The sequence below is a fragment of the Saccharopolyspora karakumensis genome (assembly GCF_004349225.1).
Classification (GTDB): domain Bacteria; phylum Actinomycetota; class Actinomycetes; order Mycobacteriales; family Pseudonocardiaceae; genus Saccharopolyspora; species Saccharopolyspora endophytica.
In genome coordinates, this window is sequence record NZ_SMLA01000013.1 from 57,672 (window position 1) to 114,806 (window position 57,135).

The following is a 57,135-nucleotide window of genomic DNA, read 5'->3' on the forward strand; positions in this document are numbered from 1 at the left end:
GCCGTTGGCGCTGGCCGCGGTGGAGGTCGTGGCGAACCAGTCGGACATCACCAGTCCGTCGTAACCCCACTCCCCCTTGAGGACGTTCTCGATCAGCTCGCGGTGCTCGGAGGCGGGTGTGCCGTTGACCTGGTTGTAGGAGGCCATCACCGACCACGGGCGGGCATCGGCCACGACCATCTCGAACGGCAGCAGGTAGACCTCGCGCACGGTCCGCTCGTCGATGGCGCAGTCGACGGTGAAGCGCTCGGTCTCGGACTCGTTGGCCAGGAAGTGCTTCGGCGAGGTCGCGATGCCCCGGGCCTGCAGGCCGCGCACGTAGCCGGTCGCCAGTGCACCGCTGAGCAGCGGGTCCTCGCTGAACGCTTCGAAGAGCCGCCCGCCGAGCGGGCTCCGGTGCAGGTTGATCGTCGGCCCCAGCACCACGTGCACCTCGTGCGCTGCCGCTTCGTCGGCGAGGAGTTCGCCCACCTGCTCGGCCACGCCGACGTCCCAGTGCTGGGCCAGCAGCGTGGCGTTGGGCAGCAGGCAGGACTTGCGGCCGCCCGCGAGCTCGGCACCCCGCAAACCGGTGGGGCCGTCGGACAACCGCACCTCGGACAGCCCGATGGCGGGCTCCGCGGGCAGGGCGAACATCGCCGCTCCGGTCAGCAGGCGCACCTTGCGCGCGAGGTCCAGGACACCGATCGCCTTGTCGATCATGCTCGGCAACTCAGCCTCGTCGTACCCGGTCATGAATTCCTCTCGAAAATCGTCAGCGGACCGACCGCACCGGCACGATGGCCAGCGCGCCGACCACCGCGATCACCGCGGCAACCGTCAACATCAGCTCGTAGTTCTGGCCCGCGCCCGCGGAGATCAACGCGGCCGCCAGCCCGGGAGCGAGCGTTTGCGGCAGAGACATGGCGATGTTGAACACCCCGAGGTCCTTGCCCGCCTCGTCGGGGTTCGGCAGGACGTCGAGCACCAGCGCTAGGTCGATCGCCACGTAAACGCCGAATCCGATGCCGAGCACGACCTCGGCGGCGTAGAAACCCGCCACCGATTCGGCGTGCGCGAGAGTCCAGGTACCGATACCGAAGATCACCGCGGAGGCAACCGATGAAGACCTTCCGGCGCGAGATCCGGTCCGAGAGCCAGCCCGCGAGCTGACCGGCCAGGATCACCGCGACGGTGTAGATCAGCACGCCGGTGGCCATCACGCTCGCGGCTTCCTTGGCGGACATGTCCATCTCGTGCTGCAGGTACAGCAGCCGGAAGGTCAGGAACATCCACGCCGACAGCACGATCAGGAACCGCGACACCCACGCGAACGCGAAGTCCGGGTGCCGACGCGGGTTCACCCAGAACGTCTTCAACACCGTCCGAAGCCCGCCCTCGGGTTCCGGGCGCTCCGGCAGCGGCCGATCGGGCAGGACCAGGACGAACGCCAGGACCAGCACCAGGCCGATCGCCCCGGGCACCAGGAACAGCAAGAGCATGTCCTGCCCGAGGAACTTCCCGGCGTAGGCCGAACCGACCGTGGACGCCTGCTGCGCGATGCCGATCAGGCCACCGACCTTGCCGCGCTGCGCTGTCGGCAACTGGTCGGCCAGCGAGGCCGTGTGCGCGGCCACCGCGGCGTTGCCCGCGATCTGCCCGAACAACCAGCCCAACGCCAGCACCCACACGTTCGGCGCCAGTGCGATGACCAGCAGCCCCAGCATCAGGCCCAGCGAACCGGCCACCAGCCACGGGCGGCGGCGGCCGAAGCGCCCGGTGGTGCGGTCGCTGATCCGGCCGAAGACCGGGTCGAAGATCAGCGCACCGATCGCACCCGCGGTCGTCACGATGCCGACCACGACGACCACCTGACCCGGGCCGACCAAGGTCTGCACCTTCAACGCCAGCCCGGCGATCAGAGGCGCGGTCAGACCGAGCATCAATCCCAACCGCGCCAGCGTCATGGTGGCCACCACCCGACCACCGGCCTTCTGCTGCGGTGGCGGGATCAGCGGTGCCGGCGGCGCGGCGATATCTCTGGACACGGAGTTCTCCCTTGAACTCGACGGAGCCGACGAACCATCGAACGCACCGGGCGAACGATGGGTGAGAGCCTGAATTAGTCCATTGACCGACACAAGATGCCGCATTTAGTTTGATGGAGTGCATAAAGATGACGTGGCGCTGCGCAAGATGCTGGCACTCGTCCGCAGCGGCGAGGCGACGAGCAGAGCCGAAATCGCCCGCCGGACCAGTCTCGCCCGCTCGACCGTCGGTCAGCAGGTCAACCACCTGTTGACCTCCGGCCTGGTCACCGAGGACGAGGGCGGCGACACCGTGCGCGGACGGCCTCCGCGCGTGCTGCGGATCAGCCCGCAGGCGGGCGTGATCGCCGCCGCTGACGTCGACGGCACCGCCACCCACCTGGCGATCAGCGACCTCACCGGGAAGGTCCTGGCCAGGGAGGTCACGACGATCCCCGTCGAAGCCGGACCCGAGCGTGCGCTCGGCGACCTGACCGCGCGGATCCGAGCCCTGCTCGACGGTCACGCTTCCGACCGGCCGCTGCGGCACGTCGTCGTCGGCCTCCCCGCCCCGATCACACCCGACGGCTGCACCGTCAAGGCCCCCATCACCCTGCGTGCGGCGACCATGTCCGGCTGGGACGGCACCCCGGTGGCCACCCACCTCGAACAAGCCCTGTCGGCGCCGGTCACGGTGGACAACGACGTCAACCTCATGGCCCTCGGCGAAGCCGCCCACGACGCGCCGGGACCGCTGCTGTTCATCAAGGCCGGTGCCGGGATCGGCTCCGGCGTGGTCACCGCCGAAGGCACCGTCCTGCGCGGCGCGGACGGCGCTGCCGGCGACATCAATCACCTGCGCATCGCCCACGACAGCGACGTCGTCTGCGCCTGCGGCCACACCGGATGCCTCGGCTCCGTCGCCTCCTACCGCGCCGTGCTCAACGACCTGGACATTCCGTTCCCGGAGGACCCGCTGCACGGCTCACGACAACTGGCCGAACTCGTCGCGAGCGGCGACCCCACCACACTGCGACGAATCCGCCGCGCCGCAACACACCTCGGCGAGGCAGCAGCCCTGCTCATCCAGTTCCAGAACCCCCGCACCCTCGTGCTCGGCGGACTGCTCGCCCAGCTCAACGACGACGTGCTCTCCGGCGTCCGCGCAGCCGTCTACGACCGCGCAGCTCCCCTGTTCACCCGCAAGCTCACCATCACCACCAGCACCCTCGGCGACCAAGCCGGCGTCCTCGGCGGAATCACCCTCGCCCTGGACCGGACCTTCGACAACGACGGCCTGACACGCCTCCTCAACGACCGTTGACGCCCGGCAGCTCAAGATCCCCATGGTCGTCACGAGCAGCCCCTGATCGGCCACGCGCACTTGCGGAGCTCCTGCACTCGCCGCGGAGACCGCTGGCACGGCCCGCCGTACTGCGGCGACCGGCCCGGGAGTCCACGCCTGTGCAGCGGCGCCGACTCCCGGACCAGCGACAGGTCAGAGCGTCAGTTCCCAGTCCTTGATGTCGGCCAGCGGCTGAAGCGTCTCGGGGTGCGGCTCACCGGCGATGTCATGGCCATCGCGTGCGCGACGCGGCCAATCGTGTTGAGCGAGCGCGGCTTTGCCGATCGCGATCACGTCCGCGCTGCCGGACTGGAGCAGCGACCGCGCCGTCTCCGGGTCTTCGAGCCCGCCATTGGCGATCACCGGCAGTCCGCCGTGCTGCTTGGCCAACCCCGCCAGAGTCGCACCCCCTTCCTCGAAGGCCGCTGCGGTGGCCTTGTACTCGGTCGTGTGCACGAAGTGCAGACCAGTGGCAGCCAGGGTCTCGAAGATGACCTGGGCGTCCTTCGCGCCTCCGGGCCAGCGATGGGTGAGGTCGCTGACCTTGCCTTGGGAGATGCGGATGCCCACGGCGATCTCCGCACCCACCGCTTGCAGCACCTCGTCGCAAATCTCCGCGGCCAGGCGAACGCGGTTCTCGATGCCGCCGCCGTACTCGTCATCGCGCTGGTTGAGGTAATCGGTGAGGAACTGGTCGAGCAGGTACCCGTTCGCACCGTGCAACTCCACCCCGTCGAACCCGGCGGCGACCGCGCGTCGCGCCGCGGCGGCGAAGCTTCGGCGAATCCCAGCGATCTGCTCGCCATCAAGAGGCTTCGGCGTCGGGTAGGGGCCCTCACCTCGGTAGAAAGCGAGCTGCTCCCCACGCGGCGCCACGGTCGATGGGCCGACCGCACCGCGGCGGAATCGGTTCCCCTGCGACTGCGCCCCAGCGTGCATCAACTGCGCGAAGATCGCACCGCCTTCGGCGTGCACGGACTCGACGACCGGGCTCCAGGACCGCTCCTGCGCGGGCGTTGCCAGGCCCGGCTGGTTCACATACCCCTGGCTGTACTCGGTGTCCGGGTAGAGCCCCTCGGTGGTGATCAGTCCGAAGCCGCCGCGCGCGAATCCGGCGTAGTAGCTGGCGTTCCGGTCGGTCACCAAGCCCTCGGCGGTGGCGCTGACCCTCGTCATCGGGGCCAGCGCTGTGCGGTTCGCCAGCGTGACGCCACCGACCGTCAACGGCGCGAACAGGGCGTCCTCCGCTGCACCGCTGTCCGAGCTGAGGGTGTCCATTGTCGTGCGAACCTCCTGCTAGGGGCTGCTGCGGCTACCAGCCGCAGCCTTAGTACGACATTCATCGTACTAAGGAGAAGCGGACATGTACGACGCCTGTCGTACAATGTGCGCATGCTCACCGACCGCCCCCGACACCCGGAGCACGGCAAGGCGCTCCCGCAGCCCGACCTGAGCGAGATCCGGGTCGACCAGGTGCTGCGCGCGCTCGGTGAGCCGATCCGCCTCGGCATCGTCCGTTCACTCGCCCGATCCGAGCTCCCCATGAACTGCAGCTCCTTCGGCCTCACGGTGTCCAAGTCGACCTCCACGCACCACTTCAAGGTGCTGCGCGAGAACGGCATCATCGCCCAGTACGAGCAAGGCACAGCCCGCTACAGCGAACTCCGCGACACCGAACTGGAACAGCGCTTCCCCGGATTGCTGGCAGCCGTGCTCGCGGCAACGCGAGAAGACTCCTGGCAAGACTGACAGCCACCACCAAGCCCAGGGGGCCATCGCCATCGAAAAATGCGGCGAAACTGCGGTTGCGAACAAGGACTCGGCGGCGCCGATCTCCGAGATCGCCGACAACGGCGTCACCGAAGAAGTCACCAAGCGCAGAAGCTCACCCCTGACGCGACAGAAACGGCCGCGCTCACCCCATGAACACGGCCACCCGGCTGGATTACCTCACTCAGAAAGAGCCGAGCTCTCCTTACCCACCCAGCACCACACGAAAAGCCCCACGCCAGACACCCGAGCCCGGCGAACCCACCGGCAAAATGCCCCAGCGCAGCGCCAAGACCTGCCGCGGCCTCAAACTCGACCATCTGGACCCGATGTCCGCATCCTGAGCTACATCACCAAAGGCCAGACCGACCGATCACCACATCCAGCCACCTCACGTCCAGTCGGTGGCCATCGGCTTCGCCTAGACGCCCATCCAACCGAGATGTGCAACTCGACAACCAAAGCAGAACCCCGCGGGACACCCCTCTACGGGCCTGGCGCGTGAGTTCGGACAGCCGACCGCACCGCCTCGGCACTACATCGGAGGCGAGAATGCGATTTCGCCATGTGGAGATCAAGCCGGTTGGTGGTGCGGTCGGCTGTCTGACCATGGTCCTCATTTCGGTGGTGCTGTCCGTAGCACTGACCCTCGTGTTGAACTACATGCGGTGATGATCGACGGCCGCACCAGCGATCATCGATCGCCCAACACGGGTCGTTCGGACACAGGAGACCGCCCGTGGTAACACGCGGGACGACCTCCTGAGCTGGGCCCTACAGCGCACTCCCAGCTCGCGCTTCAAAACCACTGCCCCGCCAACGTGTCTCCGAAGTGATCGCCGTAGGTCAACAGCTCGGCGCTCTTCACCTGACGGTCCACATTGGTCGCCCAATCGTAGCCGCTCGCCGGATGCGCAGCGTTCGTGATCAGCACCAGTGCCGGTCCGTGCAAACCTCGGCTCGCGCTCCAGAAAATGGTCTTCTGCTCATCGGGACGAGTTTTCTGGCTACGCGCGGGAGGTTGCTGAGCCAGATGTCGGTAGTGGATGTCGGACGACCAGTGCATGTTCGGGGAGAGGATCATCCCCGCCTGCGCGGGGAGCACACTTTCTGACCAGGGGCGTTATTCCACAGAAGCTTGGTTTTCATTGAGGTGATCTCAGTGGGATGAGGCTGAGGCGCTGAGGCGGAATTGGGCGTGGAGTCCTGGTAGAAGAGGTATCATCACAAGATCGCCTTCTGTTAGAGCCAGGACCCCACGTGATCGCCTATCGTGCCACGCTTGATGTTGCTGACGAACTTGCCCGTTACCTCTGTGGCTTATTGATCGAGGAGCGCCGGCGTCGTGGGACCAGGCGTGGGCGGCGGGCGTTGAGGCCGTTCAAGCAGGCGGTTTTGGGGTTGCGGTGGTTCCGGGATCGCACTGCCATCGCCGCGTTGGCCCGCGATAACGAGATCTCGCGGGCGACCGGATACCGCTATGTCGACGAAGTCATCGATGTGTTGGCCCGGCAGGCTCCCGACCTGCACGACACGCTGCGGGACGCCGCGGCCGCCGGTGATCCTTACGTGATCCTGGACGGCAAGCTGTTCGCCTCAGACCGGCTCAGCGAGAAGACCCTGAACAAACACGGTCGGGAGATCGACCGCTGGTATTCCGGAAAACACCACCGCCAGGGCGGCAACGTCCTCGTCCTGACCGACCACACCGGATTCCCGCTGTGGTCGGCACCGGTGGAACCCGGCTGCATACACGACATCACCGCCGCCACCGGCCACGTCCCGGGAGCCCTCTACTGGGCCGCCTCCCAGCTCGGTTTCCCCACCCTGACCGACGGCGGTTTCCAAGGAGCCGGTATCGGCATCCGACCCAGGGCACGGGGTGCCACGGGAAATTCGCCCAGCGTGCCGTGTGGGAACCGATTCGGCCGGTGCCGTTGGTTATCGGATGTTGCTGGTGTGGCCGAGCGAGTAGCGGCCGGGTTGGGGGAGGTAGGTCAGCCCGTGTGGGCCGTTGCCGACCGGTATGCGGGTGAGCAGCCTGCCGTCGGTGGTGTCGAAAACGTAGACCTCGGCGTGGTAGCGCCCGGACAGCCACAGTTGCCGTCCGTCGGGTGACAGTGCACCCATGTCCGGGCTGCCGCCGCCCGGGATGTGCCACTTGGTGATGGGCTGCTGGGTGTTGGCGTCGAGCACGCTGACGCTGCCCTCGCCGCGATTGGTCACGAACATTCGCGTCGTGTCGCGGGAGAAGTAGATTCCGTGCGTGCCGCTGCCGGTGGGGACGAAGCCGAGTTGTTCCATGGCGTCGCCGCTGAACGTGTAGAAACCCCCGGCCTTCATGTCGGCCATGTAGAAGGTCTTGCCGTCGGGGGAAAGACGGGTGTCCTGCGGCATGCCGTGGTGGCTTTGGGGCAGGTAGAAGTCCTTGATGATTTGCCGATTCTCGACGTCGAGCACGATGGCTTTGTTGGCGAACTCGCAGGCCACCAGGGCGCGTTTGCCGTCGGCGGTGAAGTCCATGTGGTTGACCCCGTCGCAGCCGGGGGTGTCCAGGCTGCTCTGCCGCTGCCAGGTGTGCGGGTCGTAGAAGTCCAGGCGCTTGTAGGCCTCGGCGACAACGATGGCGGATGTGCCGTCCGGGGTGAAGTAGAGGTTGTAGGGGTCCTGCACCGGGATGGGCTGGCCGGGTTTGCCGGTCCGCAGGTCGATCGGGGTGAGCGAGCCTCCGGGCACCTTGTCCGCGACCGCGTACAGCGAGCGCATATCGTAGGAGGGCACCACGTGCTGCGGCTCGTCCCCGGCCGGGAACGTATCGATGACAGCGAAGGTCTTGGGATCGATCACCGAGACGGTGTCGTCTTCGCTGTTGGGTACGTAGACGAGTTCGCGGGCGGCGCGCATCGGCTCGCTAAGCCGCTCGGGCCGTGTCGTTGCCGAATAGATGTTGGCGGGATCCTCGTCGGCCGGCATACCCGCGAGGCGTGGCGCCATCTCTGTACCTGCCGCATCTTGGGCGACATTGTCATGTGCACTGAACTGTGCATGCCCGGTTTCGGCTACAGGTCGATTCGCGCAGCTGACCAGAGACACGGCTACGACCACAAACCCCACGCACATACACACGATCTTGCTTCTCATGCGTTAAAAACTAGATCGACGATCCAAGGTGCGCAGGAGAGCAGCGCTCCGGGCGAATAGCAATGCCGGATCGAGTGCCACACGATGGTGGAAGATCAGCACTCACACCCGGTGTATGACGCTCGCACTGAACCGGTTCGGATCGGCTGGCATGGCGCCATCAGTTCGAATGCGAGCCTCTGCCCCAGGTCAAGCAACCGCAATCATCGTCGGCACCAGGCAGTCGCCGTATCACACCGCGGCGAGGCCGGCGTCACGACGGACACAGGGCCAGCACAGTCCCAGCAGCGAGCAGGAGCCGCTTGGCGCCACCGGCGAGCATGACCACTTTAACGACCTGGCCTTCGGCGGTGATGTCGGCCTCGATCGCGACAGCGGCACCATCGCCCTGCTGCCGAATGGAACCGTGGTGGACCCCGGTGCGGGCGGCATGTCCGCCCGCACCGGGGTCGAATTGGTCAGGTGGGAAGACGTTCCCCGGTGGTGGCGGAGAACGCGTGGAGCGCATCTGCACGTGGGCGCAGGTGGATCTGCTCGCCCTGGGTGACGCCGGCGCGCGGATCAACGCGGGCGATGACGTCCACCTCGCCGTGGGTGCGGCCGCCTTCGGTGAGCCTGCAGTAGGCGTAGGCGTCGGAGCCGAGTTCCTCGACGAGCGTGACCGTGCCCGCCAGCCCCTCCGCGCCCGGGCCGACGACGTCGAGGTCTTCCGGCCGAAAACCGATCGTCACCGTGGACGAACCGTCGGCGCTGGCTGCTCCTGTGGTGTTTCGCGGCAGCGGGAGGAACAGTCCGCCCAGCCGCGTCCCACCGTCGACCAGGTCGCAGGTGGCGAGGTTCATCGCGGGCGAGCCGATGAAGCCGGCGACGAAGACGTTCGCGGGCCGCTCGTAGAGAGCCCGCGGGGAGGCGCACTGCTGGAGCACGCCGTTGTTGAGCACCGCGACCCGGTCACCCATCGTCATGGCTTCGACTTGGTCGTGGGTGACGTAGACCGTCGTGACGCCGAGCCTGCGCTGCAGGGCGGCGATCTGCGAACGCGTCGACACGCGCAGCTTGGCGTCCAAGTTGGACAGCGGCTCGTCCATGAGGAACACCTGGGGTTCGCGCACGATGGCTCGGCCCATCGCCACCCGCTGCCGCTGCCCACCCGAGAGGGCTTTGGGCTTGCGATCCAGGTACGGCTCCAGGTCGAGCAGCTTCGCGGCCTCGGCGACCCGGCGGTTGATCTCGTCCTTCGCTGATCCGGCGATCTTCAGGGCGAAGCCCATGTTCTGCGCCACGGTCATGTGCGGGTACAAGGCGTAGTTCTGGAACACCATCGCGATGTCCCGGTCCTTCGGCGAGAGGTGGGTGACCTCGCGGTCGCCGATGTGGATCGCGCCGGAGTCCACGTCCTCGAGTCCCGCCAGCATCCGCAGGCTGGTCGACTTCCCGCATCCGGACGGTCCGACCAGGACGAGGAACTCCCCGTCGGCGATGTCAAGGGCCAGATCGTCCACCGCGGGCCGGTCCGCGCCCGGGTACTGCCGGGTCGCCTTGTCATAGCTGATGGTCGCCATCAGATACCTCTTTCCTCGACCGCGGCGTTCACAGGGACAGCCAGACGGCGGTGTCGGGCGGGAGCAGCTCGTCGTCCAGTTCGCCGCTGGCCAGCAGCACGTGGTCGTGCTCGGGCAGGCGCTGGGCCTTCTCGGAGAGGTTGACCACGCAGGCGAAACCGGGGGTGCGGGTGAACGACAGGACTCCGTCACCGGCGTCGTTCCAAGCCAGGTCTCCCTCGCCGAGCGCGGGGTGCTCGCGACGGATGCGCAGGGCGGCGCGGTAGAGCTCGAGCATCGAGCCGGGCTCGCCAGTCTGCACGTCAGCCGTGAGGTCCTTCCACGAATCCGGCTGCGGCAGCCACGAATCAGCCGTGGCGCTGGCCGGGCTGAAGCCGAACGGCGGCTTCTCCCCGGACCACGGAATCGGCACTCGGCAACCGTCTCGGCCGCGCTCGGTGTGCCCGGACCGCTCCCACACCGGGTCCTGGAGCAGCTCCTCCGGGAGGTCTTCGACCTCGGGCAGGCCCAGCTCTTCGCCCTGGTAGATGTAGGCGCCACCGGGCAGCGACAGCATGAGCAGCGCCGCGGCGCGAGCCCGACGAGTACCCAGCTCCAGGTCCGTCCCACCGTCCGCGCGGTAGTGCTGGCCAGGAACCCAGTCGACAGGCGGGCGTCCGTACCGGGTCACGTGGCGGGGGACGTCGTGGTTGGACAGCACCCAGGTCGCCGGGGCACCCACCGCGTTCAGGCTCGAGGTGGTGGTGTCGATGACCTCGCGCAGCCGCTCGGCGTTCCAGGTCGCCTGCAGGAAGTCGAAGTTGAACGCGGTGTGCAGGCCCTCGGCGCGAACGTAGTTGGCCAGCCGTTGCGGGCTGTCGGCCCAGGCTTCTGCCACGAACTTCCGGTGGCCGGGGTACTCGTCGGCGATGCTCCGCCAGCCCCGGTAGATCTCGTGCACCTCGTCGCGGTCCCAGTGCGGATGCTCGCCCTCGGGGTAGACGTACCCGGATCCCTGCGGTGCGACGACGTCGGGCAGATCGGTGTCCTTGATCAGGCCGTGGGCGACATCGATCCGGAAGCCGTCGATGCCGCGGTCGAACCAGAACCGCAGGATCGCTTCGAACTCCTCCCGAACCTCGCCGTGCGCCCAGTTCAGGTCGGGCTGCTCCGGGGCGAACAGGTGCAGGTACCACTCCCCTGGGCTGCCGTCGGGTTCGCTCACCCGCGTCCAGGCGGGGCCACCGAAGCAGGAGTTCCAGTTGTTCGGCGGCTCCGACCCGTCCGGACCGCGACCCGGTCGGAAGATGTAGCGCGCGCGTTCGAGGCTGCCGGGCCCGGCGGCCAGCGCTGCCTGGAACCACTCGTGCTGGTCGGAGGTGTGGTTGGGCACGAGGTCGGGGATGACGCGGATGCCGTGCTCGTGCGCCTCGGCGATGAGCTCGTCAGCGTCGTCGAGGGTGCCGAATCGGGGTTCGATGTCGCGGAAGTCGGCCACGTCGTAGCCGGCGTCGGCCTGCGGTGACGGGTACCAGGGGTTGATCCAGATGGCGTCAACGCCGAGGTCGCGCAGATAGGGCAGTTTCGACCGGATTCCGTCGATGTCGCCCATGCCATCGCCGTTCCCGTCGGCGAAGCTGCGGATGTAGACCTGGTAGATCACCGCATCGCGCCACCACGGGGCGGGTTCCTGGTGCGGATCGATCAAGTGCTTGTCGTGCATCGGTGAGGCCTCTCCTCGGTGATGTGCGGGTTACTTGACGCCACCGGCGGTGAGACCGGCGACGATGCGGCGCTGGAAGATCAGCACGGCGATCACGAGCGGGACGGTGACGACGACACCGGCAGCCATCTGCGTGCCGAAGGGCTGCTCGAACCCCTGCGAGCCGGTGAACTTGGAGATCGCGACGGTGACCGTCTGCATCTCCTTCTCGTTGACCATCGACAACGCGATGATGAACTCGTTCCACGCCATGATGAAGGTCAAGATCGCCGTGGTGAACACGCCCGGGGCCGCCAGCGGCAAGATCACCTTCCGGAACGCCTGGCCCGGCGTGCACCCGTCGATCATGGCCGCCTGTTCGAGTTCGACCGGCATCTGCCGGAAGAACGTCGTCAGGTTCCACACCGCCAGCGGCAGCGCGAACGACAGGCTGGGCGTGATCATGGCCTGGTAGGTGTTGATCCAGCCGATGCTGGTGAACAGCTTCAGCAGCGGCACCACCAGTGAGATCCCGGGGAACATGCTGCAGGCGATGATCAGCGCCAGCACGAGGTTCTTGCCCCGGAAGTCCAGCCGCGCCAAGGCATAGGCCGTGGAGATCCCCACGATCAGAGTCAGCACGGTGGTCACCCCCGCCACGAGGAGGCTGTTGGCCAAGGCTCGGCCGAACCCCGTATCCGGTGCGAAGACGGCGAGGAAGTTGTCCACCGACCAGATGCGCGGAACGGGGAAGGTGTCGTACTGGTCCGACGGGCGCCGGAAGGCGGTGATCACCATCCAGTAGAACGGCGCCAGGCAGAACGCGACGATGCCGACGATGCCGAGGTGGGGCAGCCAGCGCTTCCAAACGGCTTCTCGCTGATCCCCGCGTGCGGATGCGTGGGTGGTCATGCCGTGACCCCCTTTCCTGCCTTGGAACGGGCTTTCCGCCCCTCGCGACGCCGGTTGCGGGTGTCGCCGATGACGTCCGCCCCGAGCAGCTTGACGAAGGCGAAGGCGACGAGGGCCACGTAGCCGAACATGATCGTGGCGTACGCCGCCGCAGGGCCGTAGTGGACGTTCGTGGCCTCTTGCCAGGCCAGCATGGACAACGTTTCCACCGAGTGCTTCTGCTGCCCGACCAGCACGAACGGCAGGTCGAACATGCGCAGCGAATCCAGCATCCGGAACAGCACCGCCACCAGCAGCGCGGGCTTTACCAGCGGCAGAGTGATGTTCCAGAACCGCCGCCACGCGGTGGCGCCGTCGACCTTGGCCGCCTCGTAGACCTCGTTCGGGATGATCTGCAGGCCCGCGAGGGTCAGCAGCCCGACGAACGGGGCCGTCTTCCACACCTCGGCGATGATGACCGCGAGCTGCGCTTGGGGACCGTCCGCGCTCCACAGAACCTGTTGTCCGAGCATGGTGTTGGCAACGCCGTCCGGGGCGAAGATCCACCGCCACAGCAGACCGGAGACCGCGGTCGGGATCGCCCACGGCACCAGCACGCTCGCCCGGACCAGGCCCCGCCCGCGGAACGCGCGGTGCATGATCAGCGCCATCGCCATGCCCAGCACCGCTTCCAGGGTCACCGTGGTGACGGTGAAGAACGTCGTGTTGAACATCGCGTTCCAGAAGCGGCCCGCACCTGCGCCCACGATCGCGTCGGCGTAGTTGGCCAGCCCGGCGAACTGGTCACCTTCGATGACGAACCCTTCCGCGTCGACGTTCTCGCCTTCGGTGTAGAAGGACTGCCGCAACGCCGACAGGAGCGGGTACACCACGACCAGTCCCAGCACCAGCAATGTCGGTGAGACCAGCACACCAGCGAGCCTCGCGGTCCCCGCGGCTCTACCGGACGGTTTCCTCCTCCGACTACCGCCCTTGCCCGGTGGGCGCACCTGCCTCACTTCGTCGGCGGGACGCTGCGCCGTCATCGTCATAACATCCCTCGCATCTAAGCGCTCGTGGTTCACGGCTTTCTCAGCTGCTCCAGCCGGCTCTGCATGTCGGCGAGCGCCTGCTGAGAGCTCTTGGCGCCGGCCAGCGCGCTATACGCTTCGTCCTGGATCGCCTGAGTCACTTCTCCGTAGTTGATGACTCGCGGGCGCGGCTCGGCGTTGGCGATCGAATCCTTCAGCACCGGCAGGTAGGGGTATTTCACCTGCAGCGCCGGGTCGTCGTAGACCGCGGCGAGCGAGGGCGCCGACGCCCCGACATCCAAGGCGAACTTCTGCTGCTGCTCGCTGGTGCGGAACTTGATGAAGTCCAGCGCAGTCGCCTTGTTCTTGCCGTAGGCCGAAATCGCCAGGTTGTGGCCGCCCAGGCTCGACACACCCGGGCCCGACAGCCCTGGCAACGGGGCGACGTCGAACTTGCCGGCCACCGGGGACGAGCCGTCGGTCTTGCTCAGGCTTGCCCACTGGGCGGGCCACCAGCGCGTGAAGACGAGCTGGCCGTCCTGGAAGGCGTTGCGCGACTCCGCTTCCTTGAAGGCGATCGCTTCCTTGGGGATCATGCCCGACCGGAACCCCTCGACCAGGAAGTCCAGACCTCGCTTGGCTTCCGGCGTGTTGACGTGCGGCTTGCCGTCAGCGCCGACGATCTCGCCACCAGCGCTGTGCACCGCTTCAGCGAAGTTCGCGACCATGCCCTCGTACTTCTCGAACTGACCGGTGTAGCAGGACATTCCGGCCGCCTCGGGCAGCGCGAGCACCTTCTCGCACGCCTGCTGCATCTCCGACCAGGTCTTCGGTGGAGCAACGCCTGCCTTGGTCAGGAGGTCCTTGCGGAAGTACAGCATCGCCCCGTCGGAACCGTGCGGAACGGCGAACAGCCGGCCGCGGTACTCGGCGGTCTCCAGGTTCGGACGCAAGAACGTCGAGGTGTCGAACTGCTCCTTGGGCAGCGGCGAGATCCACCGGTGGGCAGCGAACTCCGACATCCACACGTTGTCCAGGTCCAGCACCGTGAACGCGTCCGACTCGGTCTGCGCGTTCTGAATCATCTGCTGGCGCTGCTCGTCACCCGAGGCCGGCAGCTCGATCAGCCGGACAGGTTCCTGCGGATGCGTCCGGTTCCACTCCTCGACGATCCTCGGGTTGAGCCCGGAGCCGTCGTCCTTGCCGGTCGCGAAGGTGATCGGCCCTCGGCCTTCAAGCTTGTCGGACTGCTGCGAGCTCTGGGAACCATTGCCGCACGCGGCGGCGAGCAGCAACGACGAGATCATGATCGATAAAGTCGTAGCGCGTCTCAATTTCACGTCGATCTCCTTTGTTCGACCTCCGACTGGCAGCGCGAGCCAAGTCAAGAGCTGCAGAGACGGTGTTGCGGCCGTGCGGCCGTCCGCCGTGATGGGGCGATGCCGCGGCAACCTCAAGATCGTTGAGAAGCCGGGAACGGCCAACCAGTGCGAGGGGGTGGCGCTGAGCTGGGAACACCGAAGCCCTCGGCGGGTTTCTTCGTAATTAATTTAAGTGCGTAGAAAGGTAAGCTGTGGCGCCAGCCACGTCAAGGGGCGAGGTCGACCTAGTTCGAACGCCACCGCACCCTCCGCCGCCTCAGCACTAATCGCAGTTCACAGCGCCAGTCGGCGACAACAGAGCCCCGCGTTGACCCTTCTGGGGCCGGCGCCTAGTCTGGGACTTCGTTCCGAAACAGCGAAAGGGGTTGCTTGGTGGCCTCACCGTCGACAGACCACCACCGCGCGGCCGTTCTCGCCCTGGCAGGGACGTCCGGTTCCTTGAGCCGGACCGAGATCGCGCAGCGGCTGGGTCTCAGCCCGGCGACCGTGACCCAGGTGACCAAGGAATTGATCTCCCACGGCCTGCTCGAAGAACTCGCCTCAGCTCCCTCGCGCGGTGGCAGACCCGCGCAGCTGCTCGGCCTGGCCGGTGCACCCAAGCGCGCGTTGGGAGTCAAGATAGCGCCGGATCGCCTCGCCATCTCCGACGTGGAACTCGACGGGACCGTGCGCGATCTTTCGGTCCACGATTTCGATCCCGCTTCCGCGGACGCGCTCGGCCACCTCACCGACACACTCGCAGCCGTGATCGACGGGGACAGCAGCTCGATCCTGGGAATCGGACTCGGCGTACCCGGCGGGGTCCACGATCCCGCCGAGGGCGTCGTGAACGCAGACATCCTGGGATGGCGCGGCCTACCGCTCGGACGACGACTGCGAACCAGCCTCGGGCTGCCCGTGCTGGTGGACAACGACGTCAACGCACTCGCCGCCGCTGACTGCCTCTACGGCAGAGGCCGCCACCACCGCGACTTCCTGATCGTCACCATCGGAGCCGGCATCGGGGCGGCGATCGTGACCAATGATGTGGTGTACCGAGGCGCGCACGGAGACGCCGGCGAACTCGGCCACGCGCCGGTCGATCCGAACGGCCCGGAATGCGTGTGCGGCAACCGCGGTTGCCTCGAAGCGATCGTCGGCGATCGCGCGCTCGTCTCCGCAGCACGCCACCAGGGTGTTCTGACCGCCGACGAGACCATCTCCGATCTCCACACCGCCGCGGACCGGGGAGATCGAACAGCACAAGCGATCCTCCGCAACGCTGGAGAGGTCCTCGGACGATCGGTTGCCGGCCTGGTCAACATCGTCGACCCCGAAACGGTGGCGATCTACGGCGAGGGAATCACTGGCTGGCAGCACTGGCGCCCGGGCTTCGAACCCGCACTGCGCGCCCACCTGCCCGCCCTCCGCAACCACATCCCCGTCGAAGTGGACCGCTCGGACGACCAGACCTGGACACAAGGAGCCGCAGCGCTGGTCATGGCAACACCGTTCGACACCACCGGAGCCGCCCGGGAACAGGGCCAGCAGATCCGCGCCCGGTTGACCAGCACCCACGACATCCACCAGGACGACGACCACAAGCGGCGGTCCCAGCCGATCGCGTGAACCCGATCGCGCGGCAGAAGCAGGAGAGCGCCGATGCCGGCGAAGCCTCGGGTTGCTCGGGTTTTGCGACCAGCGGGTGGCGGGAACACCGAGGTGAGTCGGGCGGGTGCTGATCCCCCGCCTGTGAAGGTTGGTGGAGCGCGGCGATGAACGGTGACCCGTTGGACAGGCACGTGCGCGACCGCACCGAGGGGCGGCTCGGCACCGTGGATGCGATGGCCGGTTACCTGGACGCCGTGCGCACGGCCGCCCGGGCGATGGAGATCGAACTGGACACGGCCCGCCTGAACCGGCAGCGGATGACCGTCGAGATCGTGGTCAGCGGCGCGCCGGAGATACCCGTGGAGTGGACGCCGTACCTCGGCTGGAGCTTCAACGAGGAGGGCCGCCGCTACTACCGCGTCGGGCAGGAGGCCGATGCGGCTTCGCTGCTCCCCGATCCGGACGAGGCGGCGGGGTGGTTGGGCGTGCTCGCCACCGGAGACCGCACCGGCCACGTCGAGCAGCCGATGCCCCTGGATCCCGATGACGACGCCTTGGTCGAGCGCTTGGCGACCTTCGGGCAGGGAAGCGATCCGCACACCCCGGGCGACGACCACCCGTAGGTGAGGCCATGCCGGAGCTGCCCGACGTCGAAGGATTTCGCCGCGTGGTCGCCGACCACGTCGTGGGCTCGAAAGTCGCGGCGGTGCGCGTGCTCGACGCGGGCGTCGTGCGCACCTCGCCGGAGGAGTTCGCACGTGCTCTCCAGGGCCGGGTGATCGCGGAGCCGAGCAGGTGCGGCAAGTGGCTTCTCGTTCCGACCCGCAACCGGTCCGGTTTTCCGCAGCTGCTGGCGCATTTCGGCATGACCGGCGCCTTCGTGTGGACCCCGGGCGAGCAAGCCGATCACCGGCACGATCGCGTCGTCTTCGAGTTCCGCGACGGTGCGTTGCGCTACCGGGACATGCGCAAGCTCACCGGACTGCGGTTGGCGACCGAGCGCTCCGAGGTCGAGGAACTGCTCGGGGGCCTGGGTCCCGACGCCGCCGGGGTGAGCCGCCGCGACCTGCGCGCGAGGCTGACCCGCACGGCACGCCGGATCAAGCCCGCGCTGATGGACCAGACCGTCGTGGCGGGCCTGGGCAACCTGTGCGTGGACGAGATCCTGTGGCGCTCGCGGCTGGCGCCGACGCTGAGCACCACCGACCTGGAGGCGGCGCACTGGGCGAGACTGCACGCCCGACTGGGCTCGGTGCTGCGCAGCTCGTCCCGCGTCGGGCACGTTCCCGACCGCCCGTCCTGGCTGACCGGACACCGGGACGAGCACGACGCCCGATGCCCGCGGTGTTCGACACCTCTGAGCCGGAGCAAGATCGCAGGGCGCAGCACCGTCTGGTGCCCCCGCTGCCAGCCGTCCTGACCTCCAGGACGAGCGAGCAAGGCCTTGAACACCGCTACAGGCCGAAGGCCACCGAACGCAGGATCAGCACGACCACGAACACAGCGGTGAAGGCCAGGTCGATCGAGATCTCGCCGACGCGCACCCGCCGCACCGGCGCGATCACCGGCTCGGTCCCGGCGTGGGTCAGCGCACGAGCGCGCCTCACCCAGGGCGGCCCCTCGGTCGGTGCCCGAGCCCAATCCAGCACCATTCGAGCGATGAGCAGCAGCAGGTACGCCGTCACGACGTACCCCAGCACGGTGCCGATGAGGCTCATGACGGACTCCTCCGATGCTCGTCGATCCGGCTTGCTGCCGTACCCACGACTCACCCGCGCAGGAAGTGCCGACGCCCCGGCCGAGCAGCCGCTCAACTGCTACGCATCCACATCGGGCCCGGCGGGCGTCGAGCGTCGCGCTCCCAGCCGTGGAACGCTGTCCCGACGGTCACCGGGTCGGGTCGACGAGCACTTTCATCTTCTCGCCCCGGTGGAGCGATTCGAAACCTTCCGCGACGACGTCGCCGATCGCGATCGACTCCACCCAGCCCGTGGTGTCGTACTTGCCCTCGGCCATCAAGGCGATGACCGCTTCGAAATCCGAGCTCGTGTAGCACAGCGACCCCTGGATGCGTGATTCGTGCATGACCAGCTCCAGCAGCGGGGTTTCGAGCGGCGTTTCGTAGATGGCGACAGCCACCAGGGGACGTCGGGCGCCGATCGCCCCGAGCGCGGTTCCCACCGCAGCCGCGACCCCTGCCGCATCGAAAGCCGCGTCCGCCATCGCCCCTCGGGTCTCATCGGCGACCAGCGCGGCCACGTCCACGTCCGCGGGGTCGACGGTGCGGGCACCGAGCCGCTCGATCGCCGCGCGCCGCGTCGCCGAAGGCTCGACCACCAGCGTGTTCTCGATTCCCTGCCCCCGCAGCGCTTGGAAGACACCGATGCCGATCGGACCGGCACCGAACACCAACGCGGTGTCACCGGGGTTCAGGTCGGCCAATGTCGTCGCGTGGTAGGCGACCGACATCGGCTCTACCAGTGCGCCCAGCTCCAGCGACACCGAGTCGGGCAGCCGGTGCAGCATGTAGTCCGGCACCGTCGTGTACCGGGCCATGCCCCCGTCGGACATCAGCCCGTGAAAGCCGATCTTCTGGCAGATGTTGTAGTGGCCCGCCCTGCACGCAGCGCACTCGCCGCACCGGTAGACCGGCTCGACGGCCACCCGGTCTCCTGCTGACCAGCCCGTCACACCGGCGCCGACTTCGCGGATCGTGCCGGCGAACTCGTGGCCCATGACCAGCGGCATCGCCTTGTCGGTCAAGGGGTGCGGGACGCCGTCAGGGACGAAGATCGGCCCCGCGAAGAACTCGTGCAGGTCCGTCCCACAAATCCCGTTGAACCCGACTTCCACGAGAACCTCGCCGTACCGGGCAGCCGGCACCGGCACCTCGTTGACGCTCAGACTGCGTCGTCCTCGGTAGACCGCCGCCTGCATGGTGTCCGTCATGTCGAACTCCTCTCATGTGGTCAGCGGGCTGAACAAGCCGCTGTCGAGGGCCGGGATCCTGCGGTTCCACCTGGGGCAGGAACCGGCCATGCCGTGGGGTGAAGGTGCCTCGGAGGCGTGCGGGACGCCACCCAGCACCGCGTGGGTGCTGGATCGAACGTGCCTGTCGGCCTGACGCCTCACGCCGCGACGGTGATGTCCAGGTCTGGCAGGAAGCGGTACGGCCGGTGGTCGAGCAGGTCGGAGAACCGCTTGCGCAGGCGGGACATCTCCGCGCGGACGGTGGTGGTTCTGGTGCCGTCCGCGAAAAGGTGCTCAGCGAGGTCGGCAGCGCTGCTGCCCGACCGGTTCGCGGCCAGGTGGGCCAGGATGTCGGCGTGCCTGCCGCTCAGCGGATAGGTCCAGGTGCCGCTCTCCCGATGCACGGTCAGCGTGGGCCGAACGGAGCCGAGGTCGAGCACCAGCCGGGTTCCGGCCACCGACCGCTCCCCTCGTGGACGCAGCAGGACTCCCTCGGGCAGCGGCTCGAGCGAGCAGGCCCCGAACGCGGGCAGCCACACCTGCTCGGCGTCAGCGCGTTCCGTCAGCACCACGCGGTCGATCGGCGGCAGCCCGGTGGATGCGGCGACCCAACCGTGGCGGTCGGTCACCAACGCCTGCCCGTCGACCTTCGCCAGGAGCGGCGCCGCGATCGCGCGCAGCCGGTCGAGGCGGGTGCGGTGAGCTTCGCGCAGGCGGGCTTCGGCGAGCCCGGCAACGGCGTGCACCAGCGCGAGCGTGCTGGGGTGCACGGTGTCGGCGGGGCCGCTGATGTCGACGGCGCCCAGCAACCGCCCGTCAGCGGCGTCGTGGATGGGTGCTGCGGAGCAGGTCCAGGTGTGGTGGGCGCGGACGAAGTGCTCCGCCGAGTGGATCTGCACGGGCCGGTCTTCGACCAGTGCGGTGCCGATGGCGTTGGTTCCGACCGCATGTTCAGCCCAGCTCGCTCCCTCGACGAAGCCCAGCCGATCGGCGAGCCGGAACACCGCGGGGTGTCCATCGCGCCACAGAACGCGGCCGTCGGCGTCCACGATGACCACGATGTGGCCGGCGCTCTGAGCCGCAGGCACCAGTCCGGTGCGCAGTGCGCGCAGCGCCTCTTCGGTGAGACCGCAGGTGGCGCGACGCTGCTCGATCTCGCCGGCGGAAGCCTGCCGGCAGTCTCCGCCGCGGTCGGGGTCGACGCCTTGGGTACGTGCTCGTCCCCACGATTGGCGGATCAGCGGCCTCGGCTGCACAGGCGGCTGCTGGCCGGAGAGCATCGCCTCGTGAACCCGGACCAAGGACCGGGTGTACTGGTGCAGGTCCACCCCGGCGGGCACGGCGGTTTCGAGACGGTCGGTCTTCATCGGCAACTCCTGTCAGTCGGTCTCGCCCGTCGCTCGCGGACCCGCCGAACCTGGCAGTCGGAGGACCGCGATGCCCTCACGCCGATCGAAGCGCTGCTGGAGCCGACCTCCCCGCATCCGTCGACGGAATTCCCCACCTCGACCCGTGCGCCCTCGCAGGTGACCGCGATGTGTCGGGGAGGTGACACCACCACAGCGAACTTTTCGCGCCGGCTCCTCGGCAAGGGTTGCAACGGGTTGCATGTCATCTCTTCCTCCTGAATCGATGTGCTCCTTTCGGAGCGACAATTCCGGCTCCCATGCAACCTGATGCAACGCTGGTGACCGCTCACGAATCCTCCATACCTTTGGCGTCCCAACGGCGGCGAAGAGGAGCAACATGGCGCTGAACAAGCAGGCACTGCTGGGCGCGTATCGGAAAATGGCCGAGATTCGAGCGTTCGAGGACCGTCTTCACGAGGAGAACGCGACCGGCGACATTCCCGGGTTCATCCACCTCTATTCGGGGCAGGAAGCGATCGCGGTCGGGGTGTGCGAGAACCTCCGCGACACCGACCACATCGGTTCCACCCACCGGGGGCACGGGCACTGCATCGCCAAGGGCTGTGACATCCACGGGATGATGGCCGAGATCTTCGGCAAGGAGGACGGGCTCTGCCGCGGCAAGGGCGGCTCGATGCACATCGCCGACCTGTCGGTGGGCATGCTGGGTGCCAACGCGATCGTCGGTGGCGCACCGTCCCTGGCCATCGGTGCTGCGCTGAGCTCGAAGACGCTGGGCACCGGCGGTGTGGCGGCGTCGTTCACCGGTGACGGCGGCTCGAATCAGGGCACCGTCTTCGAGGCGATGAACATGGCGGTCGTGCTGCAACTGCCGATCGTGTTCGTCATCGAGAACAACGGGTTCGGCGAGGCCACCGGCACCGACTACGCGGTCGGCGCCCCGGACATCGCCGCGCGCGCCGCCTCCTTCGGGATGCCCGGCGTGTCGGTCGACGGGACCGACTTCTTCGAGGTCCACGAGGCGGCCCGGCAGGCGGTCGAACGCGCCCGCGACGGTGGCGGCCCGACCGCGATCGAGGCACGGGCGCACCGCTGGTTCGGCCATTTCGAGGGTGACGCCCAGCTCTACCGCACGCCCGAGCAGGTCGCGGAGTTGCGCCGCACCAAGGACCCGCTGTTGAACTTCCGCGCGAAGGTCGATTCCAGGAAGGCCAGTGCGAAGGAACTCGACTCGATCGAAGAGGAAGCCCGGCTCCGGGTGGACGACGCCGTGGCCAAGGCCCGCGCGGCCGCATACCCGGAGGTCGAGAACCTGCTGACCGACGTCTACGTGTCGTACTGAGGGAACGGAAATCATGACTTCGTCGAAGAAGACCTACCGCGAAGCGGTCAAGGACGCGCTGGCCCAGGAAATGCAGCGCGACGCCACCGTGGTGCAGATCGGTGAGGATCTGCGTGGGGGCCACGCCGGAACCAATCCGGATCTGGAAACGAAGAAGATCGAGGCCTTCGGTGGCGTTCTCGGCGTCACCAAGGGCCTGTGGGGCGAGTTCGGCTCAAAGCGGGTCATCGACACCCCGATCACCGAGTCGGCGATCATCGGGATGGCGGCCGGCGCGGCGCTGACCGGTCTGCGGCCGGTCGCGGAACTGATGTTCATGGACTTCTTCGGGGTCTGCTACGACGCGCTGTACAACCAGGCGGCCAAGTTCCGGTACATGTTCGGCGGCAAGGCGCGCACCCCTCTGGTGGTGCGCGGGATGATCGGCGCCGGGTTCAACGCCGCCGCCCAGCACTCGCAGTCGCCGTACAACGTCTTCGCCGCGGTGCCCGGTCTCAAGGTCGTCGCGCCCTCGAACCCGCACGATGCGAAGGGGTTGCTGATCCAGGCGATCCGCGATGACGACCCGGTCGTCTTCTGCGAGCACAAGACTCTCTACGACACCAAGGGCGAGGTTCCCGACGAGCCGTTCACGATCCCGTTCGGCGTCGCCAACTACACCCGTCAGGGCACCGACGTCACGGTGATCGCGTTGTCGGCGATGGTCAACGCCGCCAACGACGCGGCCGACAAGCTCGCCGCCGAGGGGATCTCCGTGGAGGTGGTCGACCCGCGCACGGTGTCGCCGCTGGACGAGGAGGGCGTGCTGGAGTCGGTGGCTGCCACCGGCCGGGTTGTGATCGTCGACGAGTCGGCCGCGCGGTGCGGGTTCGGCCACGACGTCGCCGCGCTGATCGCCACGAAGGCGCTCGGTTCGCTGAGCGCCCCCATCGAACTGGTGACGCCGCCGCACACGCCGGTGCCGTTCTCGCCGAAGCTGGAGAACGCTTGGCTGCCCGACGCCGCGCGGATCGAGGACGCAGTGCGCAAGGTGGTGACGGCCTGATCATGAGCGAGATCAACGCGATCGAGGTCCCCAAGTGGGGACTGTCGATGGAGGAGGGCACCGTCACCGTGTGGCGCGTGTCGGAGGGGACCAGCTTCCGCAAGGGCGACCTGCTCTGCGAGGTCGAGACCAGCAAGATCACCAACGAGCTCGAGGCACCGTTCGACGGGCTGCTGCGGCGGATCGTCGCCCAGCCCGGCGAGACGCTGCCGGTGGGTGGGGTTCTGGCGGTGTCGGCGGCCGAAACCGTGTCCGACGCCGAGATCGAGGAGTTCTTGTCGTCCCGCCGGGCGACCCCAGTGCCGGCCGAAGTCACCGCCCCGGCCGAAGCCGACGCTCCGGAAGCGGCTGCGACCCCGGCGGCGGCTCCTGCCCCGAAGCCTGGGACGTCGTCGGGCTCCACTCTCGTACCGGAGTCCTTGCAGGGTGAGACCAGTGGTGAGGTCTTCGTGACTCCGCACGCGCTCAAACTGGCGGAGAAGCTCACGATCGACCTGGGCAAGATCACTGGAACCGGCCGTGCCGGTCGGGTCTCGGTGGAGGACGTGCACGCAGCGGTCCGCTCGGCCGGCGGCTCGATCGCGGCACCCGCTCCCCCGGATCGTCCCAAGATGCCGGGCCGCACGCTACAGGACGACAGCGAGGTCGATGCGACCCCGGTCGCCCGCAGGCTGGCCGGCAATCTCGGCATCAACCTGCACGACTGCCGGGCGACCGGTTCACGCGGACGGGTCTGCGAGGCCGACGTCCGCGAGGCCGAGCGGAAATTCGGCTTGGTCACGACAAGCGCCGAAGCCTCGAGCGACGCCGAGACCCCGGTGGAGTTCGAAACCGTGGCGTTCGACTCGATGCGCAAGGCGATCGGGCAGCGGCTGCAAGCGTCGAAGCGCGGTGCCCCGCACTTCCGGCTCACCGCTGACCTCGAGATCGACGATTTGCTCGCGTTGCGCAAGCAGATCAACGCCACGGTGCCGTCGGTGAAGCTGTCGGTGAACGACTTCATCGTCAAGGCTTGCGGGGCGGCGTTGCTCAGGGTGCCTGAGGTCAACGTGCAATTCGACGAGCAGACCCAGTTGGTGCGCCGCTACACCCACGCCGATGTCTCCGTGGCGGTCGCCCTGCCCTCCGGGCTGATCACGCCGATCGTCCGCAAGACCGACACCCGCTCTTTGGCATCGGTTTCCGAGGAGGTGCACTCGTTGGTCACCAAGGCCAAGAGCGGCACGCTCGCACCAGAGGAATTCCAGGGCGGCACGTTCACGGTGTCCAACCTCGGCATGCACGGCGTGCGCGCGTTCGACGCGATCATCAATCCGCCGCAGGTGGCGATCCTCGCGGTCGGAGCGGGCACCCAGCGACCGGTCGTCGCGAACGGCGAGGTCGTCCCGCGCACGGTCCTGACGGTCACGCTTTCCTGTGACCACCGGGTGATCGACGGCGCGCTGGGCGCCAGTTTCCTGGCCGAGTTGAAGCGATTCGTCGAGTCACCGGCCCTGATGCTGGTCTAAGGAGTGTCCATGAGCGAGAAGTACGACGTGCTCGTCATCGGAGCCGGGCCCGGTGGTTACGTGGCGGCGATCCGCGCTGCGCAGCTCGGTTTGCGCACCGCGGTCGTCGAGCGCGACCGGCTCGGCGGGATCTGCCTGAACTGGGGCTGCATCCCGACCAAGGCGCTGCTGCACGGCGCCGACGTCGCACACACCCTGGCGAATCTCAAGCCGCTGGGTTTCAGCGCGACCGGCGTGGATTTCGACATGGCGGGACTGGTGGAGTTCAGCCGATCTGTGTCCGAGCGGCTCTCCGACGGCGTCGGCTACCTGATGCGCAAGAACGGCGTCGATGTCATCACCGGTTCCGCCCGGTTGACAGGCAAGGGTGTCGTCGATGTCGACGGTGCGGAGTACCGCGCCGATCACGTCATCCTGGCCACCGGTGCACGCCCGCTGCCGGTGCCGGGCGTGATTCCCGACGGCGACCGGGTGTGGACCTACTTCGACGCGCTGGTCCCCGCGGAACTGCCGAAGTCCCTGCTGATCGTCGGATCCGGAGCCATCGGCGTCGAGTTCGCCAGCCTCTACGCCGACCTGGGAAGCGAGGTCACCCTCGTCGAGCTGGCGCCGCAGATCATGCCCGCCGAGGACGCCGAGGTCGCCGACCACGTGCGCACGCGGTTCGAGAAGCGCGGAATCCGCGTGCACACCTCGACCTCGGTCTCCGAGATCGACGTCGGCACGGAAGGGGTGACCGCGACTCTGGACGGCGACCCGATCACCGTCGACCGGGTGCTGGTGGCGGCGGGTGTGCAGGCCAACGTCGAAGGCCTCGGCCTGGAGGAGCTCGGGGTCGAGCTGGACGGCGGTTTCGTGCGAACCGACCAGTGGTGCCGCACCAACGTCTTCGGCCTGTACGCGATCGGAGACGTCGCGGGAGCCCCGTGCCTGGCCCACAAAGCCAGCCACGAAGGGGTGCTGTGCGTGGAAAAGCTCGCCGGAGTCGGGCACGTCGCACCGCTCGACCACGACTACGTGCCCGGCTGCACCTACGCCCGCCCACAGGTTGCCAGCCTCGGACTGACCGAAGCGCAAGCCGCGGCCACCGGCCGGGAGCTGCGCGTCGGGCGCTTCGACCTGACCGCATCGGGCAAGGCGCTGGCCCTCGGCGAACCCGAGGGCTTCGTCAAGACGATCTTCGACGCCACCAGCGGCGAACTGCTGGGAGCGCACATGGTCGGCCCCGAGGTCACCGAACAGGTCCAGGGCTTCGGCATCGCCCGGTCCTTGGAGGCCACAGCCGACGACCTCGCCGAGGTCGTCTTCGCCCACCCGACCCTGTCGGAGGCCATGCACGAGTCGGTGCTCGCCGCGCTCGGCCGCCCGCTCAACACCTGATGACCTCCGGGTCCGCGTGGCCTGACACGCCCCGCGGACCCGGATTCCAGCGAGGGAAGTAGAACATGACGGTCGCGCCCGAGGGACGCCGACTGCTGCGCGTCGAGGCCCGCAACGCGCGAACGCCGAGCGAACCGAAGCCGGACTGGATCCGCACCCGCGCCCGGACCGGCCCGCACTACACCGAGCTCAAGGACCTCGTTCGACGCGAGGGACTGCACACCGTCTGCGAAGAAGCAGGCTGCCCGAACATCTTCGAATGCTGGGAGGACCGCGAGGCCACCTTCCTCATCGGAGGAGACCAGTGCACCCGCCGCTGCGACTTCTGCCAGATCGACACCGGCAAACCCCTCGGACTGGACCGCGACGAACCGCATCGGGTCGCCCAGAGCGTGCGGACCATGCGCCTTCGCTACGCCACCATCACCGGTGTTGCCCGCGACGACCTCGACGACGGCGGTGCCTGGCTCTACGCCGAGACGGTCCGCCAGATCCACGCGCTCAACCCCGGCACCGGCGTCGAGAACCTCATCCCCGACTTCGGCGGCGATCCCGGACTGCTGAAGGAGGTCTTCGACTCCGAACCAGAGGTGCTCGCGCACAACGTCGAGACCGTGCCACGGGTCTTCAAACGAATTCGCCCCGCGTTCCGCTACCAGCGGTCCTTGGACGTGCTCAGCGCCGCGCGGGAGCACGGCCTGGTCACCAAGTCCAACCTCATCCTCGGCATGGGTGAAACCCCGGAGGAAGTTCAGGCCACCATCACCGACCTGCACATGGCCGGCTGCGACCTCCTCACGATCACCCAATACCTGCGGCCATCCGCCAAACACCACCCCGTCGAACGCTGGGTCAAACCGGAAGAATTCGCCGAACACTCCCGATTCGCCACCGAAACCGGCTTGGCAGGGGTGCTGGCGGGGCCGCTGGTGCGGTCCTCCTACCGCGCCGGACGGCTGTACTCGCACGCCGTGTCCACCACCCTGGCCGCCGGCAGGACCGGCGCTGGGCGGACACGTGCGCAGCGAGCAGACCAGGCACGGCGTCCCGCGAGTCTCAACTGATCGGATGCGTACGGAGTTTGTCCACCGCGGCCATGCCCGCGAACTCCCCGACCGCGTCGCCCAAGGCGACGACACCCGGCCCGGCACCGCCGCCGAAATCGTCCTCGCGTTCGGCCACGCCAGCCAGATCGCATCGCTCAACACCACCGCGACTGGACTGATGTTCCGCATGTGGCAGCAGGCTTTTCCTGACACAACGGTGGATATCGACGACGACCAGGAACACCGGGAGAAGCTGTACGGCAGCAGCATCGATGACGCCGAAGCCGAGGCCCGCGACAAGCTCGCCGTCTCCGGACGGATTCTCGGGACCATCGAGTGCCGCGGATGGCACGACGGCTAACCCGTCTCGGGCAGCTACGCACCGCCCCAACTGCATCTGGGACCCAACACCGCATAGCCCCGGAAACAGGCTGTGCCCTGGCCCTGCATCACGCCACCCACGCGTCCTTCACGCACCCGCATGGGTGTTCCCGCTAGGAGAACCCCGTGACCATCCCGATTGCGGTGCCCTCTTACTACGGCCTTGGCGAGATCCTGGCCGAGGTCTTCGACGACGGGATGCTCGCCGACGACCTCGCCATCTTCCTGACCTACATCGAAGTCAACGTGCTGGCCGGATTCCTGCACACCACCGGCCACCACGACGGAGCCGACCACTGGCTCCGATCCCACCAGGCCGGCTGCGACGCCCCCACCGGCACTAAGGCATCCCTACCCGACCCCGGCGACACACCGGGGCCGGCTAGTGCTCAACACCGACTGGAGTGGCCCATGCACTCACCCGCCCGATCACCCGTCCACGGGCGGCACGCCCTGCGAACACGGCGGCGCCGTGGGCGCCGTATCACTGGCCATGCGACCCAATGATCAAGTCCCTCAAATACCGGTCGCATCGCCTGCCGAGGTGCGCGTCCAGCGCTGGGGTCCTCAGCGATGGCATGCACGCGCTGCAAGGCGAGCTGAGCTATAGCACGCCGTAGCTGATCAGCATTTGGCACGAACGGATCGTCAGAGCCCCAACCCGACCAGCGGTACCGAAGCAAAAGGACCCTCTGGTTCCGTCCAGTGGTATCGCCAACAACCGGAAGGGACCTCGTGGACCCGGCGCTGGCTTTGATTAACAACTCGACGGGCTACACCTACGCCGCAGCGTTGCGCGTAGCCGCAAAGCTAAACGTAGCCGACCACCTCACGAACCGCCCCGCTCTATCGAAGCACTCACCGCCGCCACCAACGCCCACACGGACTCGCTCGACCGCACCCTGCGAGTGGGCGCCGCCCAAGGCGTGTCCACCGAGATCAGGCTTCGCTACTGCGTGGACGCCGCGAACACCAGAACGCGAATCGCCGTCATTGACGCCGCTCTCCCCACTGGCGACGACCCCTGCCCGTCCAAGCTCCTCGACTTCCGGGGATCCGAGGTGACCGCGATGAGCACTCCAGACGAGGGGTATGGCGAGACGATCTTCAGCCATGCCGACGCCAACGAATACGAACGCCTGCAGGCGCTGAGCGACGCGCTCGATCCTGTAACGCTGTCCGTGCTGGAGTCCCTCCCAAGTGAGGTTGGCCCGCAGTGGCTGGAACTGGGAGCCGGAAATGGCTCAGTCGCCCGTTGGATGGCAGAACGCCACCCCTCCGTTCACGTGACAGGAACTGACCGAAGCCTGCGCTTTCTCGACCCGCGGGGACACGACAACCTGCGGTTCCTCTGCCACGACGTCACACAAGACTCGTTCCCCGACGGCTCATGGGACCTCATTCATGCCCGATACCTGCTGTGCCACCTGCCGGAACGCGACTACGTCCACTCCGCCACAACACGATGGCTGAGTCCAGGAGGATGGCTCGTACTGGAAGAACCGGCGTTGTTCCCGCTGCACTCAGCACGGGACGACGCCTACCGGCGCGTTTCCTTGGGGGCGCTGGAGGTATTGGCACAACGCCTCGGTACGGACTGCACCGACTGCGCATTGAACTTGCCCATCAAATCGGCCAGCCTCGGCCTGGCTGACATCAGCATGCAGGTCACGTGCCCGACCATCACGCTTGGCACACCGGCGTGCACCTTCTGGCGATTGACTCTCGAGCATCTGAAGCCGGCCATCGCCGAACTTCCCTATGTTCGCGAGGAGGAGGTCGCCGACGTGATCGACCGGTTGTCGCAACCGGGTTTTCTCGATTTGGGTATGGCCACGATCACCGTGACAGCGAGGAAACCCTGCTCGGGCGAGCCGCGGGATGGATCGGGGGCTGAGGAACATCGGAACGGAGAACAGCGCTAAGCCTTCGTCGTTCCTGGTCGCCGTTCGGTGCGGTGCGGGCTTCGGCGGCTTCTTGGTTGATCGCGTCCTGCGGGAATGTCCCCGCTACGAGCTCGCCCTCACGCTGGTGATCAGGCGCCAGAGGGCGGGGATGTCGATGGCCTCGGCGTCGACGGTTTCGGTGTAGCCGCCTTGGGGCATGAGCTCGATCGTGAGGTAGGGCCGATACCGCGGGCGGCGAGCCCGGTGAGAACGTTCTGCTCGACGCGGCGGGCGTGGTCTCCGGTGGGCATTGCTCAGCGTGTGGACAACCTGCCAGCCTTCCTTGACGTGGGCAGTCAGCCGTCGCTCACGGTTGGCGACGTTGCAGGTACCGACCTTATGCGCTCCGAGCTGCATGAGTGGTCAGGTAGACCATGGAAGGTGCGGTGTAGTCGATGCCCCTTGTCGCGCACCACCGGCAGCCCCATCGGGTCCGGTTGTAGACGTGTACTGGCCGTGGAGTTGCCCAGCGTGGGCTCGGAGACGTTTTCGCAGAGCCGCCAGCGGGAGTGAAGGGCTAGGCCAAGTCGATTTCGTCGCCCTGTGAGGGCCGTTTCGGTGCTCCTCGGCGATGTCGCAGCCCAAGGGCGGACCACCGGGGCGTGGGCGGGCCCGGCCCAAATGCCGGTCCGCGCGAAACGCTGCGCCTCGCTGGTGGATACGAACCGAACAGAACCCTATTGGTGCTGGGTTCAGGAGGTGACCGGTACATGGTGGGCCAGGAAAGCGAGCTGATCGGTGACGGTCTGCTCGAAGTGCTCACCGACGTAGATCTCGAAGTGTCCCGCGGTGGTGAGCTTGACCTCGCCGCGCGGTGCTTGCGCGGCGTAGCGGCGGGTCGGTCCCGCAGGCGCGACCGCGTCGGTTTCGCAGATGACGAACAGAATCGGGCAGCTGACCCGTCGGGCGTGACGGCCGGGAAAGTGCCGGACGATCTGCAGCGCGAAACGCGACGCGACTTCCTTGGCGACACCCACATCGTCGGGGGTCATTGCCCGCACGCCGGGCTCGGCGTCGGGCGAGGACATCAGCGCGGTCGACCCCGGCGGCCCGTAGGCCGCAACTCTCACCGGGGCTGCGCCGGTGAGCGCGCCGAGCTGATCTCGCAGCGCCCACAGGGTCAGTTTGACCGAGGTCACCGGCGGTATGGCCAGCGTGGAGGCGACGCCGTTGGTGAACGGACACTGCACGATCGCGGCCGCGATGCGACAGTCGCGGGCGGCGGTGATGATGGCGTGACCTCCGCCGAAGGAACTGCCCCACACCACGACCCGGTCGGCATCGACGTCGTCGAGAGTACGTGCGTAGGCCACCGCCGCCGTCCAGTCCTCGAGTTGGCGTTTGATATCGAGCAGCTGACGGGGTTCACCGCTACTTGCACCGAAATGCCGGTAGTCGAATACCAGGCACGCGTAGCCTGCTGCTTGAAACCGCTCCGCGAAGGCATCGAGGCGCTGCTCCTTCACCCCGGCCAGACCGTGGGCCATCACGATGATCGGCTGACTAGCGGCCTGACCCATTTGCCGGTCGGTAGAGCCAGCCCGCGCAAGTCTCATCGCCAACAGAGAAGCTCACATCGGTTCTTGTCACAACGGATATTCTCTGGCATCAGGTCCGTATCGGAAAGCCCAACCGACTGAGAACTCCAGCGGCCCCGCTGGCCGCCAGCCCAGATACTCGGCGGCCAGCCGCACATGCTCGGTGCGGGTCTTGGCGCGCTCCGGCACGCCCACGCCACCGAGCTGCTCGACGGGCTCAGCCGAACAACAAGGGCTGCACCCAGCTGGCGATCCAGTTGCCCGGGATGCCCAGCAGTGCCCCGGTCACCGCTCCGTAGACCAGGAAACGAATATCGCGGCCACGGCTTCGCTGTGCGGCTTCTTGCTGGCTGTTGTCGAGTAGGTGTCGCAGCAGCACGAGCTGCTCCGGTTCCAGTCGTTTGGCGGCTTCCAACCGTTTGAGCTCGCTATCACGCTCGGCGATCTGGCGATCCCGTTCGGCCAGTTCGTCGTCGAGCTCACGCACGAGATGTTGGGATCGCTGGACCAGGTCGTGCAGTTGTTCGGAAACCTGTGCGAACTCGTCTCGGCTGGCCCGGATCCGGTCATACACAGGCTGCTCAAGCTCAGGCCGCGATGGGCGAATCCAGAACTCGTACGACCCGGCCGCAAGCGGCACGAGGATGCCGAGCAGCGCAAGCACGAGATCCCAATCGCCTTCACCGGAGAGCAACTGAACCGCGGCAACCGCGGCCGTTCCCGTCGCGATGGCAACGGTGCCTGTGAGGACGGCCTTTCCAGCCGGTTTCAGCTTTGGGCGCGACTGCATGCGTCCTCCCCCATCGTGACGTCAGCCCAACATGATGCCGGACGGTGATCGCGGCCAAGACCAGGCCTCGGGTTGCTACGTGCCCAATCTTCAACCGAGCCGCCATCCGTGGTGACTTCCGCCGTACCGTTCACCGGCCTCAGCAGTGGTTCAGCGAGCCGCTACGGAGACCGGACCATCGGTCAAGGTCCGCGTCGGTGCCGCTGATCCATCGGCGGTCGTGGTCGTGCAGAGATTCAGGCTGGGGGTTGGCTACGGCGCCGCGCCGGTCAGGGTCCTCCAGCAGCGCGGCATCGGCGGAAAGCAGTGTGCCGCCGAGGTGTTCGGTGGCCACGAGATAGGCCGCGTCGTAGGCGCTCAGAGCGTGCCGCAGCTCCCAGACCCGTTCGCCGATCTCGGACAGCGGCACCAGGTCGAGGTCGAGGTCGAGCTCGGCGAGGGTGCGCCGAGCGGTGAGCAGCGGCGGGGAGTCCTCGCGCAGCGGAATTTTTGCGCAGCACCGACAGCACCTCGATGGGCAGGTGCGGCGGGTCGGCCAGGATCTCGGCGCCTTCCAGCGCGCTCAAGGCGGGTTGCTGGCGGGGGCCGGGCAGCAGGGCGTCGATCAGGACCGAGGCGTCGACGACGACGGTGGTCACCGGCCGGCCTCACGGTCGTCGGCCAGCTCCAAGGCCCGCTCGTCGCGGTCCTCGCGCACCGCCCGGACCTCGGCGACCTGCACCTACTCCAGTCCGCGCTGGTGCACGTCAACACCCTGCTGCTGCAACAGGTACTGACCGAACCGGCCTTGGCGGGCACCCTGGGCGACGCCGACCGCCGTGGTCTGACGCCGCTGTTCTGGTCAAACATCAACCCGCACGGACGGTTCCGATTGGACATGGACCGACGCCTGGACTTGGAGACCGACGCCAAGGAGGCTTGATGGCCGGCTTCGCCGCATCGTTGCGGAACATAGGCCCAGCCGCGGTCGGAGGCTGGGCCTACGTTCCGTTTCACGGCGGTTCGCGTATTGCGCTGTTACTGGCCGCTGGCGGCGGGGCGAACCACGATTTCGTTGAGGTCGACGTCCGCGGGCTGGGTGATGGCGAAGGCGATGGCGACCGGGATCGCCGCCGCCGACCTGGACCCGGACACCGGCCGAGCGCGGTTGTCCTACCGCCGCGCGGCTGAGCTGTTCAAGCACGCCTCCGACGGGTGGACGCTGCATGACCTGCGGCATTCCGCGCTGACCCACGCCGCCGAGGACGGAACGCCCACCCCGATGCTGATGACCAAATCCGGCCACACCTCGATCCGCACCCTGTCGCGCTACGCCCGGCCCTCGGCCGACGCACTCGCGGCCTGGCACGCCGAGCGGGACCCGGCCGCCCGGAAGAAGGCGAGCCAGCGATGACGCGGTCGGAAGCCTCGCGCGCTACCGGGATGTTCGTGCGCCACGTCCGCCAACATCAGATCCGGCCGACCCGGTCCGATACGAACTACGGATGATCTACCTCTGCGTACCCGCTACTTTGCGGCTCACGGGAGCTTCGGTAGAACTGGGCCGAGAGGGGCGGGTGACGGCCCAGGCCGCCTCGATCATCCGGAAGATCTCGTCCAACGCGGCGTCCGGATCGGCCGCCGCACGGGCCAGTGAATGGGCGTCGATCACGAACCTCGCGATCGTCCGGCAGACCGTGGTGGTCTGTGGCAGGTCGAGATCGGCAGCGATGGCCGTTGCCAGCGACTCCGCATGGCGCAGCCTCATCGACTCCTCGAACTGCCGCAGGGCAGGTGATTCGTCGATCATGCGCCAGATCGGGGCGGCGCTGTCCGCCGTGCAATGGCGCACCATCGCGTGGATCTCGCGGCGCAGCGCGGGGATGAGCGGCTCGTGCGGAGCCCGGCCGGTGACCGCCCGAGCGAGGCCTTGCTCGAAGTCTTCGTCGTGCTCGAACACCAGGGCCTCTTTCGAGGCGAAGTGGGAGAAGACCGTGGTTACGGCGACGTCGGCCTCTGCGGCCACGTCACGGATGCCCACCGCGTCGTACCCGCGATCCAGGAACAGCCGCAGCGCGGTGTCGGCGATCTTCTGACGGGTCGCGGCCTTCTTGCGCTCACGGCGTCCGGGCGGGGCGGTCATCCGCTGATGCTATCAGACACAAAAACCTAACTGCTATTAAACGCTAGCTGTTAGTGTTACATTCCGCTGCATGAAGAACGTGGATGCTCACCACCGAACCCGCCACCTGAACCAGCCGCGTGCCGTCAACCGCGGCAGTCAGCCGAGGAAAAAACAAACACGCTCACCCACAACCGACCGTGAGCATTAAGGACGACAGCATGAAGAAGGTCATCTTCGCCGAGTTCGGCGGCCCCGAAGTCCTGCAGCTCCTGGACGCCGCAGAACCTCATGCGGGCCCAGGCCAGGTACGCATCACCGTCCGAGCAGCAGGAGTGAACCCCGTCGACTGGCGAGTCCGGGAAGGCCAGATCCTCGGCGCGCACCCGACCGAACTGCCCTCCGGTATCGGGCTCGACGCCGCCGGGGTGGTGGACGAGGTCGGCGAGGGCGTCGAAGGGGTCGAGGTCGGCGACCACGTGTTCGGCGAAGGCTCGAGCACCTATGCCGAGTTCGCCGTGTTGTCGGCCTGGGCCCGGATGCCCGAGGGACTGACCTTCGAGGAGGCGGCCGGATACCCCTCGGTGGTGGAGACCGCGCTGCGCGTCATCCGCGAGGTCGGCGTCCGGCCCGCGCAGACGCTGTTGGTCAGCGGTGCGTCTGGGGGCGTCGGATCGGCGGTGCTGCAGATCGCCCGTGAGCGCGGCATCACGGTGATCGGCACGGCCGGGGCCGCGAACCAGGACTACCTGCGCGGCCTGGGCGCCCTCGCCACGACCTACGGTGAGGGCTGGGTCGAGCGAGTCCGGGGGCTCGGCCAGGTCGACGCGGCCCTCGACCTGGCGGGCTCAGGCGTGATCCGTGAACTCATCGAACTGACCGGGGACCCGGGGAAGGTGGTCTCCATCGCCGATCTCGGCGCGCCGGAGCTCGGTGCCCGGTTCTCCGGCGTGGCCGGGAGCGTGCCCGAAGCGCTCGCCGAAGCCGTCGACCTCCTCTCGCGGAGCAAGCTCCACATCCCGGTCGAGAAGACGTACACGCTCGCGGAGGCCGCGGCGGCGCACATCGACAGCCAAGCCGGTCACACGCGAGGACGCCGAGTCGTGGTCGTCTGAAGAGCGCTGGTGGCATGCCACGTACGGGATTCGTGGCCTGCCACCAGCGCGCAGACGGGTGGGCGGATCAGGCGGCGGTAGAGACGGTTTCGGGGATCTTCTACGGAAGCGGCGGCCGCCCTCGTGAGATTGTTGGCCAACGGAGGCGCAGCACAGTGCTACGCGGCTGAGCATGGGACTCTGGGGAGGGCGGCGTGGATATTGAGCGCTTGTCGGCTGGCTTGTCCGAGTCGTGGCGTTGCCTGGTTCGGGACTGGACCGATGTTTGCGTTCAACTGGGCGACCTGAGACGACCCGGTACAACTATCTGCTCGCGGTGGTCCAGCTCGGAAAATTCGTCGTGGCCAGCGGCGGTGTAGATGCTGCTGAGGATCCCGCCGTGGTTTCTGACGGGCTCTTCCACGCGTTCAGCTGGTTCGCCACCGTCGCTTCCCTGCTGATGGTCGGCTCGCTGCGCCGCGGACGTGCTTCCGCATCGCGGACTTCGCGGCGGGCCGGCTGACCGGATCCGGTTCTTCCAACTCTACGACGGCCTCGTCCAACACAAACTCCTGAACCTGCACCAAATGCGCTACGGGGTGAGCTTGATGCCCTATGACCTCGCGTGGAACGTCGTCGCTGCCGTCCTGTTACTGGCCGGGATCGCGTGGTGGGTCCTGATATGGCTTCATCACCGCGAGGACCCAACACGCTAGGAAGCGTTGTCGATGCGTCATCATCCCGTCCCGGTGCGGTGCTGATGAGCACCGGAGAGTGCCTGGTCGTGCTCGCGTAGGGCACCGCCGTTCTAGCACATGTGATCGCGACCGCGATTCTGCGGAACCGCGGCGTCCAGTGGCCGGCATACCGCTCGGCGTGTGGGCTGCTCGGTGGTTGTGCGCCGCGGCGACCTCGGCGGGGCCGTTCGCGCAGCGCGCCCACCACGACTTCGTCCTCCACATGACCGGACACATCCTGCTCGGGATGCTGGCACCCGTGCTGATGGTTCTGGCGGCTCCCGTCACCCTCGCCTTGCGGGCGCTACCGGTCGCCGCTGCTCGGACCTTGGCCCGCTGCACGCGCTCGACCCCGATGAGGGTGCTGACACAGCCCGCAATCGCAGCGATGCTCAACATCGGCGGTTTGTGGGTGCTCTACCGAACCGGCGTGTACGCGGCGATGCACACCGAACCGTGGTTGCACGCCGCAGTCCACATCCACGTGCTAGCGGCCGGCTTCGTGTTCACCTTCGCCGTCCTCGGTGGTCCCGACCCGGCACCGCACCGCTCCCACGCCGCCTGGCGCGCCACGACGTTGGTGGTGGCCGTGGCCGCACACAACGTCCTGGCGAAAACCGTCTACGCCGCACCTCCCGACGGCGTGACCGCAGAACAGGCGCAGATCGGCGGCCAGCTCATGTACTACGGCTCCGCACCAGTGGAGCTCTTGCTCTTCGTGCTCCTGTGCCGCTCCTGGATCACCCCCGGTCGGCTTCTGCCCCACACCGACCTGATCGGTCGGAGCTGAAATTTCCAGCGAGCGAGCCGCCGACCGGCAAGGAAGGCGCCGAACACGGTGGTCGTGAGGGCGAACGCAACGCCCGGCGTACCAGCGAGCAGACGAGCTCGTCCAGTAGGCCTTCCCACCGAGTCTCGCGTGCACTCGCCGCCGCTTCTAGATTGAAACTGCGGGTGCCCGTGACGAACGCCCAGCCAACCCCTGTCCCGGGTGATCCCACGTGTTCGACGACGGCGACCATGTTGTACCACCGCGGTTGGGGACCGCTGGACCGGTACACCTGAGGCGGCTGATCCACCTCGCGGCGACGCGATTGCGGGTGGTGCCTCCAGCCCGGAGCCGGGGCGCGCGCCTGTACCCAGCAAGACCTGTCCGTCCAGCGCCTCCTCGTAGCCCCGGCCAGTGAGAGGCGGCGACACGACCACGTGCCACTCAACCTCAACCCTGCCGCGTGGTCGGCTCTCCAGCGGTCGGATCACCGCCCGGACCGAAACGAAGCCCCGCGGGCGGCCTGCTCGCACTGCCGGCCTAAGCTGGCGTGCTGTGGACGTCCCGCGCACTCGGAGCCAAGCGGTACCGCCCCTCGAGGCCTCAACGTCCTGGCTTGTTGTTTTCCATGAGTTCCTTGAAGGATTCGAGAGCTTGCTCGACCTTCTGCTGAGGGTCCGCGAACAGCGTGGCCACCGCCTCCGCCACCCCGCCCCCTGGCGCGTCGTACCGCAAGCTCACTTCTACTCCTGTACTCTCTCCGTGGTCGTCGAAACGTACCGCCCCCGCAGTGGAAACGGTGTTGGACTTCTCAGTCTGCTGCTCGATTGATTTCCACGCGATTTTGCGGCCTGGCTCGTCCTCGACGATCCGCGCATCCCACTCGACGTTCTTGCCTGCGGGTCCGGAGACCACCCAATGCGTCATCTCGGCTTCAGCGGTTCGCGGTTCCACGCGTTGCACGTCGGGAAAGATTTCCGGAACGTGGGTAAGCGGGCGCCACCACTGATAGCACTTCTCGGCGGGCGCTCGCACTTCCAGGTAGTGAGCTACTGACCCCATTTGCTCTCCTCGTTCATCTCATTGGTTCAGATGCGTTCGGCACCCGTCTGCACCTGGGAACGTTGGACGCGATCTAGCTGACGGGGCCGTATCGGACAGGTTCGTCGGCCTCGGCCAGCTCGAGCTCTGCGGTGGCCTGCACGAGTTCCAGTAGCTCGCGGTCGAGTCCCGGGGCGAACTCCTCTGGACGCGGGTCAGCAATGTCAATCGGCACCCCTTCGGGCGTCTGCGCGGTGCCCAACGACTTGCCAGGGTCCGAGGGCGACGCCCCGCGGAAGATCTTGCCCGCCTCTGAGAGGTGGTCGAGGTCGAAGGTGTACTGCTTGTTCTCCAAGCCATGCTCGAGCAGTGTGGCGACCTCGGGGAACTTCTCCGCCGAAGTCTTCGGAATCGGCAAGGTCTTCGACCAGTTCACCCCGAGGCTCTCCAACGCCTTGGCGTAGGCGTTCTCGTGCGCTTGATCGCGCACGATCAGGTAGGCCACCGTGGACCGCAAGGTGCGGTTTGCGCTCATCTCGTAGATCCGGCACTTCTGCAATCGGCCGGTCGACTCCAACATCAAGTTGTACAGGAGGTCCAGTACGAGGTTTCCGCTGTTGTAGACGTACGAACCGGACCACGGGTTGCCGACCGCGTCCACGGGCATCGCACCCTGCGCACCAACCAGGAAGTGGTGAATGTTTCCGTCGGACAGTGCGTTCGACAGTGGAGTCGCTCCTCCTGCCGCGGGTTCGTCCAGCTCAGTGGGTGTTCCGTTGTAGCGAGGCGAGCCGTCGGTCAGGCGAGCGATCGTGGTCGCGATCAGTTCGACATGGCTTATCTCCTCCGTGCCGATTCCGTGCAGCAGGTCGCGAAAGGGCTTGGCTTGGGCGCCACGGAAATTGAAGCTCTGGAAGAGATACTGCATCATAGTGCGCATTTCTCCGAATTGTCCGCCCAATCCCTCCTGCAAAGCGTTGGCCGCTCCCGGATCCGGCTCGTCCGGAACGATCTCGTTGATCATCTTCTGCACGTGGTAGAACATGGTGCTCCCAATGACTTCGGTGGTGATCTCGACTCTGGCGTCGGCGTACCCACGTTTCGTTCAGGAACCGCGACTTCGGGCACGCGGAGCCTGCCCAGCAATTCGCGGAAGAGCACGAACTGGCTCGGAGGTTGAATGGATACCGCGTGTTCTGGTCACGTGCCGCAGGGTCGCGCTACGACCGTCATGCCACTGTTGACACTCCCTCAACATCTGCGCAGGATTGCGGTTGCCTCATCGAAATGGCTGAGAGATCGAGGCGCACGCCGACCCGTCCTATCGACTACCCTTCATGTCCTCGTTCTCATCTACGCGAAGCGCCACACCCAAGGCGAAGAAGCTAGGCGCCCATTCCCCAACGAAGATCCCCCAACGGTCCGCTCGGGCGGTCGATTCCGACGCGTTGAGCGATGCGGCCCAACAGATCACGCTCAGAGCAATCGAGAGCATCCCCGCGGCGAACGTGTGGTCGGACGTGATGCCCTTCTTTCGCAGAATGGTCAACACCGTGGCCTCCAATGAGATCAAATGATTTGCTTCTCCTCTTGCATTTCCCGGCACAACCAACCCTAAACTCGACCGCCGTCCAGCAGTCGACCAGAGCTGCAGAAACGATCAGAACCAGGTTTCTCGCGTGGGTCACGCGAAATGATGTCTTCGGTACGTCGATGCTCGCAGCAGCTTGCCGGTGGTTCAGCCGCGGGGCCGACGTCGAACTGGGAAACGTGATTTAGACACTGCCGTGTTTCGTCTGGGCGCGCACCAGCCAAGAGCACGCCAGCCGCAGCACGAAAGGTGTCCTCTCCGTTGATATTCGGCATCTGTGCGTTCAGGGCAGCGTACTCAATTCGTGACCGCGAGCAACACGACAACGTCGAGCACCGCGATCACCACAGTGAACCGAAACGCCGTCGGGCTGTGCGGGGAACGTACCGCGATCATGGCCGTCACGACGGCTAACACAATTCCGGCCGACGAAGCCGTGACAGTGAACGCGGTCGGCGGGACTTGCGGTGCGGTGCCGAGGACAACCGATGCGGCAGCCAGTGCTGCGACCATGACGATCACGCCGGCCTGGGGGCCCAGCCGCTGTGGGAGGCCGCGCACCCCGGTCTTCGCGTCCGCCCGCAGGTCGGGAAGAGCGTTCGCGACATGTGCTCCGAAACCGAGCAGTGCGCTGACGACCGGAACCCACCAGGGCGGCCAGGGCTGTCCAGGCAGTGCCGCATACGGTGCGACGGGCAGCGCGCCAAAGGCAAGCAAGTAGGTCGCACCGGACCAGATCGTCGCCTTCAGCCCGAGGTTGTACGCCCACGCCGCGGCGAGTCCTATCAGCAAAGCCGCAGCAGGCCGAGGTCCGAGTAGCGACGAGAGCACGATCGTGGCAACGAGCGCCGCCGATGCGGTGAGACGAACGCCCGCCACCGGGACGATTCCTGCCGCGACCGGCTTGTCCTCTCGTCCGACTGAGCGATCTCGCGCGGCGTCGATCCAATCGTTGGACCACCCGACCGACAACTGACCAGTCAGCACTGCCGCGCCGAGCAACACCACCTGCCCGAAGCGGAGTCCCAAACCAGCGGCGAGAACCATGACCAAGGATGTCACCGCAAGTCCCGGCACCGGATGAGAGGCGCGGATGAAACCTCGGGCCAACTCCTGCCAGCGTCGCTTGTTCGGTGCAGAACGTCCAGCACCATTGTGTCCCGCTTCGGAACAGGTCATCTGGCGAGTGTAGGCGGAAGTCGTACCGTGGAAACGGTGACAACCATTTCGGCCGTGCACGGAACGCTCCCGCCACATCGGTATCCACAAGCGCAGCTGACCGAGCTGTTCAGCCGGTTGTGCCTACCAGACCGGACTGCGCGAGCTGTGGCGAACCGAATTCACACCAGCGCACGTGTCGCTACCCGACACTTGGCGCTGCCCATCGAGCAGTACGACGAGCTGGATGGTTTCACCGCGGCGAACGACGCGTACCTCTCCGCAGCAGTGGATCTCGGATGCGATGCCGCACTCGGCGCTCTCGAAGCCGCTGGGTTCAGTGCCGCGGAGGTGGACCTCGTGTTGTCGACGACGGTTACCGGGATCGCGGTGCCCTCCCTCGACGCGCGGATCGCGGCACGCATCGGGATGCGTCCGGACGTGAAAAGAGTGCCGGTAGTGGGACTTGGCTGTCTAGCAGGCGCAGCGGGGATCGCGCGGTTGCACGACTTCTTGCGTGGCTGGCCGAGTTCGGTGGCGATGCTGGTGTCGGTCGAGCTGTGCTCGCTCACCGTCCAACGCCAGGATCGCAGCCCCGCCAACATCGTCGCGGCAGGACTGTTCGGCGACGGTGCTGCGGCACTCATCGCCGTGGGAGACGAACATGAGGCCGAGTCGACGGGACCACGTGTAGTGGACTCCGCGAGTCACCTCTACGAGAACACCCAGCGTGCCATGGGGTGGGACGTCGGTGACTCGGGCCTGAAGGTGGTGCTGGGAGCGGAAGTGCCTGATCTCGTGCGCAAGCACCTGGCACAGGACGTCGAACAGCTGCTGGCCCCGCACGGGATCGAGGTCGAGGACATCGCTCGCTGGATTTGCCACCCCGGCGGGCCGAAGGTCATCGAAGCCGTTCAGTCGGTGTTGGGCCTCGACGAGGACGACCTGGCGATGACGTGGCGCTCGTTGCACCGGATCGGCAATGTGTCGTCATCCTCGGTGCTGCACGTACTCGCTGACACGCTCACTTCCAGACCCGCGTCCCCGGGTGATTGGGGTGTGATGATGGCGATGGGCCCGGGATTCTGTTCAGAACTGGTGCTCCTGCGGTGGTGACCCAAGCCTGGTACACGGTCCTGGTGGGGCTGGTCGCATCAGAGCGCATGGCCGAGTTGGCGGTCGCGAAACGCAACTTGGCGTGGAGTTTGTCCCGAGGCGGGCGAGAGTCGGGATCTTCGCACTACCCCTTCATGGTCGCGCTGCACACCGGGCTGCTGGTCGGCTGTGTGATCGAGGTATGGCTGACTGCCCGAGTCTTTTCGGGCTTGCTGGGCTGGCCGATGCTCGCTTTGGTCGTCGCGTCACAGGCACTGCGGTGGTGGTGCATCCGCGTTCTCGGGTACCGGTGGAACACCCGCATCGTGATAGTCCCCGGCCTCCCCCTGGTCACCAACGGCCCCTACCGCTTTCTCCCTCACCCGAACTACGTCGCGGTGACCGTCGAAGGATTCGCGCTGCCGCTCGTCCATGGCGCGTGGCTAACAGCGGTCATCTTCACCGCGTTGAACGCGTCGCTGCTCTCAGTGCGGATGCGTGCGGAGGGCGAAGCGTTGAGGTCGGCACGTGCTTAAGCATCTTCACGACGTCGTGGTCGCTGGTGGTGGCCCCGCCGGCCTCGCGGTCGCGCTGGGATGTGCACAAGCTGGCTTGGACGTCGTCGTGTGCGAAAAGCGCCCCGGAGTGATCGACAAAGCCTGTGGAGAAGGCTTGATGCCTGGCGCCGTCCGCGCACTCGGGGCGCTTGGGGTCGACCCACCCGGCCACCCCATCCAGGGCATCACCTATCGGCAGGGCTCGACGGTCGCCCGGGCTGCGTTCCGCACCGGATCCGGCAGAGGGGTACGGCGCACAGCACTGCACAGCGCTCTGCGCTGCGCGGTAGAACGGCACGGCGTACCGATGCTGACGTCCCCGATCCGCACCTTTTCCCAACACAGCGATCACATCCGCGCGGAGGGGCTGCGAGCGCGATACCTCGTCGCGGCCGATGGGCTGCATTCCACGGTCCGCGAACTCGCCGGACTGACGAAGGTCAACACGGCATGCTCGACGTGGGTTCCGCGTTGGGGTTTGCGCCGCCACTACGCCCTCGCTCCGTTCACCGACACGGTCGAGGTGACGTGGGCGTCGCAGTCCGAGGCGTACGTGACGCCGGTCGGACCGAACACCATCGGGGTCGCGATCCTCTCCTCCGTCCGTGGCGGGTTCACCCAGCAACTTTCCGCCTTCCCAGACCTGTCTGCACGAATCGCGGATGCGGAACCGATCAGCTCCGTCCGTGGTGCTGGCCCGTTCCGCCAGCACGCATCGAGCCGCGTCGCGGGCCGCGTCCTGCTCGTTGGGGACGCAGCCGGCTATGTGGACGCCCTCACCGGTGAAGGACTCGCGGTGTCTCTGGTCACCGCGGCAGAGCTCGTGCGCTGCATCAGGCTGGATCGACCCGCCGACTACGAGCGCGCCTGGAAGAGGACGTCACGGCGGTCACGATGGCTGACCGAGGCCCTGCTGTGGTCCCGGCGGCAACCGTCACTCGCCCAACGGATCGTGCCGGCCGCCGCCAAGAATCCGTGGCTCTTCGCCCTCGCTGTCAACCAGCTCGCACGATGACGTCGCGCCCAAGAAGACGGCCCAGCAATCGTCGTAGGCATCGCCGTGCGCCGCGACGCCCTGCGCGGGAACAGATCAGTTAACGACCACACGGCCTCAGTCGCTGGTGCCCCTTCCAGAGGTGCCCTCATCGTCGCTTGTCGAGCGGTGGCGGGTGCCTGCCTGCCAAATCAGCGCGCCTAGTGCGATCATCCCGAGGCCCAGGAAGAGGTGCAGCCAATTGTCTGCAGCATTCAACGGGACGAAGTTGGCCGCACTGTCCATGTCGACGATGAGGCCGTAGATCCACAACACCAGGTATACAGCGCCTCCCCCGACGAGAAACGAGATCGCGCCGCCGGCAGTGCGGGCCAACGCAAGGCCGACGATGCCGAACAGGAGGTGCACGATGTTGTGCAAGATCGATACTTGGAAAACACCAAGCAACATCGCGGTGGAGTGGTGGCCGGCGAATGTCATCCCCTCGTATTCGGTTGTGACCCCGGGGATGAAACCAAGAATGCCGACGAGCAAGAAGACCCCCGCGACGACTGTTGCGGCAATACGTGCGGGTGACTTGTTCATTGAACGTCCTGTGGTTGTTCCGCTCATGATTCTTCCCTTCTCGCGCATTGCCCGGCTCTCGGCTACCCGCTACAAATCGCAGCGACACGTGGCGCCCGGTGGCATGATCCGGTTCTGCACTCGGTGGACCACAACGGACGACGCCAATGGCCTGCACGACCAGCGTGCACGCGGTAGGGTCGGAAGTCACCATTGCCTGGTGACACTGGGAGCCGTGCTGCTCGTGGAACTCACTGAGGTGCGAGTCGGCGCGCAGTGGCGGCGGCCCCGATTCGGCCTCGCCGCTGACGATAGCAATTCGCCTGATCAACTTGGCAGAGGCAGGAGCCATGGCTCACCATCCCCTCGAAGAGATGTACGCCGCCCGGGACGCGCTCGACCGGGCCGCGAGAAAATGCGCAGGAACTGACCTCGCTCAACTGGATTGGCCTCCGTTCGGCGCGGCGTTGCTCGGAGTGCTTGGTTCCTTGCACCACCTGGCCGACGAATTGACCAACAAGCTCGACCAAGTGGACCGGAACAGCCTGTACAAGGAAGCGCTGCGCGACCACCCCCAGGAAGCTCTGGATCGCGCGATCGGAGACCTCGAAGGCATGACCGCGGTGCTCGCTTCAGCGATGCGGCACGCCGGTGAGTATTGGGAAGAGGCTCAGCACATCCACGAAGACACCATCTCCCGCGAACGCGAGTGATACCGTTTTCAGAACGTACGCCTCCCGGTGAACGCCTCACACCGCACGGCCGATCGCGATCAACTAACCACACTTCGGCAAGTCCTGTGATCGCGCACGCCAGCGACGCCGTGACCCACGAGGCGAACGCTTTCGCCGCCGGCGAGACCGCCGTGTCCACTTCGGACGCACTGGTTATTGCCTCCTAGTCCGCCTGCGTTCCGGTGGCTGGGTTCGTCACCGGACCGAGCCGACCCGAGGTGCCCTCGACGGCCCCTGCCATCGACCACAACATCGATGTGCGTGCACAGCGCGTAGAACGCGCGGCGAGCTTCCCGGACTTCGCGTACACCGAACCGACGCGGCCTGTCGAGCGAGTTGCGAACCCGGAGGACGTAGGGAAGGTCGTCACGCGCCCAGTCGCCCATGACCGGTTCGTCGATCTCTGCCGGGTCGTACATGTCGAGCGGATCTCTGGAGCAGGTGATCAATGCCCTGCGGCCACGAGCCGTGCTCGCGCTGTGGCCGTTCAACGCCCCCGAGCAGTCGGTCCTCGACCGGCACGGCGTCGTCGGCGTCAGCCCGCGAGAAGTTGACGAGGACTTCGACAGGTTGTCTCGGGATGGTTCACCGAACGCAGGCTGCGGTCCCAGTCCCGCAGGTACCCTGCCCACACGCTCGACAGGCCCTCGGTGAGCCTGCCAAGATCACAAACAGCCATTCCACAACTCCGCAGTACTCCCGCGCCGCTGTTTTGCCTGGTCAGGCGAGTCTGATGGCACGAGGGCTGTGGTTCCGCAAAGCTCACGCGGGGACCGTGCACACCGTGCGGTCCCCGCCTGGTCCCCGACCCCTGGACCGCGCTGGCGGCGTGAGAGTTGTGGATCTGCGCCTTCCACGTGCAGACCGTGCTGACCGTGCGGTCCCTCCTTGGTCCCCGGCACACATCGTTTCAGCATTGGATTCATTCACCACTAAGTCTCCCGTATGCGATGCTCTGGACAACCGGCGGAGGCCCCGATGGACAGACCCGAACCGGCTACACCGCAGTTCTGTGCGACAACTGCGAGTACGACGACGGCCTCCCGATTCTCGAGGCACTGGGATTCCATTCGACATGCGGCGAGCTACTGATCGCCTAAGCCACCCACATGACAGGGTTTTCGATCTCAGTCCCCGTGACCCCCAGCCAAGTGCGAGGTCACCGGTCGCGAGCACGCCCAGCAACGCGGCGCCACAAAACCCACCGACCAGCTGTTGCGCTACCGCAACGGCACCCCCATCACCAGACGCCGCTACGACCACCTCTGGAGCCGCATCGGCACACACCTGCCCTGGGTGACCACCCATGGCGTCAGCACCCACTGGCTACGCCACACCACCCTCACCTGGGTCGAACGCAACCACGGCTACGCCATCGCCCGCGCCTACGCAGGTCACACCACCACCAGCAGCGACACCGGAACCACCACCAACACCCGCGCCGGCATCACCGAAGTCGCCACCGCACTCACCACCCTCACCGGCGAACCCCACCCACTCGCCACCAACACAGCCACCCAACGAACCTGACAAGCGAGTCTGCTGACCGCCGGAGCTGGGATCTGTTCGAATAGCTGCATACTTGCCAATTCGGATGGGTTCCAGCCCACCCTCTCCTCCTTCGCGGGACACATCGACGCACGTACTCGGGACCAAAGGCTGTACAGCGTGGCGAGCACCTCCGAGAAACTTGGGATGCCGAGCTTTGGGGGCAGCTGTGAAGCACCTGATCGTGTGCTGTGACGGCACCTGGAATTCCCCGCATGACGAGGCGCACGTGCGTCGGCTCCACGATGCTCTGGCTGATCAGAACGCCGACGGTGAACAGAAGAAGAGTTATGTGTCGGGGATCGGCACCACCGGTTTCCTTCCCGTTGACGTCGTCGCCGGAGCAGTGGGGCTCGGGCTGGACTCGAAGATGGTCGAGGCCTACGACTTCTTGGCCCGGAACTACCAGCACGAGAACACCGAAGGTCGTCCGGACAAGATCAGCTTGGTGGGTTTCAGCCGGGGCGCCTACCTCGCGCGGAACCTGGCGGGGCTGCTGACGACCTACGGGCTCGAACCCGTGCCGCCCAGCACCAGCGAATCCGACCGCACGCACGCTGAGAACGTCTATTCCGCGTACCACCACAACACGGACAGCGCGACGGTGTGGCGCCGCTGGTTCCACCGCAGGTTCGCACATCCCGTCCAGGTTCACTTCCTTGGCGTGTGGGACACGGTCGGATCACTGGGAATTCCCGCGGAGTTCGCCATCCTCGACACGCTCGACGCGAGCAAGTACCGGTTCTACAACACGCGTCTCAGCGACCGCGTGGTCCACGCTCGCCACGCCGTCGCACTCGACGAGCGACGAGGCCCGTTCGCCCCCACGCTCTGGACCTCTCGAGCCGACATGAGCGATTCGACCTTCCGGCAGGTTTGGTTCCCCGGAAACCACGGGAGCGTCGGTGGTTGCAGCCGCGAGCAGGTGTCCGGTGCCGGCACTGGCTCCCTGTCCGACGTCACGTTGCGGTGGATGGTCGACCAGGCCGTTGAATGCGGAATCGCCTTCGCTCAGATGCAGCTCACCCCGGACCCCTCCGGTGATTTCACGGAGAACCTCCGGAGCTTCTATCGATACGTCAATCCGCGCCCGCGCGCGGTCCCAAAGCTCGCCGAGAACAGCCACGACACCACTCGAGGCGAGATCCACGAATCCGGGCTCCAACGCGTCAAGGTCGTTGAAGACTATCGGCCTCAGACAGCGCTCATCGGAGAACCGCCACAGGCCAAGACTTTGGTCATGGCCTGTGAACCGTGGAACGACACCGGAATCTGGCTCACCCCAGGCACCTACCGGATGTCGGCACGCGGCGAGTGGTCCGACAGCAGCGTCCGATCCGGCCCTTCAGGAACGCGAACAGGAGGGTCGCGCTTCCCCGCCGCGCTCATTCGCGGAGGTATGCGGGCACTGGAGACTCTCCAAGCCGGAATCCGGGCAGCCACGAGGAACGATCAGGCGCGGGTGTTCGGCACCAGACGCGTCTGCACCGACATCAACGGAAACGCGACACCCTGGATGTGCTTGGTCGGGGTGATCGCCGACGGTGCGCTGGACCCGCGCACCGAACTCCAGCAACCGCACACGACCTTCAAGATCGGCGATGGCATCACCGACTTCGAAGTCTTCCGCCCGGGCTACCTCTACGCCTTCACCAACGACGCCTGGGGGTTCTACTTCAACAACGCCGGAGCAGTCGAGCTCACCGTTCAATCGGCCTGAGAACGGGTGCGCCTCATCGAAAACGACTGCACGTCCGCAGCAGACCGCACCCGAGCAGGTGCACAGAGGAGGACATCATGACGGATTGCGACACCTACACGATCCAGAGAGGCGATACGCTCTCGGAGATCGGTGAGTGGTTCCACGTTCCGTGGCAGGAGCTCCAGTACCTCAACGACATCCCAGACCCGGATTCGATCTACCCGGGTCAAGAGATCCGCTTGGCCGACGACGGACAGGTGTGCAAGGTCTACACGGTGCGCGCCGGCGACACGGTGTCGGAAATCGGTGAGCGCTACCGCGTGAAGTGGCAGAAGCTCACGCACTACAACCACCTCGCCAATCCCGATGCCATTCGTCCGGGGCAAAAGATCTGCATTCCGCAGCGGACCGGCAACGGCTGAGACCACTTGGATCGAAGGCACCTCGTGGAGCTGGCCGAATTCCGCGTACGGGCGTTGCACGCAGGGAAGCAAGCACCGGAGCTGATCGTGGAAGGGAAGAAGCATCTGCGGTCCCAGCGCGCTTCGCCCGCCGCGCGGTGGTCTCGCAAAGCCGAGCGAGGTGAGCGGACATGACCGCATCGAACGAGGCGCAGCGCAACAATGAGCAGAAGAAGACCGTGGAGCCGGGCCAAGAGGAGCAACAACCGCGGTTCGTCCGCCGTTGGCCCTGGGCCCAGCGAACCCTCGCTCACATCCGCGAGTTGCGAGCTCTGGCGGGGTACGTGGAGAAGCAGGTGTCGAGCGCCTCGTGCACGCCTCTGGTGATCGATGCCAAAGCTCAACTGGACACCGCAGAGCGAACCGTGCTCGAAGCACGTTGGTTCTGGCGTGGCAGCGCCGTCGACGGGGCGCTGGCGAACATGAACGCCGCGCACGCGCTGCTGCTGCAAGTGATGCCGCGCCAGGACCTGCGGGCCATGCTTCCCGATCTCGTCGCTGTGATCGAAAGCCACCTCCCGCCACACGACCGGCGTCGGGTGACCACCGTAGGGGTGGCCCGGGAGAGCGGCACCGGCCCGGCTGACTCACCCCCACCGCGGCAAGCGGACGAGGGCGCACCAGGGGGAGATGGCAACGGGAGACTCCCCACGGTCGTCGAGAGGCGAACCATCGCCGAAGCCATGCGCGCCTCATACCGCGTGCAGGAAAGCGAGGTCATCCGCGAGCGGAGCTTCACCTACCTCGTCTACAAGTGGGCCGGTGGCTTGTTCGCCGTCACTGTCCTGATCGCACTCCTCGCGTTCTGGTTCCCCAACGCGCTCCCCCTGTGCTTCCATCCAGTGCCGCCCGTTCCACCGACGCACCACGCGGTGGTGTGCCCGACCGGCGGAGCCCCGAACCCCGGAGCACTACCCGTTCAAGGGTGGGACTACCTCGTGGTCGAACTGGCCGGTCTCATCGCCGCCGCAGTGACCGGCGCCGCAACCCTGCAGCAACTCCACGGGACGGCGACGGCATCCAACGTGCCCATCACCCTCGCCGTGCTCAAGTTGCCGACCGGGGCGCTCACAGCCGTCCTCGGGATCTTGCTCATGCGAGGTCAATTCTTGCCAGGCCTCACCGCACTCGACACCTCGGCACAAATCATCGCCTGGGCCATCATCTTCGGAGCCGCCCAGCAGCTGTTCACGCGGTTCGTCGACGAGCGAGGTACAGCGGTCATGCGAGCCGTCCCCGCTCCGGGCCCCGACCTGCCTCGCAAATCGGAGAACCGGACACCCTACCGGACCTGAGCTCCAACATCGGTACTCACGCTGAAACCCTCCGCTTCCAAGCATGTGCTCATCACAGGACCCGACCGTCGGGCCCAGGAAGCAGGACGGAATCGTCCAGGTACGTGGTCGTTCACTCCCGTCACACAGTCATTCAGTCAGACGCGATTCCACGCTGGCGAAGCAACGTACTGCAACAACATGGCAATGGGATCCAGATCCCCAGTTTTTCCGAGATCGTCTAGGTGAAAACCTCTTCGAGGTCCAACGGCCCTGTCGTGAAGTGTCGCCGGAATGCCACTTTGGTTCTGCACAGAGTGTTTTGACATGCGGGAAACCGCAGGCATGCGGTGGGGGTTGTGATGACTGGGGCTATGCCGTCGTTCGCCAACGGTAATCCGGAATTCGGTCGCCGAGTACCCGATGAGCTGGGCGCTCCGACAGGACGTTACGTGGTGGTGCTCGCCGACGAGGTGCAAGGCGACGAAACCGCGACAGCCGAGGCGTTGCGGTCGGTGGCCGGGGTCGCCAACGTCGCGCGGTCGAGCGACTTCGCGGCCGGCGCGCTGGATGTCGACCAAGCCGAATCCGCCGATGCCATGGTGTTCAGCGAACTGGGCGTGGCCGTGGTGTCCGCGGGCCCGGACCGGGCGAGTTCGATCATCGCCACGGCAGAGGAGGACTCCCGCGTTATCGCGGTTGAGTCCGAGCAGATCCTGCACACGTTGACCCAGCCGCAGGCGCTGACGGCCGGTTACCTGCACGGCTTCCGCGACGCGGCCAACCTGCTCTGCGATCAGTTGGCCGAAACGGATGGGGCCGCGACGCTGGCGGAGCCTGCGGCGGCGCAGTTCGGCGACACGCCCGTGATGACCTGGGGTTTGCAGGCCACAGGGGTCGCCACGGCGCAGCCGACCGGACAGGGAACCAAGATCGCGGTGCTCGACACCGGCTTCGACGGCGCACACCCGGACTTCGCGGGCCGGAACGTCACCGCCCAAACGTTCGTGTCGGGTCAGACGGTGCAGGACGGGCAGGGCCACGGGACGCACTGCATCGGGACCGCCTGCGGACCGCAACGCCCGCCGACCCCGCCGGGCAGCCGCCGCTACGGCGTGGACCACGGGGCGCACATCCTGGTCGGCAAGGTGCTCAGCAATCAGGGGTCCGGAACCGACACCAACATCCTCGCCGGGATCAACTGGGCCATCGCCAACGGCGCGAAGGTCATCTCGATGTCGTTGGGCGCCGACATCCCCGCTGTGTCGCAGCGCTACGAGGCGGTGGGCCGCCGGGCGCTGGCCCGCGGTGCGCTGATCGTGGCAGCAGCGGGCAACAACGCCGACCGGTCCAGCGGCGACGTCGGCTTCGTCGGCATCCCGGCCAACAGCCCGTCGATCATGGCCGTGGGAGCCGTGGACTCCCGGCTGCACATCGCCGAGTTCTCTGCCCGCAGCAACTCGGTCAGCGGTGGCCAGGTCGACATCGTCGGCCCAGGTGTGCAGGTGTACTCGTCCTGGCCGATGACCAAGCGCTACCACACCATCAGCGGCACCAGCATGGCCACGCCGCACGTGGCCGGCATCGCTTCGCTGTGGGTGCAGCAGACCGGAGCCACCGGCGCGGCGCTGTGGTCGGTGCTCACCCGCACCGCGCGACGACTGCCACTGCCCTCGATCGACGTGGGCGCAGGACTGGCCCAGGCATCGCAGTGACGACGGGGCCTGAGCGGGTCGTGGTGACCGTCCGCGACGATCAGCTGGCGGAGATCGACGAGCTCGCCGAAAGACTGCGCCTGGCCGGAATGCGGATCGATCAGGTGCTCGGCGAAATCGGCGTGATCACCGGGTCTCTTGAGGCGGATCGTCTGACCAGCGCCCAGCGGCTTCCCGGCGTCGACGCAATCGAACGGGAAACGTCGTTCCAGGTGCCACCGGACGAGGACGTCCAGTGACCCGCACAGACCAACGCCCACCATGATCGTCCGGAGGGATCGCAGATGACCCACGTGCGAATCTCGACGTTCAACGTCGAAAACCTCTTCGCCAGGTGGCGATTCAAGGAGGGAATCGACCCATCGCTGGCGAACAAGCGCGGCTGGATCGTCGACGACACGCTGTTCAGCGAACTCGGCGTCGACGACAAGGCAATCACAGGTGCGGCGGTGCGCAGCGATAAAGCGGACCTCATCGGCTTCCAGGAGGTCGAGAACGTCGACACGCTCAAGAACTTCCGCGCCCGGTCGCTCGGGGGACGCGCCGAATACCCCCACGTCGCCGGCGTGGACGGCAACGATCCGAGGCGGATCGACGTCGCGGTCCTGTCGCGCTCACCGATCACCCGGATCCGCTCGTACCAGCACCTCGCGGACCCGGACACCCCCACCAGCGCGCTGTTCTCACGCGACTGCCTGGAAGTCGACGTCCAGGTGACGGAACGAACGATGCTGACCCTCTTCGTCAACCACTTCAAGTCGATGATGGGTGGGCGTGCCGCGACGCGGTCACGTCGCATGCGGCAGGCAGCGGCGGTGCAGCGCATCGTCACCGCCCGGTTTGGCGCGAACCCGGGTGCACATCCCTTCATCATCATGGGCGATCTCAACGACTACCTGGAGTCCGATGACCAGGGGGACTCCGGGATCACCGAACTGGTCGAGTGGGATCAGGTCGACAACGCCATCAACCGGCTGCCCGAGGATGAGCGCTGGACGCACTTCTGGGCCAAGGGCAACAAGTACCGCCAACTCGATTACCTGTTGTTATCGCGCTCGCTCGCCGATGCCAATGCGGCGAAGCCCGAGATCCTGCACAAAGGTCTGCCGTTGCGGGCAACGCGCTACACCGGCGAGCGCTTCCCGGGCGTCGGCCAGGACCGCCCGAAGGCGTCGGACCACTGCCCGGTCACCATGACGCTCGACGTCGTCTGAACTTGCTCGAAAGACTCAAAGGCCCCACCTCCGGCGCTGTCCAGCGGGATCGACGAGGTCGATAAGCGGTGCCGGGACACAGACGCAGTTGCGGATCAGAACGGCCGTCTTATGGGACGCAACGCACTGGGATACGTCGTCGGGACGGCGGAATTCGAACCCACGACCCCCACTACTCCCCCGCCGGTGTTTTCGAAGGCCAGATGAGCGGGGGACGAGGGTTGTGGTTCCGCCGGCCTAACGCGGGAACCGTGCACATCGTGCGGTCCCCGCCTGGATCCCCGCCCAGTTGCGCCGCACTGGCGCCACAGCGGTTGTGGCCCCGCTAGCCCCGCGTGGACCGCCCGGTCGAGACGGCTCCCGGCCGGTTGACCGTGGAGCAAGTGCTCAACGGGACTGCAGGGCCATTCCGGCATGCGTGGCTTCCGCTCGTGGGCCACGCGGGTTCGGTCGAGGGCACGATCAGCTTCCGCCGGATGCGTGCCGTACCGCAGCCCGAACGCTCGACGACCACGCTGCGCGAGATCGCGACGCCGATGGACCGCATTCCGACCGCTCGACCCGATGAGCCGCTGTCAGCGCTGCTCCCCCGACTCGGCACCGACACCGACGGACACATCCTCGTCTTCTCCGGCACACAACTGCTCGGGATCATCGCGCCATCGGACATCAACCGCACCGCCACCGAACGCGGCCCGCCCACGGACCTTCCCGGACCCGGAACCGTCCCGACCAGGAGAACACCCCCGCCGAACTGGTGGTACCCGGGCCAGCAACGCCCACTATGACCACCACAAGCCCGGTCGCAGGGCAGCACGCTATTCCAGATTGGTGATGTGTTCGAGGCTATTCGCTGGTCCCGTGCGACCGCTGTTCGACTCGTCTGGGAACTGCTTCAGGCGCAGTCCGCGGCGCGGCGATCTGGTGGGTGGTGTCCGTCTCGGCGGCCTCAGCGACGGCCTCCGCCGCTCGGGCCGCGTCCTCAGCTGCGCGCGCCGTCGAATCGTCGGAGGCGCCTCCACGCGCAGCGGTGGACTTCGGCAGAGCCTCGCTGAACGCGCGGAAAACACCATCCAGTGCGCATCTAGTGCCGAGGTCATCTCACTGGGGATCACCCAGAAAGCCGGTGGCCTCGTCCAGCACGCCCCGCAGCTGGCTGTTGATCGTATCGTGTGAAGTCAGGGTGCGTTCAAGATCCATGGAACCGACCACGTTGCGCAACGTGGTGACGGTGAGCTGTTCGACCGCCTGCAGGTAATCGGTGATCTCGTAGGCTGCCGCTCGCGGATCGGTGACCTGGAGTACACGACGGTGTCGATCTCGACGACGAGGTTGTCCTCGGTGATGGCCGGCTGCGGCTGGAAGGAGACCACCCGCTCCCTCAGGTCGGCAACCGAGTCGACCTGCACCCATTGACGTATACCCCTGGATGGGCGTGTACTGAGAGTGCGGTTAATCGATTGAAAGGGTCGGTCAGCCGAAGGGGCGATGGCACGACAGCCCCGAAAGGAACGCATGGTCCAACGGCAAGGACGTTCGCAGTCCTGAGTCTCACCAGAATCTTGGGATCGGTGGAGTTCAGAAGTGCGAAAGACGCTCGTTGAACTCGAGCAAGCGTTCCGGTGAGGGCCTCCGCAGTTGCGGGGGCCCTCAGTCCGGATACGTGTCGTCTCTTACCGCAACGCCGGCTCACGGTGTTTCGCGGCGGCTGGTGGCTGCCCGCGGCCGAGGCCGTGGCCGGCACCGAGCTCGAAGACATCGACGAGCTGCTCAACGAACTCCGCCGCTCCGGGCTGGTCGCCCGCGTCCCCGGGGTCGTGCCCACCCGGTATCGGATGTTGCAGGCCGTGCGGGACCACGGCCGCGCTCGTCACCGTGGCAGGTCACTCACAGGTGTGAACTGGCTCGACATGCGGGCGAGGCCGCCTACGGTCGGCCTATGCCCTTATCGGGTGACCAGGATCGGATTCCGTGGCGGGTCGTGTGCGACCAGGCCGCGTCCGCGATGACGGTGCTCGACCTCGAGGGGCGCTTCCTCTACGTCAACCGGGCCCTGTGCCGGCTCCTCGGCTACGAGCGAGACGAGATCGTCGAGCACCACCGCCACCACTACATCCACCCTGACGACGCGGTGGGGCTCGACATGATCGGCGAGGTACTCGCGGAGCCCTCGGGCGAGGTCTCCCACGAGTTCCGATGCGTGTGCGCCGACGGGCGGGTCATCTGGTTGCTCCTGTCCGCCTCCGTCATCCGGGACGACGAAGACCGTCCGCTCTGCATCGTCACCCACGCGCAGGACATCACAGAGCGGCACGAATCCAACGACCGATGGCAACAGACGTTCGCCAACGCTCCCATCGGGATGGCTTTGCTGGACGCGCACGGGGTGTGGACAGAGGTCAACGCCGCCTTGTGCGAGTTGCTCGGTTACAGCCACGACGAGCTGGTGGACCTGGATCCCACCGACCTCACCTACCCGGACGAAGAGGCCAGCGCGGCGTTCGCCGATGTCTTCGAGGGGCGCATAGACCGGGTGAGCGTCGAAACCCGCTACCGGCACAAGGCCGGGTACCCGGTCTGGCTGCTCATCCGGGTCAGCGCGGTACCAGGCCCAGAGGGCGCGCCGGTGTACGTAATCGGCCAGTACGAGGAGATCGGTGATCGGCGCATGTCAGACGAGCACCTCGCGCACTTGGCCCTGCACGATCCGCTGACCGGGCTGGCCAACCGCGCCCTGTTGGCCGATCGGCTGGATCACGCACTAGCAGAACTACCACGCGACGGGGGCGTGGTGGCCGTGATGCTGGTGGACCTCGACAAGCTGAAGGAGACCAACGACCGCCACGGGCACGCCGTCGGCGATCAGCTCCTGATCTCGGCGGGTGACGCGCTGCTGCACGCCGCGCGGACCGGTGACACCGTGGCCCGTTTCGGGGGAGACGAGTTCGTGGTGGTCAGCCGCGTGCCCGATCTCGCGACGGCGGAGGCGCTTCGCGACCGCGTGGAGAAATGCCTCAAGACCGACGTCGTCGCGTCAGGCTGCCGGGTTTCCCTGCAGGCGAGCGTCGGGCTTGCCACCACGACCTTCCCGACGCTCTCCCGTGTGGAGCTGCTGGACGCCGCCGACCGCGACATGTACGTCCGCAAAGCTCGGAGCCGAGGCTAGACCGCGGCTCGATGCTCGTCCGGCGAGCAACTGCTCGCCGCCACCGACACCGGAGATCAACACTGGAAGACAGCCGACCTCGCGCAGGGCTCACAAGGGGTCGACGTCCTCCCGTCGTAAACGGGGGACGGATAGCTGCCCGGTTCCACCTGCGGTGGGCGGTCGGAGTCGACGCGGCCGGGAATCGGCGAAGAGTCGTACGGCGAGCTCGGGTCCGACGGCTGGTTGGTCGTGCCGCCGACACAACTGCCAAAGGCCGCGAGGACGATGAACCCGAGCAGCGGGCAGCCGCACCCCCTGTGCCGCGGCTTTCTGTTCGGCCGGGGAAGCGAGCCGACGGCGTCGCGGTGAGTAGTAGCGAATGCGCACGGTGCCTCCGGTCTTCAGTTGTGACTACTCCAGGCAGAACCAGGCTCAGCCGGGGAGCGCAGGCACCCTGTCCTCTGAAATGCCTCGACTGGGTTTGCAAGGGAGGTTGGCTGCAATCAGCTTCTGCGGTGTGTGTGCAGCGGGAGATCGTCTGGGTTGAGGTCGGCTCCCCAGCAAGCGCACCTGGGTCACACCGGCGCCGTAGTTGACCACGCCGTAGGGAAGCACTGGAAGCAACCGGCAGATCACCGTTGCCGTGAAAACTCGCCGCGCGAAAGCGGAATCCAGAGCGTTCAAGCGCCGCTCTCGCCGCGCCAGGCCCGGATGTCCAGCAGTGGCATAGCGGGCCCGAGCACCATCCGGCAGCCAAGGCGACCACGAGCAGGCCTCCACCTGCCCGATTCAGCGCAGCGCACGATGCCCGCCCGTCGCTGAGGGGCCAGGAACACTCCCCGCAGACGGGCGCGGGAGCGATCGTGATGGTCGCATTTGCTGAACCCGCCCCCACACCAGCCTTTATCCCACCTCGACGCTCGCGGACAACTAGCGCACGACAAAGCGGGCCGCCAGAGTTCCCAGCGGCCCGCTCCCCGCGGAGCTTCTCATTCCGCGATTCGGCCTTTCAGGACTCAGCGCGCCAAGCGCTCCAGGCGAGCGAGACCTTCCTTGTACTTGTTGAGGTCCGTGTTGGTGTTGATGCCAGCGACCTTGCCCTTGCTGGTGTACTGCCAGAAGTCCCAGTCGCCGAAACCGTTGGGCACGGCAGGGTTGTCGACATCGTAGGAAGCCAGCCACAGCGCGTGGTTCCCGAAGGCGTCCGTACTACCCATGCACTCCCGCCAGAACGACGGGTTGGCGTAGATGATCGCGTCCTTGCCAGTGCGCTCCTTGACCTTCTCGTTGAACGTCTTGGTCCACTGCTGCATCTGGTCGACCGACAGCCCGTAACAACCACCGGCCTTCGGATCGACCTCCAGGTCCAGCACCGGCGGGAGGGTCTTGCCGTCAGCCTGGTAATCAGCCGTCTTCAAGAACCGCTCGGCCTGCTCCTCAGCAGAGGACGAACCGGGCCTGGCGAAGTGGTAGGCACCAGCGATCAGGCCCGCTTCCTTGGCCCCGTGGTACTGCTCGCCGTAGCGCGGGTTCGTGAAACTGGTGCCGTCAGTCGCCAGCACGAAGGTGAACTTCTTGCCGTCGGCTGCGACCTGCTTCCAATCGATGTCACCGTTGTGGTTGGACACATCGATCCCCTCGACCGGCGGTCCCGGCGGCGCTTCGGGCTCGGCCTGCGTATCGGGCGCAGCCGGAGCAGCCGCCGGTTCCTGCTCAGGGACGGCGGGAGCAGGTTGGGCCGCCTGCGGCTCTGGCTTGGCCGAGTCAGCCTGCTGCTGCGGGACCGATGGGGCTTGGATCGGAGCTTGCAACGCGGCATCCTGCACCTCCGGCTCCGATTGGCCGGAGGTGCCGCAGCCCACCAACAGACCGATCACACCGACAGCAGCGACTGCCACACCGGCCTGCGCTGCACGCCTCCGC

General features: G+C 66.8%; 54 protein-coding genes and 2 pseudogenes (2 of these 56 running past the window's edge). 33 read left to right on the forward strand and 23 right to left on the reverse strand.

The window, feature by feature from the left end; translation table 11 throughout:
- Positions 1 to 735, reverse strand: partial view of a glycoside hydrolase family 3 protein gene (locus tag E1202_RS11830; RefSeq protein WP_132682935.1) — the 5' portion only. Its footprint begins 1,692 nt before the window's first position; the window shows 735 of its 2,427 coding nt (coding positions 1-735); it begins with the start codon at positions 733 to 735; its stop codon lies beyond the left edge, outside the window.
- Positions 732 to 2,027: an MFS transporter gene (locus E1202_RS11835; RefSeq protein WP_207918578.1), complete on the reverse strand. Its 1,296-nt coding sequence runs from the start codon at positions 2,025 to 2,027 to the stop codon at positions 732 to 734. Before E1202_RS11835 ends, E1202_RS11830 begins: the two co-directional genes overlap by 4 nt.
- Before the next feature lie 118 nt (positions 2,028 to 2,145).
- Between E1202_RS11835 and E1202_RS11840 the strand changes: the two genes are divergently transcribed.
- Complete coding sequence (locus E1202_RS11840) at positions 2,146 to 3,330, forward strand: ROK family transcriptional regulator (protein WP_207918579.1); 1,185 nt, start codon at positions 2,146 to 2,148, stop codon at positions 3,328 to 3,330.
- 174 nt (positions 3,331 to 3,504) lie between these two features.
- On the opposite strand, the gene E1202_RS11845 is transcribed toward E1202_RS11840, so the two are convergent.
- On the reverse strand, positions 3,505 to 4,629 hold the full coding sequence (locus E1202_RS11845) for an oxidoreductase (protein WP_132682937.1): 1,125 nt from the start codon (positions 4,627 to 4,629) through the stop codon (positions 3,505 to 3,507).
- A gap of 114 nt (positions 4,630 to 4,743) precedes the next feature.
- Here E1202_RS11845 and E1202_RS11850 point away from each other — a divergent pair, with 114 nt between their 5' ends.
- Positions 4,744 to 5,100: an ArsR/SmtB family transcription factor gene (locus E1202_RS11850; RefSeq protein WP_132682938.1), complete on the forward strand. Its 357-nt coding sequence runs from the start codon at positions 4,744 to 4,746 to the stop codon at positions 5,098 to 5,100.
- Between the two features lie 820 nt (positions 5,101 to 5,920).
- Here the strand turns inward: E1202_RS11850 and E1202_RS11855 are convergent.
- From E1202_RS11855 to E1202_RS11890, 7 genes are all read right to left on the reverse strand, one after another.
- On the reverse strand, positions 5,921 to 6,187 hold the full coding sequence (locus tag E1202_RS11855) for a hypothetical protein (RefSeq protein ID WP_132682940.1): 267 nt from the start codon (positions 6,185 to 6,187) through the stop codon (positions 5,921 to 5,923).
- An 875-nt stretch (positions 6,188 to 7,062) separates the two neighbouring features.
- Positions 7,063 to 8,262, reverse strand: coding sequence for a YncE family protein (locus E1202_RS11865; RefSeq protein ID WP_235878085.1), 1,200 nt, complete (start codon positions 8,260 to 8,262; stop codon positions 7,063 to 7,065).
- Between the two features lie 458 nt (positions 8,263 to 8,720).
- Complete coding sequence (locus E1202_RS11870) at positions 8,721 to 9,824, reverse strand: ABC transporter ATP-binding protein (protein WP_132682943.1); 1,104 nt, start codon at positions 9,822 to 9,824, stop codon at positions 8,721 to 8,723.
- A gap of 28 nt (positions 9,825 to 9,852) precedes the next feature.
- Complete coding sequence (locus E1202_RS11875) at positions 9,853 to 11,526, reverse strand: glycoside hydrolase family 13 protein (protein WP_132682945.1); 1,674 nt, start codon at positions 11,524 to 11,526, stop codon at positions 9,853 to 9,855.
- Between the two features lie 30 nt (positions 11,527 to 11,556).
- Positions 11,557 to 12,417 carry a carbohydrate ABC transporter permease gene (locus E1202_RS11880; RefSeq protein WP_132682947.1) on the reverse strand — a complete coding sequence of 287 codons (861 nt, stop codon included), beginning with the start codon at positions 12,415 to 12,417 and terminating at the stop codon, positions 11,557 to 11,559.
- On the reverse strand, positions 12,414 to 13,328 hold the full coding sequence (locus E1202_RS11885) for a carbohydrate ABC transporter permease (RefSeq protein WP_235878087.1): 915 nt from the start codon (positions 13,326 to 13,328) through the stop codon (positions 12,414 to 12,416). The genes E1202_RS11880 and E1202_RS11885 overlap by 4 nt, the downstream gene beginning before the upstream one ends.
- Positions 13,329 to 13,477: 149 nt before the next feature.
- Positions 13,478 to 14,911 (reverse strand): ABC transporter substrate-binding protein, encoded by a 1,434-nt coding sequence (locus E1202_RS11890; RefSeq protein ID WP_235878089.1) that lies wholly within the window; start codon positions 14,909 to 14,911, stop codon positions 13,478 to 13,480.
- A gap of 270 nt (positions 14,912 to 15,181) precedes the next feature.
- On the opposite strand from E1202_RS11890, the gene E1202_RS11895 reads away from it, so the two are divergent.
- The 3 genes from E1202_RS11895 (at position 15,182) to E1202_RS11905 (ending at position 17,819) form a co-directional block, all read left to right on the forward strand.
- Entirely contained in the window at positions 15,182 to 16,417 is a 1,236-nt protein-coding gene (locus tag E1202_RS11895) for an ROK family transcriptional regulator (protein ID WP_132682950.1), read from the forward strand.
- Positions 16,418 to 16,563: 146 nt separating this feature from the next.
- On the forward strand, positions 16,564 to 17,022 hold the full coding sequence (locus E1202_RS11900) for a hypothetical protein (protein WP_132682952.1): 459 nt from the start codon (positions 16,564 to 16,566) through the stop codon (positions 17,020 to 17,022).
- Between the two features lie 8 nt (positions 17,023 to 17,030).
- Positions 17,031 to 17,819, forward strand: coding sequence for an Fpg/Nei family DNA glycosylase (locus tag E1202_RS11905; RefSeq protein WP_132682953.1), 789 nt, complete (start codon positions 17,031 to 17,033; stop codon positions 17,817 to 17,819).
- A gap of 34 nt (positions 17,820 to 17,853) precedes the next feature.
- Here E1202_RS11905 and E1202_RS11910 read toward each other — a convergent pair whose 3' ends face one another.
- Positions 17,854 to 18,117, reverse strand: coding sequence for a YggT family protein (locus tag E1202_RS11910; RefSeq protein WP_132682955.1), 264 nt, complete (start codon positions 18,115 to 18,117; stop codon positions 17,854 to 17,856).
- 169 nt (positions 18,118 to 18,286) lie between these two features.
- Positions 18,287 to 19,348 (reverse strand): 2,3-butanediol dehydrogenase, encoded by a 1,062-nt coding sequence (locus E1202_RS11915; protein WP_235878101.1) that lies wholly within the window; start codon positions 19,346 to 19,348, stop codon positions 18,287 to 18,289.
- Here E1202_RS11915 and E1202_RS31410 point away from each other — a divergent pair.
- A complete protein-coding gene (locus tag E1202_RS31410; protein WP_165943833.1) occupies positions 19,347 to 19,523 on the forward strand; it encodes a hypothetical protein in 177 nt (58 codons plus the stop codon). The two genes, E1202_RS11915 and E1202_RS31410, sit on opposite strands and share 2 nt — an antisense overlap.
- A 4-nt stretch (positions 19,524 to 19,527) precedes the next feature.
- Here E1202_RS31410 and E1202_RS11925 read toward each other — a convergent pair whose 3' ends face one another.
- Positions 19,528 to 20,736 carry a helix-turn-helix domain-containing protein gene (locus E1202_RS11925; RefSeq protein WP_132682957.1) on the reverse strand — a complete coding sequence of 403 codons (1,209 nt, stop codon included), beginning with the start codon at positions 20,734 to 20,736 and terminating at the stop codon, positions 19,528 to 19,530.
- A gap of 379 nt (positions 20,737 to 21,115) precedes the next feature.
- Here E1202_RS11925 and E1202_RS11930 point away from each other — a divergent pair, with 379 nt between their 5' ends.
- The 8 genes and pseudogenes from E1202_RS11930 (at position 21,116) to E1202_RS11965 (ending at position 29,366) form a co-directional block, all read left to right on the forward strand.
- A complete protein-coding gene (locus E1202_RS11930; RefSeq protein WP_132682959.1) occupies positions 21,116 to 22,081 on the forward strand; it encodes a thiamine pyrophosphate-dependent dehydrogenase E1 component subunit alpha in 966 nt (321 codons plus the stop codon).
- A 13-nt stretch (positions 22,082 to 22,094) separates the two neighbouring features.
- A complete protein-coding gene (locus E1202_RS11935; protein WP_132682960.1) occupies positions 22,095 to 23,126 on the forward strand; it encodes an alpha-ketoacid dehydrogenase subunit beta in 1,032 nt (343 codons plus the stop codon).
- Between the two features lie 2 nt (positions 23,127 to 23,128).
- Positions 23,129 to 24,634: a 2-oxo acid dehydrogenase subunit E2 gene (locus tag E1202_RS11940; protein ID WP_132682962.1), complete on the forward strand. Its 1,506-nt coding sequence runs from the start codon at positions 23,129 to 23,131 to the stop codon at positions 24,632 to 24,634.
- Between the two features lie 9 nt (positions 24,635 to 24,643).
- Entirely contained in the window at positions 24,644 to 26,014 is a 1,371-nt protein-coding gene (lpdA, locus tag E1202_RS11945) for a dihydrolipoyl dehydrogenase (protein ID WP_132682963.1), read from the forward strand.
- A gap of 65 nt (positions 26,015 to 26,079) precedes the next feature.
- Positions 26,080 to 26,985 (forward strand): annotated as a pseudogene (lipA, locus tag E1202_RS11950) (lipoyl synthase); the annotation flags it as partial.
- A gap of 97 nt (positions 26,986 to 27,082) precedes the next feature.
- Entirely contained in the window at positions 27,083 to 27,421 is a 339-nt protein-coding gene (locus E1202_RS11955) for a hypothetical protein (RefSeq protein WP_132682967.1), read from the forward strand.
- Positions 27,422 to 27,567: 146 nt separating this feature from the next.
- Positions 27,568 to 27,948, forward strand: a complete 381-nt coding sequence (locus tag E1202_RS11960; RefSeq protein WP_132682969.1) for a hypothetical protein — start codon at positions 27,568 to 27,570, stop codon at positions 27,946 to 27,948.
- Between the two features lie 419 nt (positions 27,949 to 28,367).
- Positions 28,368 to 29,366: a class I SAM-dependent methyltransferase gene (locus E1202_RS11965; protein WP_207918580.1), complete on the forward strand. Its 999-nt coding sequence runs from the start codon at positions 28,368 to 28,370 to the stop codon at positions 29,364 to 29,366.
- Between the two features lie 713 nt (positions 29,367 to 30,079).
- Here the strand turns inward: E1202_RS11965 and E1202_RS11970 are convergent.
- The 3 genes from E1202_RS11970 to E1202_RS31790 form a co-directional block, all read right to left on the reverse strand.
- Complete coding sequence (locus E1202_RS11970) at positions 30,080 to 30,943, reverse strand: alpha/beta hydrolase (protein WP_328590974.1); 864 nt, start codon at positions 30,941 to 30,943, stop codon at positions 30,080 to 30,082.
- Between the two features lie 199 nt (positions 30,944 to 31,142).
- Positions 31,143 to 31,715, reverse strand: coding sequence for a hypothetical protein (locus E1202_RS11975; RefSeq protein ID WP_132682971.1), 573 nt, complete (start codon positions 31,713 to 31,715; stop codon positions 31,143 to 31,145).
- Positions 31,716 to 31,854: 139 nt separating this feature from the next.
- Positions 31,855 to 32,124 (reverse strand): PIN domain-containing protein, encoded by a 270-nt coding sequence (locus E1202_RS31790; protein ID WP_207918581.1) that lies wholly within the window; start codon positions 32,122 to 32,124, stop codon positions 31,855 to 31,857.
- On the opposite strand from E1202_RS31790, the gene E1202_RS32585 reads away from it, so the two are divergent.
- Positions 32,080 to 32,637, forward strand: a complete 558-nt coding sequence (locus E1202_RS32585) for a Tn3 family transposase (RefSeq protein ID WP_268952317.1) — start codon at positions 32,080 to 32,082, stop codon at positions 32,635 to 32,637. The two genes, E1202_RS31790 and E1202_RS32585, sit on opposite strands and share 45 nt — an antisense overlap.
- A gap of 132 nt (positions 32,638 to 32,769) precedes the next feature.
- Positions 32,770 to 33,108 carry a site-specific integrase gene (locus tag E1202_RS11995; protein WP_235878113.1) on the forward strand — a complete coding sequence of 113 codons (339 nt, stop codon included), beginning with the start codon at positions 32,770 to 32,772 and terminating at the stop codon, positions 33,106 to 33,108.
- 96 nt (positions 33,109 to 33,204) lie between these two features.
- On the opposite strand, the gene E1202_RS12000 is transcribed toward E1202_RS11995, so the two are convergent.
- Positions 33,205 to 33,837, reverse strand: coding sequence for a TetR/AcrR family transcriptional regulator (locus tag E1202_RS12000; RefSeq protein WP_132682974.1), 633 nt, complete (start codon positions 33,835 to 33,837; stop codon positions 33,205 to 33,207).
- Between the two features lie 200 nt (positions 33,838 to 34,037).
- On the opposite strand from E1202_RS12000, the gene E1202_RS12005 reads away from it, so the two are divergent.
- The 4 genes from E1202_RS12005 to E1202_RS12015 all read left to right on the forward strand — a co-directional run bounded on the left by E1202_RS12005 (position 34,038) and on the right by E1202_RS12015 (position 36,437).
- Complete coding sequence (locus tag E1202_RS12005) at positions 34,038 to 34,931, forward strand: NADP-dependent oxidoreductase (protein WP_132682975.1); 894 nt, start codon at positions 34,038 to 34,040, stop codon at positions 34,929 to 34,931.
- 379 nt (positions 34,932 to 35,310) lie between these two features.
- On the forward strand, positions 35,311 to 35,433 hold the full coding sequence (locus tag E1202_RS31795; protein ID WP_207918582.1) for a DUF2243 domain-containing protein: 123 nt from the start codon (positions 35,311 to 35,313) through the stop codon (positions 35,431 to 35,433).
- Positions 35,434 to 35,497: 64 nt separating this feature from the next.
- Positions 35,498 to 35,626 carry a hypothetical protein gene (locus E1202_RS32990; protein ID WP_408006270.1) on the forward strand — a complete coding sequence of 43 codons (129 nt, stop codon included), beginning with the start codon at positions 35,498 to 35,500 and terminating at the stop codon, positions 35,624 to 35,626.
- Positions 35,627 to 35,765: 139 nt separating this feature from the next.
- Entirely contained in the window at positions 35,766 to 36,437 is a 672-nt protein-coding gene (locus E1202_RS12015; RefSeq protein ID WP_207918584.1) for a cytochrome c oxidase assembly protein, read from the forward strand.
- A 582-nt stretch (positions 36,438 to 37,019) separates the two neighbouring features.
- Here the strand turns inward: E1202_RS12015 and E1202_RS12020 are convergent.
- The 3 genes from E1202_RS12020 to E1202_RS12035 all read right to left on the reverse strand — a co-directional run bounded on the left by E1202_RS12020 (position 37,020) and on the right by E1202_RS12035 (position 40,227).
- Positions 37,020 to 37,478: an SRPBCC family protein gene (locus tag E1202_RS12020; RefSeq protein ID WP_132682977.1), complete on the reverse strand. Its 459-nt coding sequence runs from the start codon at positions 37,476 to 37,478 to the stop codon at positions 37,020 to 37,022.
- 73 nt (positions 37,479 to 37,551) lie between these two features.
- Positions 37,552 to 38,502 carry a manganese catalase family protein gene (locus tag E1202_RS12025; protein WP_132682979.1) on the reverse strand — a complete coding sequence of 317 codons (951 nt, stop codon included), beginning with the start codon at positions 38,500 to 38,502 and terminating at the stop codon, positions 37,552 to 37,554.
- 843 nt (positions 38,503 to 39,345) lie between these two features.
- On the reverse strand, positions 39,346 to 40,227 hold the full coding sequence (locus E1202_RS12035) for a UbiA family prenyltransferase (RefSeq protein ID WP_132682982.1): 882 nt from the start codon (positions 40,225 to 40,227) through the stop codon (positions 39,346 to 39,348).
- On the opposite strand from E1202_RS12035, the gene E1202_RS12040 reads away from it, so the two are divergent.
- The 3 genes from E1202_RS12040 to E1202_RS12050 all read left to right on the forward strand — a co-directional run bounded on the left by E1202_RS12040 (position 40,129) and on the right by E1202_RS12050 (position 42,873).
- Entirely contained in the window at positions 40,129 to 41,322 is a 1,194-nt protein-coding gene (locus E1202_RS12040; RefSeq protein WP_235878115.1) for a type III polyketide synthase, read from the forward strand. The two genes, E1202_RS12035 and E1202_RS12040, sit on opposite strands and share 99 nt — an antisense overlap.
- Positions 41,323 to 41,456: 134 nt before the next feature.
- Positions 41,457 to 41,837 carry an isoprenylcysteine carboxyl methyltransferase family protein gene (locus tag E1202_RS12045; RefSeq protein WP_235878125.1) on the forward strand — a complete coding sequence of 127 codons (381 nt, stop codon included), beginning with the start codon at positions 41,457 to 41,459 and terminating at the stop codon, positions 41,835 to 41,837.
- A gap of 16 nt (positions 41,838 to 41,853) precedes the next feature.
- A complete protein-coding gene (locus E1202_RS12050; protein WP_235878153.1) occupies positions 41,854 to 42,873 on the forward strand; it encodes an NAD(P)/FAD-dependent oxidoreductase in 1,020 nt (339 codons plus the stop codon).
- Between the two features lie 96 nt (positions 42,874 to 42,969).
- On the opposite strand, the gene E1202_RS12055 is transcribed toward E1202_RS12050, so the two are convergent.
- The gene (locus tag E1202_RS12055; protein ID WP_132683026.1) at positions 42,970 to 43,437 is read right to left on the reverse strand and encodes a DUF4383 domain-containing protein; all 468 of its coding nucleotides are present in this window, start codon (positions 43,435 to 43,437) and stop codon (positions 42,970 to 42,972) included.
- Positions 43,438 to 43,766: 329 nt separating this feature from the next.
- Between E1202_RS12055 and E1202_RS12060 the strand changes: the two genes are divergently transcribed.
- The 9 genes from E1202_RS12060 to E1202_RS12105 all read left to right on the forward strand — a co-directional run bounded on the left by E1202_RS12060 (position 43,767) and on the right by E1202_RS12105 (position 52,852).
- Entirely contained in the window at positions 43,767 to 44,129 is a 363-nt protein-coding gene (locus E1202_RS12060) for a hypothetical protein (protein WP_132682987.1), read from the forward strand.
- A gap of 1,236 nt (positions 44,130 to 45,365) precedes the next feature.
- Positions 45,366 to 45,680 (forward strand): hypothetical protein, encoded by a 315-nt coding sequence (locus E1202_RS12070; RefSeq protein WP_328590976.1) that lies wholly within the window; start codon positions 45,366 to 45,368, stop codon positions 45,678 to 45,680.
- A 64-nt stretch (positions 45,681 to 45,744) separates the two neighbouring features.
- A complete protein-coding gene (locus E1202_RS12075) occupies positions 45,745 to 47,418 on the forward strand; it encodes a DUF2235 domain-containing protein (RefSeq protein ID WP_132682989.1) in 1,674 nt (557 codons plus the stop codon).
- Between the two features lie 77 nt (positions 47,419 to 47,495).
- Entirely contained in the window at positions 47,496 to 47,822 is a 327-nt protein-coding gene (locus E1202_RS12080) for a LysM peptidoglycan-binding domain-containing protein (protein ID WP_235878135.1), read from the forward strand.
- Positions 47,823 to 47,992: 170 nt separating this feature from the next.
- Positions 47,993 to 49,156, forward strand: coding sequence for a hypothetical protein (locus E1202_RS12085; protein ID WP_235878137.1), 1,164 nt, complete (start codon positions 47,993 to 47,995; stop codon positions 49,154 to 49,156).
- A gap of 341 nt (positions 49,157 to 49,497) precedes the next feature.
- On the forward strand, positions 49,498 to 50,850 hold the full coding sequence (locus tag E1202_RS12090; protein WP_235878139.1) for a S8 family serine peptidase: 1,353 nt from the start codon (positions 49,498 to 49,500) through the stop codon (positions 50,848 to 50,850).
- A complete protein-coding gene (locus tag E1202_RS12095) occupies positions 50,847 to 51,089 on the forward strand; it encodes a hypothetical protein (RefSeq protein ID WP_132682990.1) in 243 nt (80 codons plus the stop codon). The genes E1202_RS12090 and E1202_RS12095 overlap by 4 nt, the downstream gene beginning before the upstream one ends.
- Before the next feature lie 45 nt (positions 51,090 to 51,134).
- Positions 51,135 to 52,064: an endonuclease/exonuclease/phosphatase family protein gene (locus E1202_RS12100; RefSeq protein WP_132682992.1), complete on the forward strand. Its 930-nt coding sequence runs from the start codon at positions 51,135 to 51,137 to the stop codon at positions 52,062 to 52,064.
- A gap of 476 nt (positions 52,065 to 52,540) precedes the next feature.
- Positions 52,541 to 52,852 (forward strand): CBS domain-containing protein, encoded by a 312-nt coding sequence (locus E1202_RS12105; protein WP_132682994.1) that lies wholly within the window; start codon positions 52,541 to 52,543, stop codon positions 52,850 to 52,852.
- Between the two features lie 325 nt (positions 52,853 to 53,177).
- On the opposite strand, the pseudogene E1202_RS31800 reads toward E1202_RS12105, so the two are convergent.
- A pseudogene (locus E1202_RS31800) lies at positions 53,178 to 53,452 on the reverse strand (paraslipin); the annotation flags it as partial.
- A 551-nt stretch (positions 53,453 to 54,003) separates the two neighbouring features.
- On the opposite strand from E1202_RS31800, the gene E1202_RS12115 reads away from it, so the two are divergent.
- A complete protein-coding gene (locus E1202_RS12115) occupies positions 54,004 to 55,230 on the forward strand; it encodes a PAS domain S-box protein (RefSeq protein WP_132682995.1) in 1,227 nt (408 codons plus the stop codon).
- Between the two features lie 998 nt (positions 55,231 to 56,228).
- Here E1202_RS12115 and E1202_RS12120 read toward each other — a convergent pair.
- Positions 56,229 to 57,135, reverse strand: partial view of a lysozyme gene (locus E1202_RS12120; protein ID WP_235878142.1) — the 3' portion only. Its footprint extends 152 nt past the window's final position; only the last 907 of its 1,059 coding nucleotides appear in the window; the start codon falls outside the window, past its right edge; it ends in the stop codon at positions 56,229 to 56,231.

Bases quoted from the DNA above. Each gene is read 5' to 3' on its own strand.
- E1202_RS31410 (WP_165943833.1), top strand. From the start codon at position 19,347: ATGTCGAACTCCTCTCATGTGGTCAGCGGGCTGAACAAGCCGCTGTCG.
- E1202_RS32990 (WP_408006270.1), top strand. From the start codon at position 35,498: ATGCGCTACGGGGTGAGCTTGATGCCCTATGACCTCGCGTGGAACGTC.
- E1202_RS11875 (WP_132682945.1), bottom strand. From the start codon at position 11,526: ATGCACGACAAGCACTTGATCGATCCGCACCAGGAACCCGCCCCGTGG.
- E1202_RS11905 (WP_132682953.1), top strand. From the start codon at position 17,031: ATGCCGGAGCTGCCCGACGTCGAAGGATTTCGCCGCGTGGTCGCCGAC.
- E1202_RS11865 (WP_235878085.1), bottom strand. From the start codon at position 8,262: ATGAGAAGCAAGATCGTGTGTATGTGCGTGGGGTTTGTGGTCGTAGCC.
- E1202_RS12115 (WP_132682995.1), top strand. From the start codon at position 54,004: ATGCCCTTATCGGGTGACCAGGATCGGATTCCGTGGCGGGTCGTGTGC.
- E1202_RS12075 (WP_132682989.1), top strand. From the start codon at position 45,745: ATGGGTTCCAGCCCACCCTCTCCTCCTTCGCGGGACACATCGACGCAC.
- E1202_RS12080 (WP_235878135.1), top strand. From the start codon at position 47,496: ATGACGGATTGCGACACCTACACGATCCAGAGAGGCGATACGCTCTCG.
- E1202_RS11970 (WP_328590974.1), bottom strand. From the start codon at position 30,943: ATGAGACTTGCGCGGGCTGGCTCTACCGACCGGCAAATGGGTCAGGCC.
- E1202_RS12055 (WP_132683026.1), bottom strand. From the start codon at position 43,437: ATGAACAAGTCACCCGCACGTATTGCCGCAACAGTCGTCGCGGGGGTC.
- E1202_RS12025 (WP_132682979.1), bottom strand. From the start codon at position 38,502: ATGTTCTACCACGTGCAGAAGATGATCAACGAGATCGTTCCGGACGAG.
- E1202_RS12040 (WP_235878115.1), top strand. From the start codon at position 40,129: ATGAGAGGCGCGGATGAAACCTCGGGCCAACTCCTGCCAGCGTCGCTT.
- E1202_RS11955 (WP_132682967.1), top strand. From the start codon at position 27,083: ATGCGTACGGAGTTTGTCCACCGCGGCCATGCCCGCGAACTCCCCGAC.
- E1202_RS11930 (WP_132682959.1), top strand. From the start codon at position 21,116: ATGGCGCTGAACAAGCAGGCACTGCTGGGCGCGTATCGGAAAATGGCC.
- E1202_RS12000 (WP_132682974.1), bottom strand. From the start codon at position 33,837: ATGACCGCCCCGCCCGGACGCCGTGAGCGCAAGAAGGCCGCGACCCGT.
- E1202_RS12090 (WP_235878139.1), top strand. From the start codon at position 49,498: ATGACTGGGGCTATGCCGTCGTTCGCCAACGGTAATCCGGAATTCGGT.
- E1202_RS11925 (WP_132682957.1), bottom strand. From the start codon at position 20,736: ATGAAGACCGACCGTCTCGAAACCGCCGTGCCCGCCGGGGTGGACCTG.
- E1202_RS11940 (WP_132682962.1), top strand. From the start codon at position 23,129: ATGAGCGAGATCAACGCGATCGAGGTCCCCAAGTGGGGACTGTCGATG.
- E1202_RS11880 (WP_132682947.1), bottom strand. From the start codon at position 12,417: ATGACCACCCACGCATCCGCACGCGGGGATCAGCGAGAAGCCGTTTGG.
- E1202_RS11850 (WP_132682938.1), top strand. From the start codon at position 4,744: ATGCTCACCGACCGCCCCCGACACCCGGAGCACGGCAAGGCGCTCCCG.
- E1202_RS12100 (WP_132682992.1), top strand. From the start codon at position 51,135: ATGACCCACGTGCGAATCTCGACGTTCAACGTCGAAAACCTCTTCGCC.
- E1202_RS11910 (WP_132682955.1), bottom strand. From the start codon at position 18,117: ATGAGCCTCATCGGCACCGTGCTGGGGTACGTCGTGACGGCGTACCTG.
- E1202_RS11975 (WP_132682971.1), bottom strand. From the start codon at position 31,715: ATGCAGTCGCGCCCAAAGCTGAAACCGGCTGGAAAGGCCGTCCTCACA.
- E1202_RS12005 (WP_132682975.1), top strand. From the start codon at position 34,038: ATGAAGAAGGTCATCTTCGCCGAGTTCGGCGGCCCCGAAGTCCTGCAG.
- E1202_RS12105 (WP_132682994.1), top strand. From the start codon at position 52,541: ATGCGTGCCGTACCGCAGCCCGAACGCTCGACGACCACGCTGCGCGAG.
- lpdA (WP_132682963.1), top strand. From the start codon at position 24,644: ATGAGCGAGAAGTACGACGTGCTCGTCATCGGAGCCGGGCCCGGTGGT.
- E1202_RS11900 (WP_132682952.1), top strand. From the start codon at position 16,564: ATGAACGGTGACCCGTTGGACAGGCACGTGCGCGACCGCACCGAGGGG.
- E1202_RS12035 (WP_132682982.1), bottom strand. From the start codon at position 40,227: ATGACCTGTTCCGAAGCGGGACACAATGGTGCTGGACGTTCTGCACCG.
- E1202_RS12060 (WP_132682987.1), top strand. From the start codon at position 43,767: ATGGCTCACCATCCCCTCGAAGAGATGTACGCCGCCCGGGACGCGCTC.
- E1202_RS11845 (WP_132682937.1), bottom strand. From the start codon at position 4,629: ATGGACACCCTCAGCTCGGACAGCGGTGCAGCGGAGGACGCCCTGTTC.
- E1202_RS12085 (WP_235878137.1), top strand. From the start codon at position 47,993: ATGACCGCATCGAACGAGGCGCAGCGCAACAATGAGCAGAAGAAGACC.
- E1202_RS12045 (WP_235878125.1), top strand. From the start codon at position 41,457: ATGGTCGCGCTGCACACCGGGCTGCTGGTCGGCTGTGTGATCGAGGTA.
- E1202_RS12020 (WP_132682977.1), bottom strand. From the start codon at position 37,478: ATGGGGTCAGTAGCTCACTACCTGGAAGTGCGAGCGCCCGCCGAGAAG.
- E1202_RS11935 (WP_132682960.1), top strand. From the start codon at position 22,095: ATGACTTCGTCGAAGAAGACCTACCGCGAAGCGGTCAAGGACGCGCTG.
- E1202_RS11870 (WP_132682943.1), bottom strand. From the start codon at position 9,824: ATGGCGACCATCAGCTATGACAAGGCGACCCGGCAGTACCCGGGCGCG.
- E1202_RS11915 (WP_235878101.1), bottom strand. From the start codon at position 19,348: ATGACGGACACCATGCAGGCGGCGGTCTACCGAGGACGACGCAGTCTG.
- E1202_RS11855 (WP_132682940.1), bottom strand. From the start codon at position 6,187: ATGCACTGGTCGTCCGACATCCACTACCGACATCTGGCTCAGCAACCT.